This is a genomic window from Bacteroidota bacterium (assembly GCA_017303975.1).
Lineage (GTDB): Bacteria > Bacteroidota > Bacteroidia > JAFLBG01 > JAFLBG01 > JAFLBG01.
On the sequence record JAFLBG010000028.1, the window covers coordinates 1 to 46563 of the forward strand.

The 46563-nt window shown below is 35.7% G+C and carries 34 protein-coding genes; 22 read left to right on the top strand and 12 right to left on the bottom strand.

What is annotated here, in order from left to right:
* From J0M08_09860 to J0M08_09890, 7 genes are all read left to right on the top strand, one after another.
* The coding region (locus tag J0M08_09860; protein ID MBN8703359.1) for a pirin family protein at positions 1-513 on the top strand (513 nt) is incomplete at its 5' end.
* A gap of 4 nt (positions 514-517) precedes the next feature.
* Entirely contained in the window at positions 518-820 is a 303-nt protein-coding gene (locus tag J0M08_09865; GenBank protein MBN8703360.1) for a hypothetical protein, read from the top strand.
* A gap of 7 nt (positions 821-827) precedes the next feature.
* Positions 828-1376: an NAD(P)H-dependent oxidoreductase gene (locus J0M08_09870; protein MBN8703361.1), complete on the top strand. Its 549-nt coding sequence runs from the start codon at positions 828-830 to the stop codon at positions 1374-1376.
* Between the two features lie 64 nt (positions 1377-1440).
* Entirely contained in the window at positions 1441-2490 is a 1050-nt protein-coding gene (galE, locus tag J0M08_09875; GenBank protein MBN8703362.1) for a UDP-glucose 4-epimerase GalE, read from the top strand.
* Between the two features lie 120 nt (positions 2491-2610).
* Positions 2611-4311: a hypothetical protein gene (locus J0M08_09880; GenBank protein MBN8703363.1), complete on the top strand. Its 1701-nt coding sequence runs from the start codon at positions 2611-2613 to the stop codon at positions 4309-4311.
* Between the two features lie 189 nt (positions 4312-4500).
* Positions 4501-5832, top strand: coding sequence for an adenosylhomocysteinase (locus tag J0M08_09885; protein ID MBN8703364.1), 1332 nt, complete (start codon positions 4501-4503; stop codon positions 5830-5832).
* 74 nt (positions 5833-5906) lie between these two features.
* Positions 5907-6755 carry a transporter substrate-binding domain-containing protein gene (locus J0M08_09890; GenBank protein ID MBN8703365.1) on the top strand — a complete coding sequence of 283 codons (849 nt, stop codon included), beginning with the start codon at positions 5907-5909 and terminating at the stop codon, positions 6753-6755.
* 51 nt (positions 6756-6806) lie between these two features.
* Here J0M08_09890 and J0M08_09895 read toward each other — a convergent pair whose 3' ends face one another.
* Positions 6807-7286 carry a 23S rRNA (pseudouridine(1915)-N(3))-methyltransferase RlmH gene (locus J0M08_09895; protein MBN8703366.1) on the bottom strand — a complete coding sequence of 160 codons (480 nt, stop codon included), beginning with the start codon at positions 7284-7286 and terminating at the stop codon, positions 6807-6809.
* Between the two features lie 64 nt (positions 7287-7350).
* Between J0M08_09895 and J0M08_09900 the strand changes: the two genes are divergently transcribed.
* The 5 genes from J0M08_09900 to J0M08_09920 all read left to right on the top strand — a co-directional run bounded on the left by J0M08_09900 (position 7351) and on the right by J0M08_09920 (position 13496).
* On the top strand, positions 7351-7731 hold the full coding sequence (locus J0M08_09900; GenBank protein ID MBN8703367.1) for a DUF4783 domain-containing protein: 381 nt from the start codon (positions 7351-7353) through the stop codon (positions 7729-7731).
* Between the two features lie 24 nt (positions 7732-7755).
* Positions 7756-8631: a carboxylating nicotinate-nucleotide diphosphorylase gene (nadC, locus tag J0M08_09905; GenBank protein ID MBN8703368.1), complete on the top strand. Its 876-nt coding sequence runs from the start codon at positions 7756-7758 to the stop codon at positions 8629-8631.
* Positions 8621-9547, top strand: coding sequence for a YihY/virulence factor BrkB family protein (locus J0M08_09910; protein MBN8703369.1), 927 nt, complete (start codon positions 8621-8623; stop codon positions 9545-9547). Before nadC ends, J0M08_09910 begins: the two co-directional genes overlap by 11 nt.
* Positions 9548-9647: 100 nt before the next feature.
* The gene (locus J0M08_09915; GenBank protein MBN8703370.1) at positions 9648-12842 is read left to right on the top strand and encodes a M1 family peptidase; all 3195 of its coding nucleotides are present in this window, start codon (positions 9648-9650) and stop codon (positions 12840-12842) included.
* A gap of 90 nt (positions 12843-12932) precedes the next feature.
* Complete coding sequence (locus J0M08_09920) at positions 12933-13496, top strand: NUDIX hydrolase (protein MBN8703371.1); 564 nt, start codon at positions 12933-12935, stop codon at positions 13494-13496.
* Here J0M08_09920 and J0M08_09925 read toward each other — a convergent pair.
* Positions 13493-14092 carry a thiamine phosphate synthase gene (locus J0M08_09925; protein ID MBN8703372.1) on the bottom strand — a complete coding sequence of 200 codons (600 nt, stop codon included), beginning with the start codon at positions 14090-14092 and terminating at the stop codon, positions 13493-13495. The two genes, J0M08_09920 and J0M08_09925, sit on opposite strands and share 4 nt — an antisense overlap.
* A gap of 101 nt (positions 14093-14193) precedes the next feature.
* On the opposite strand from J0M08_09925, the gene J0M08_09930 reads away from it, so the two are divergent.
* The 3 genes from J0M08_09930 to J0M08_09940 all read left to right on the top strand — a co-directional run bounded on the left by J0M08_09930 (position 14194) and on the right by J0M08_09940 (position 20992).
* Positions 14194-15351, top strand: a complete 1158-nt coding sequence (locus J0M08_09930; protein MBN8703373.1) for a hypothetical protein — start codon at positions 14194-14196, stop codon at positions 15349-15351.
* A gap of 10 nt (positions 15352-15361) precedes the next feature.
* A complete protein-coding gene (locus J0M08_09935) occupies positions 15362-17191 on the top strand; it encodes a T9SS type A sorting domain-containing protein (protein ID MBN8703374.1) in 1830 nt (609 codons plus the stop codon).
* A 594-nt stretch (positions 17192-17785) separates the two neighbouring features.
* On the top strand, positions 17786-20992 hold the full coding sequence (locus J0M08_09940) for a SpoIIE family protein phosphatase (GenBank protein MBN8703375.1): 3207 nt from the start codon (positions 17786-17788) through the stop codon (positions 20990-20992).
* A 72-nt stretch (positions 20993-21064) separates the two neighbouring features.
* Here J0M08_09940 and J0M08_09945 read toward each other — a convergent pair whose 3' ends face one another.
* Together J0M08_09945 and J0M08_09950 are read right to left on the bottom strand one after the other, a co-directional pair.
* Positions 21065-22351, bottom strand: a complete 1287-nt coding sequence (locus J0M08_09945) for a nucleotide sugar dehydrogenase (GenBank protein ID MBN8703376.1) — start codon at positions 22349-22351, stop codon at positions 21065-21067.
* Positions 22352-22410: 59 nt separating this feature from the next.
* Positions 22411-23439 carry a Gfo/Idh/MocA family oxidoreductase gene (locus tag J0M08_09950; GenBank protein MBN8703377.1) on the bottom strand — a complete coding sequence of 343 codons (1029 nt, stop codon included), beginning with the start codon at positions 23437-23439 and terminating at the stop codon, positions 22411-22413.
* Between the two features lie 117 nt (positions 23440-23556).
* Here J0M08_09950 and mgtE point away from each other — a divergent pair, with 117 nt between their 5' ends.
* Genes mgtE through J0M08_09965 form a run of 3 tightly spaced genes read left to right on the top strand, consistent with a single transcriptional unit; the run spans position 23557 to position 26092 of the window.
* Positions 23557-24951, top strand: coding sequence for a magnesium transporter (gene mgtE, locus J0M08_09955; protein MBN8703378.1), 1395 nt, complete (start codon positions 23557-23559; stop codon positions 24949-24951).
* Between the two features lie 7 nt (positions 24952-24958).
* A complete protein-coding gene (locus J0M08_09960; protein ID MBN8703379.1) occupies positions 24959-25891 on the top strand; it encodes a hydroxyacid dehydrogenase in 933 nt (310 codons plus the stop codon).
* Between the two features lie 57 nt (positions 25892-25948).
* Positions 25949-26092 carry a hypothetical protein gene (locus J0M08_09965; protein ID MBN8703380.1) on the top strand — a complete coding sequence of 48 codons (144 nt, stop codon included), beginning with the start codon at positions 25949-25951 and terminating at the stop codon, positions 26090-26092.
* Here the strand turns inward: J0M08_09965 and J0M08_09970 are convergent.
* The 3 genes from J0M08_09970 to J0M08_09980 are packed head-to-tail and all read right to left on the bottom strand — an operon-like array spanning position 26075 to position 40026.
* The gene (locus tag J0M08_09970) at positions 26075-32839 is read right to left on the bottom strand and encodes a T9SS type A sorting domain-containing protein (GenBank protein ID MBN8703381.1); all 6765 of its coding nucleotides are present in this window, start codon (positions 32837-32839) and stop codon (positions 26075-26077) included. The genes J0M08_09965 and J0M08_09970 overlap by 18 nt on opposite strands.
* Positions 32840-32844: 5 nt before the next feature.
* Positions 32845-37683, bottom strand: coding sequence for a PKD domain-containing protein (locus J0M08_09975; protein MBN8703382.1), 4839 nt, complete (start codon positions 37681-37683; stop codon positions 32845-32847).
* Between the two features lie 33 nt (positions 37684-37716).
* A complete protein-coding gene (locus J0M08_09980; GenBank protein ID MBN8703383.1) occupies positions 37717-40026 on the bottom strand; it encodes an AAA family ATPase in 2310 nt (769 codons plus the stop codon).
* 305 nt (positions 40027-40331) lie between these two features.
* Here J0M08_09980 and J0M08_09985 point away from each other — a divergent pair, with 305 nt between their 5' ends.
* Genes J0M08_09985 through J0M08_10000 form a run of 4 tightly spaced genes read left to right on the top strand, consistent with a single transcriptional unit; the run spans position 40332 to position 42889 of the window.
* Entirely contained in the window at positions 40332-41057 is a 726-nt protein-coding gene (locus tag J0M08_09985) for a cytochrome c oxidase subunit 3 (protein ID MBN8703384.1), read from the top strand.
* Positions 41058-41107: 50 nt separating this feature from the next.
* A complete protein-coding gene (locus tag J0M08_09990; GenBank protein MBN8703385.1) occupies positions 41108-41611 on the top strand; it encodes a cytochrome C oxidase subunit IV family protein in 504 nt (167 codons plus the stop codon).
* Between the two features lie 35 nt (positions 41612-41646).
* Entirely contained in the window at positions 41647-42375 is a 729-nt protein-coding gene (locus J0M08_09995) for a hypothetical protein (GenBank protein ID MBN8703386.1), read from the top strand.
* Positions 42365-42889, top strand: a complete 525-nt coding sequence (locus tag J0M08_10000) for a DUF420 domain-containing protein (GenBank protein ID MBN8703387.1) — start codon at positions 42365-42367, stop codon at positions 42887-42889. Before J0M08_09995 ends, J0M08_10000 begins: the two co-directional genes overlap by 11 nt.
* A 72-nt stretch (positions 42890-42961) precedes the next feature.
* Here the strand turns inward: J0M08_10000 and J0M08_10005 are convergent, their stop codons facing one another.
* The 5 genes from J0M08_10005 to J0M08_10025 form a co-directional block, all read right to left on the bottom strand.
* Complete coding sequence (locus tag J0M08_10005) at positions 42962-43336, bottom strand: hypothetical protein (GenBank protein MBN8703388.1); 375 nt, start codon at positions 43334-43336, stop codon at positions 42962-42964.
* Between the two features lie 59 nt (positions 43337-43395).
* Positions 43396-43953: a GNAT family N-acetyltransferase gene (locus J0M08_10010; GenBank protein MBN8703389.1), complete on the bottom strand. Its 558-nt coding sequence runs from the start codon at positions 43951-43953 to the stop codon at positions 43396-43398.
* A gap of 4 nt (positions 43954-43957) precedes the next feature.
* Positions 43958-45115 carry a DUF3298 domain-containing protein gene (locus J0M08_10015; protein ID MBN8703390.1) on the bottom strand — a complete coding sequence of 386 codons (1158 nt, stop codon included), beginning with the start codon at positions 45113-45115 and terminating at the stop codon, positions 43958-43960.
* Between the two features lie 15 nt (positions 45116-45130).
* Positions 45131-45568, bottom strand: a complete 438-nt coding sequence (locus tag J0M08_10020; GenBank protein MBN8703391.1) for a VOC family protein — start codon at positions 45566-45568, stop codon at positions 45131-45133.
* A 669-nt stretch (positions 45569-46237) separates the two neighbouring features.
* Positions 46238-46563: copper oxidase (locus tag J0M08_10025; GenBank protein ID MBN8703392.1), on the bottom strand; the 326-nt coding region annotated here is incomplete at its 5' end.

Here is a 46563-nt window from a genome sequence, read left to right on the forward strand (position 1 = left end):
GGTGGCACGCTCGAATTAATTCAGCTTTGGATAAATCTTCCCGCAAAGTATAAAATGACTCCCGCAAAATACCAAGATATAAAATCTGAAAATATGCCTTATGTGCAACAAACAGATGGAATTTCAATTAAACTGGTATCGGGAACCTATAAAGGTTTAACAGGTCCTGCAAAAACGTTTACACCCATTATTTCTATGATGGGACAAATAAATGCAGCCGAAAAAACAATGCTAGAATTACCGGAAAACTACTCTACCTTACTTTATGTTTTGGGAGGGGAAGTTACTATCAACTCAAAAACAGTTTCCTCTTTTAATCTTATTAATTTTGAAAAAGGGGGTAAAGAAATAACGATTGAAGCACTAAAAGACACATCTTTCTTGGTTTTGAGCGGAGAGCCAATCAGCGAGCCAATGGTGCAACACGGACCGTTTGTAATGAATACCGCTCAAGAAATTAACGAAGCAATACAAGATTATCATTTAGGTAAAATGGGACATTTAGCCGATTAATACTATGAACAAAAATAATTTTATGGTAGAAATAATTCTACCCAGCATACTAGACGAAAAATTTGCAAACTTAATTCCAAGCCAAAGAGCTTTGGTAAATAATTTATTTGAAAATGGAACTTTACTTTCCTACTCTGTAAGTTCCGACAGAAGCAAGCTCTGGACTATCGTGGCAGCAAAAACAGAAAAAGAAGTAATGGATATATTGAGCGAATTTCCAATTATGCCTTATGTAAAAGTTGAAATACAACCTCTACTTTTTCACAATACAGTTGCCATTAACGAACCCTTCTTTTCACTTAATTAACTAGAAAATGAACATTACTATAATTTCAGGAAGCCCACGTACAGAAAGCAAAACAGCTCGCATTGCGCAACTTTTAACCACCGAACTAAGGAAGAAAAGCAGTACTATTGCTGTAACAGACATCTATCTGCATAAGGCTAATCTGCCGCATATCCAGTCTGTATGGCAAGATAAAAAAGACGCTCCACTTGAATTTCAAAATATTTTTGAAACAATGGAAAAAAGCGATGCTTTTATTTTTGTGTCCCCGGAATACAACGGAGGCTTCTCCCCTGCCCTAAAAAACTTTGTTGACCATTTTCCGAAAAATAGTTATTACAGAAAACCTATGGCAATAGCTGTTGGGTCTCCTGGAGCTTTTGGAGGTATGAGAGCTGCTATGCACCTGCAACAATATGTGGCAGCGCTATTCGGAATACTTTTACCTCAAATGCTTATTATACCACAATTGGATAAAAAAATAACAGAAACCGGAACTACAGAAGATGCAGCAACGATAGCAAGTGTAGGTAAGTGTATTGATGAATATTTATGGCTTGTAACTAAATTACGCTAGATCCTACTTTTTGTCAAACTAGTTATATTATTTATCTTTCGGGAGTTTAGATGCGTTAGAGGTAATGAATAATTCAAAACAAGCCATACTTATTACAGGAGGAGCCGGTTATATTGGTTCTCATACCATAACCGAACTGTTGGAGACAACAAACTATGAAGTTATATCTGTAGATAATTTTTCAAATTCATCCCCATCAGTTTACGATAGAATTAATAAGATTACTGGCAAAAATATTATATCATACACTGTTGATATAAATAATATTCAAGATTTAGAACAGGTTTTTTCTGCGCATAAAAACATTGTTGGAATTATCCATTTTGCAGCTTACAAAGCGGTTCACGAATCGGTAGAAGACCCCATTCGATACTACAGAAACAACCTTGTTTCGCTTATAAACATTCTTGACTGCTCTAAAAGATTTGGGGTTAAAAACATCATATTTTCATCCTCTTGTACTGTTTACGGAAATATTAAAACATTGCCGGTAACAGAAAACACTGAAGTAAATGCAGCAGAATCGCCTTATGGGGCAACAAAAATAATGGGAGAGGAAATTCTGCGTGATTTTATTAAATCAAGTGCTTCGCATAAAGGAATCTCACTCCGATACTTCAATCCTGTTGGAGCACACAAATCCGGTCTTATTGGAGAAGACCCAAGAAATAAACCCAACAACTTGGTGCCAATTATTACACAGTTTGTATCGGGATTACTGCCCGACATGTTTGTTTATGGCAACGATTACCCAACTAAAGACGGAACGTGCATAAGAGATTACATACATGTTTCCGATATTGCAACAGCACACATTAAAGCACTTAATTTTTTACTGCAAAAAGAATCTGCTATTTACGAAGTATTCAATTTAGGCAGTGGCACAGGGTGTTCCGTAATGGAAGTAATACAATCTTTTGAAAAAGTATCGAATACAAAAGTAAATTATAAAATTGGTGCCAGACGAAATGGAGATGTAGTAGCTATTTATTCTAACTCGTCAAAAGCACAGTCAATACTAGGCTGGAAAGCCGAATACAATCTAGACGACATGATGTTATCTGCTTGGAAATGGCAACAAAATAACAACAAAGAAAAAAAGGTAATTTCCTAATTGCTACCTGCTCCATTTATTCCAACAAATGCAACTTAATTTACTTTTCAACCATCTTATATTTGATTGTTTTTAAAATTATACATATATTGAACGTGTAACGTATAACCACATACTACTATGAAAATTTTTTACAAAGTTTTTTCACTATCTACACTTTTAATCTTTTTAGGAATTAGCTCATTTGCACAACAAAATGTTGGTATAAATACGGCTATCCCTAATTCAAATGCAGTATTGGATATTGTTTCTCCTAGCAACAATACAGGAGTTTTAGTGCCGCGCTTAACAGCAGCACAAAGAATTGCAATAACCGGCTTAGGAAATGCAGAAAATGGGCTTTTAGTGTATGATACCGATTCAAGTTGTTTTTTCTACTGGAATAACCCGCTCTCAGCATGGAGAAGTCTTTGTGGAGGCACTAGCATTTCAACAGGTACCGTAATTGGTGGCGGAGGGAATGCGTGTTCTGTTCAATCTGTTAGTTTAACAGTAGGTTCTGCTGGTAACACTTCCGGATTAGTAAGAATTGTAGATAGCTGTGGTAACATAAAGTCCAGTCCTAATGCGGCATGGATAACAACAGGAAATTTCAACACATCTCCGGGCACTAATTATATTGGAACAAACGATGCACAAGATTTTATATTTAAAACCGGTGGCTCTACTGCATTTAACGAACGTTTGCGTATGACGTCTGCAGGAAGACTTGTAGCTAACAATACAACAGCTGCATCAACTGATGTATTTTCATCTTATGGAACTGGTGCAGCAGGTGCTATAAACTCTCTTGGTACAAGAGCTGTTGCCGGTTATATTACAGGAACAGGAACAGGTATTTATGGTGAAGGCCTAGGTGCAGCATATGGGGTACATGGTAAAACTACTACAGGACGTGGTGTTTATGGTGAGGCTTCGAGCAATGGATATGGAGTTGTTGGCGAAAATGCGACAGGGACAGGCATTGGAGTTTGGGCAAAAAATGGAAATTTCTCAGGCACAGCATTGCAAGCAGAAAACACCTTGGGAGGATATGCAGGTTACTTTTCAAGTACAGGAGGTATTGCAGGAAATGACAAACCTTCTGTATGGATACAATCAAACAACGTTGTAAATACTATGACACTGCGTGTTGATAACGGAACAGCTACAAATACTGGTACAGGTATTGCAGGTGTTGGTAGCGGTGTTAATACGGCATACCACGCAGGCGCAAGTACTGGTGTTTCTGGTACAGGTAAAACATTTGGAGTATTTGGGATGACATACAATGGGAGCTCAGGCGGAACAACTGCCGGTGGCTTGTTTATTGATAGCATGAGCTTAGCACTTGATTTTTATGCAATGACAGCGGCCTATACAGCCAATACAAACTATAAAATAATTGGTACCGGAGCAGTTTCTACTATTGTAAACGATGTACAAAACAAACCTGTAGTTCTCTATGCACCAGAAGCACCAGAGGCTTTATTTGAAGATTACGGAAGCGGACAATTGGTAAATGGAAGTACTTATATTTCTATCGATCCCACTTTTGCTAAAAATGTTGCAGTAAACGAAAAACATCCATTGCGTGTTCTTGTACAACTAGAAGATGACTGCAACGGTGTGTATGTTACAGAAAAAACAGAGAAAGGATTTTTGGTAAAGGAATTGGCTAATGGAAAATCCAATGCTAAGTTTACCTACCACATTATTGCGAACCGTGCTGATGAATATAAAAACGGTGAGTTAGTTTCTAAATACCAAGACCTAAGATTTACACCATTTGACATTAAATCAATAAGAAGATCCGGAGTAGCACAACCAAGTAATAAATAAGATACATCTTAAGTTCATAAAAAAAGCTACCTCAAAAAGGTAGCTTTTTTTATGAACTTAATTTTACACCAACTGTTTTGTAGATAATTAGCGCGCTTGCAAAAAGAGTTGACTTATAGCAAAGAATAGCGTAAATTTGCAGCAATTATTGAAAAACAACTAATTAAAAATAACATGACAACAGCAACAATGGAAAAAACAAAAGCAACTAAAGAAGCTCCTGCTTATGTAAAATTTAAGGTTAAAGATATTTCTTTAGCTGAGTGGGGAAGAAAAGAAATAAAATTAGCAGAAGCTGAAATGCCTGGATTAATGGCATTAAGAGCTGAATATGGCAAACAAAAACCATTGAAAAATGCGCGTGTTGCAGGTTGCTTACACATGACTATTCAAACTGCTGTTTTGATTGAAACATTGGTTGAATTAGGAGCTGAAGTTACTTGGTCATCTTGCAATATATTCTCTACACAAGATCATGCTGCTGCTGCTATTGCTGCTGCTGGTATTTCTGTATATGCTTGGAAAGGTATGAATAATGAGGAGTTTGATTGGTGTATAGAACAAACACTGTTCTTTGGAGAAGATCGTAAGCCATTAAATATGATTTTGGATGATGGTGGAGATTTAACAAATATGGTGTTAGACAAATACCCTGAACTAGTTAAAGGAATTAAAGGATTGTCAGAGGAAACAACAACAGGTGTTCACCGTTTATACGAAAGAATGGCTAAAGGAACCCTTCCAATCCCAGCTATTAACATTAACGATTCAGTAACTAAATCTAAATTTGATAACAAATACGGATGCCGTGAGTCATTAGTAGATGCAATCAGAAGAGCTACCGATTTAATGTTGGCTGGTAAAGTAGCTGTTGTTGCAGGATTTGGTGATGTAGGAAAAGGTTCAGCAGAATCTTTAAAAGATTCAAAAGTGCGTGTAATTGTAACTGAAATTGACCCAATTTGTGCTTTACAAGCTGCAATGGAAGGTTATGAAGTTAAAAAAATGGATACTGCTATTAAGGAGGCGGATATAGTTGTAACAACTACAGGTAACATGAGTATTGTTACAGATCGTCATTTTAAAGCCATGAAACACAATACAATTGTATGTAACATTGGACACTTTGATACAGAAATTGATATGGCATGGTTAAACAAAAACTATGGTCACACAAAGGATACCATCAAGCCTCAAGTTGATAAATACACTATTGACGGAAAAGACATTATTGTTTTAGCTGAAGGACGCTTAGTAAACTTAGGTTGTGCTATGGGACATCCATCATTTGTAATGTCTAACTCGTTTACTAACCAAGTGTTAGCACAGTTAGAATTATGGATGAATACCGATAAATACGAAAATAAAGTTTATGTTTTACCTAAACATTTGGATGAGAAAGTAGCTCGCTTGCACCTTGCTAAAATTGGTGTTGAAATCGATACTTTATCAGATGAACAAGCGGCTTATATTGGCGTAGATAAACAAGGTCCATTTAAACCTGAATATTACAGATATTAATCGTAACTTGGGGATATAAATATAACCATGAAAGGCTGCCTTAATAGGGCAGCCTTTTTTATAAAACATAAATTATGCCTATTCGTATAATTCTTTCTAGCTTATTTTTTGCTTTAGCAACTGGTTTATTCGCACAATCAAACCTTTCATGGGAGAGTGCTTTGAAAAATAAAAAAGCATCGCTTAACGTCTATTACTACGAAAATAATTATCCGTTTACATATAAAGAAAAAGGAAATGTTATAGTAAAAGGAATTGAAGCTGATATCTTAAACGAGTTTGTGGGTTGGGCAAAGAAGAAAGGCGTTGTAATTACATTAAATTACATTGCAAGTGCAGAATTTAATAAATCATACGAATTGCTAACCAAGGGAACACCTAATAGTATTGGGCTATCCAGCTTAACAATTACAGAAGACAGAAAAAAAGAAATACAATTTTGCCCACCTTACTTAAAAAACAAAACAGTTCTTATAAGCTCCGGAAGAATCCCTACCCTATCTAAAATTCAAGACATTTCCTTACACTTTGATACATTAACTGCTATTACTGAAAAAGGCTCTACACACGAAAAATATCTACTCGATTTAAAAAGCAGCTATTTCCCCAAAATGAGAATTGAGTTCGGGGAAGAAAACCCTACCGTAAAAATAAACCAAAATGCTAAATACTTTGGTTATGTTGATATGATTCAGTTTTGGAGTTTTTTAAAGAAGAACAATTCTTCCTACATCAAAATGCATCGTGTTGCAACAATCGACAACGAACGATTTGCTTTTGGATTACCTTTAAATAGCGATTGGCAAGCTGCTTTCAATGAATTCTTCGAATCTGGATTCGGATTTATATCTACAAAAAAATACCGTTCTATTTTAGAAACTCATTTAAGCAGCGAAGTAATTGAATCCGTGGAGTTGGATTAAATTCATTCTAAACACTAAGGAACAAATATTTTTTTGCAATATGTATCACAACTACAGATGATGGTATTTTTCATTCTTCAATATCGTCATAGCTCTATAAATTTGCTCTACAAGCAACAATCGGATCATTTGATGCGTAAATGTAAGTTTGGATAATGAAATTTTTTGCGGATATTTTTTATATACATCTTCAGAAAAGCCATATCCACCGCCCACTACAAAGACAAGTTTATCGTATGATTGCGAGAAAATTTTATTCATGTATTTAGAAAAATCAACCGAACTGTATTCCTTGCCTTGCTCATCCAACAATACAACAAACGCTCTATCCATTTTACTTAAAGCCTTTATCAACTCTTCGCCTTCTTTCATTTTAATTTCAGCAGGTTTATAGGTATAAATAGATTTAGGTGGTAATACGATAAACTCTTCCACCTTCATATAGTTGGAAAGTCTATCAAAATATTTTTTGCAACCTTCTTTGATGTATTCTTCATCAGTTTTACCTACAAAAACTAAAACAATGCGCATATTTTTGTTAATTTAGAGCAAAACTACACAGATTGGCTCAATAATTGTAGTAGATAACAACATTATGCTTATACAATTTTTATTACTGTTTATAAATCTACATGTTGGGTTTGCAGGCGATATTGCCGATCAATTAAGTAAAAATTTTGCCGAAGGCAACAGTAGAGCCATTTCCCAGTCGTTTGCAGAGAATGTGGAACTTACCATCGTATCATTAGAGGATGTGTATAGTAAAAATCAAGCGGAAATTTTACTAAAAGATTTTTTCACGAAAAACCCTGTACAGTCTTTTAACATTACTCACAAAAGCATTCCGAAAAACAATAACTATTTTTTGGTTGGTAATCTGTTGGCAGGGAAAGAGAAATACAAAGTTTACATTTTACTAAAACAAGCTACAGATAAAACTACTATTCAACAGCTTCGAATTGAACTCGACAAATAAATTGTGCATTAAGCAAATTACTACATGAAACTGCCAAATTATATTACCCCCAAAGCACTAAACAGCTTTATTGTATCTTCTTTACTAGAAGATATAGGAGATGGCGACCACACCTCGCTTGCATGCATTCCGAAAACGCTTACCAAAACAGCCAAATTACTTGTTAAAGAAAACGGAGTTATTGCAGGTGTTGAATTAGCCAAGCTAATTTTTAAAATAGTAGATAAAAACCTTACCTATTCTATTTTAAAAAATGACGGAAGTACAGTAAAAAAAGGAGATGTTGTTCTTACCGTAAATGGTTCTGCACAATCTATTTTAAAAGCGGAACGTTTGGTTTTAAATTGCATGCAGCGCATGAGCGGCATTGCAACTACCACTGCTACACTAACGGCTTTTTGCAAAAAAAACAACGTAAAATTACTAGATACAAGAAAAACCACCCCCGGCTTTAGAATGATGGAAAAATGGGCGGTTGCAATTGGTGGTGGCGTAAACCATCGATTTGGATTATTTGATATGATTTTAATTAAAGACAATCACATTGATTATTGCGGAAGTATAACAAAAGCCATTAAATCAAGTGTAGATTATCTTAAAAAGAAAAATAAAAAAATAAAAATTGAAGTTGAAGTTCGGAGCTTAAACGATGTTCAAGAAGTTTTAAGTTGTGGTTATAAAGTAGATAGAATTTTACTTGACAATTTTTCTCCGAAAGAAATTACTCAAGCTGTAAAGCTTATCAATAAGCGTATTCCGACTGAAGCCTCCGGAAATATCAATGCAAAAAACCTAGCAAGCTACGCAAAAACAGGAGTCAACTACATTTCAATGGGTGCATTAACGCACAGTATAAAAAGCTTAGATTTAAGTCTAAAAGCAACTGCAAATGCCAAGTAAATTTGCACAAAAAATACTCGACCTACCACCTATTGCAAAACTTACACGCATTGCCAAACGCATTGTGTTACCTGGATTTGAAGGAATTGCGCTTTATGAGGTGCTTGTATTTTTTTTGAGAGGAGTGAGTAAAGGCGCTGTAAATATGAGAGCGTCTTCGGTGGCGTTTTCTTTTTTTCTGGCCATATTCCCATCTATAATTTTTTTATTTACACTTATACCCTACATTCCAATAGATAATTTCCAGAACGAACTGTTTGATGTAATTAAAAGTGTAATGCCGAAAGCTGCATTTGAAGCAACGGAGAGCACACTGGAAGATATTATTAAACGCCAAAATAGCGGTTTGCTTTCGTTTGGATTTATAACCGCATTGTACTTTGCTACCAATGGATTTGTAGCTGTAATTAACGCATTCAACCAAACATACCACAGCGTAGAAACTCGTAAGCCATTTATGACAAGGCTTGTATCAATTGCATTAGTGTTGATTCAAACTACACTGCTTATAACAGCCATTGCAATTATTATTTTCTCCGAAATATTATTGAATAAAATATCGCTACTAAGCAACTTCGAATCTTACCTAATTTTAATTGGAAGGGCAATTACTGTTTTTGCATTATTCTTTTGCACACTTTCTTTTATATACTACTTAGCACCTTCGAGCAAAGCTAGATGGCGCTTTATAAGTGCAGGCTCTACATTTGCTGCTATCCTAACAGTCATTACCTGCTGGGGCTTTGCATTTTATATTAATAATTTTGGACAATACAATAAATTGTACGGATCTATCGGTACACTGATTGTCATTCTTCTTTGGATTTATTTCAATTCGTATATTTTACTATTAGGCTTCGAACTCAACGCCAGTATTGACATGGCAAAGAAAAAAGGAGAAAAAGCAATTATCTAAAAAAGGAAGATAGGTTAATTTAGCATTCTTCTCCTCCACTTTTGCAAAACAGTAAAGTATTCTTTTTATCTTACTAGTACTATAAAACAGCTATTATCAAATGAAGAAAAATTTATTGTTTGTTGCAATTTTGCTTATTAGCAATTTACTATTCTCTCAATCTATATTTCCCGAAAACACATATCGCACAGAACAAAATCAATACTACTGGAAAAATAGAAAACCGCATTCCGATTACTGGCAGCAAGATGTACATTATAAAATAAATGCTGCACTAGATGAAAAAACTTCAATAATTAGTGCCAACGAAGAACTTACTTACTGGAATAACTCTCCCGATACAATTCGTTTTGTATATTTTCATTTGTATCAAAATGCTTTTCAGCCTGGCTCTTACACAGACGACTTACACAAGAAAAATAAATTCCCAATAAAATATGGCCCTTACGAAAAACAAGGCTTAGGAACAGTTATCGAAAAAATTACAATAAACGGACAACAACCAAAAACAGAACTAGATAATACTATTTTAAAAGTTTTTTTAACAGAGGCTTTAGCCCCCAATTCCTCTATAGCTTTCTCAATCGAATTTAAAACTTACTTTGATGATAAAGGAAACATTCGAAGACGCATGAAAAGCTTCAACTCCTATGGAAATAAACATTTTGATGGAGTACACTGGTATCCGCGCATTGCAGTGTACGATCAAAAAAAAGGTTGGGATACCGACCAACATTTAACTAGAGAGTTTTATGGAGATTTTGGAACATTTGATGTTTCGCTTACGCTACCATCTCATTACATTACAGAAGCAACAGGCATTTTGCTAAACGAAAAAGAAGTTTTGCCAGATACGCTTCGTCAAAAATTAGATTTAAAAAACTTTACCAACAAACCATTATACACATCACCATCTACCATAATTCCCGCTGATGGAAAAACTAAAACATGGCATTACCATGCAGATAATGTACACGACTTTGCATTTACTACCGACCCAACCTATCGCATTGGAGAAGAAGTTTGGAATGGGATACGATGTATAGCAGTAGTACAAGAATCGCATGCAGCTCGTTGGCAAAATGCAGCAAGTTATACTGCCAAAGTAATTGAAATAAACTCTACCGATTTTGGAATGTACGCCTATCCAAAAATGGTGGTAGCCGATGCCCGAGATGGCATGGAGTATCCCATGTTGACACTAGATAATGGACTTGACCCTGATTACAGAGATTTACTGGCACACGAAATAAGTCATAATTGGTTTTTTGGAATGGTGGGTAGTAATGAAACCTACCGTGCTGCAATGGACGAAGGCTTTACACAATTTTTAACGGCATGGACCTACATAAAAATTGATGGGAAAGAACGTATCCGAAATAAATCGAAATCAAATTATGTAGAAAAATATATACACCCGGATTATATCATGAATAGTGAAGTTTACAACAACTATATTATTGCCGCTGCTAATGGGGATGAAAGTGTACTAAACACCCACTCTGATGGATTTAACAGCGCACTGCGCCACGGAGGCGGCTACGGACAAGTATATATGAAAACAGCAACCATGTTGTATAATTTGCAATACGTACTGGGCGATGACCTTTTTTTAAAAGCGATGCAACACTATTTCAATCAATGGAAAATGTGCCATCCGTATATGGAAGATTTTAGAAGCTCCGTAATTAATTACACCAAAGTAGATTTAAATTGGTTTTTCGACCAATGGCTGGAAACCTCTAAAACTATTGACTATTCCATTAAACGAGTAAAGAAAATAAAAAACACAAACAATTATGCTATTACCTTTAAACGCATTGGAAGAATGCAAATGCCATTGGATTTTAGGGTAATTGGAAAAGATTCATCCGTAAAAGACTATTACATTCCCAATACCTGGTTTGAAAAAAAAACAACCGCAACTACCCTACCACGTTGGATTGGTTGGGATAAGCTCAAATCAACATACACAGCTACCATTACTGCTCCCGACAAAATTAAAAATGTAATTATCGACCCAAGCAACCGATTAGCGGATGTAAATATGCTCAACAATCGTTGCAAACTACCCATCAGTTACGAGCTTGATGCAAAAGTAAATACTGAATCGAACTGGCAGAAGTACGAAATATATGCCAGGCCGGATGTGTGGTACAATGGCTACGATGGAATAAAAACAGGTGTTCATGTAAACGGCTCGCACATGAAAACACGACATGTATTTAATGCAAACATTTGGCTTAATACGGGCTTAGCACAAAATTTTCTTGACACAGCTGCATTTATTAATAAATATGATGATATAGGTTTTACATTTAACTACAATACCTCTACCGATAAGTTTTTAAAACATTCAAGAATTTATGCAGATGTTAAAATTGTAGATGGCTTGAATAGTTACGCACTCCAGTTTAATAAAGCTAGTGAGAATAAAAAAAACATCCTGTTCATCATTGCAAAATCGATGTACAGAAACTCTATACACGATTTAAACTACCTGTTGTTGCCGCGAGAATGGCAATTGAACAAATTAAATAATACACTTGCGCTTGGAAACATACACAAATACAATTACAAAAACGGAATTGGAGAAATAGTGCTAATGCTTAAGACCTCTGCTTTTACTAATGACTACAGCTATTCTCACGCATCGCTAGAATCGGTAAACAAAAACGATTGGGGAAAACTTAATTTCAATTCTCGCTTTTTTGTACTTGCCGGATGGGGCACTAGTTGGGCAAACGAATCGTTTCTATATGCTTCCGGGGCAAATCCCGAACAATTAATGGAAAATAAATATACGCGAGCAATGGGTGCGTTCGACCCAAAAATGGCAGCATATGGAGCATCTACCAATAATTTTCATGCAGGTGGCGGTTTAAACTTACGAGGATTTTCAGGATACCTGTTACCGGAGGTTGCTTCGGATGGATTTGTTTACTTGGCCTACAAAGGCACAAATGGAGCAGCTGTAAATATAGAATTAGAATTTCAAGAATTATTCAAACCCAAGCGACCTATTTTTAAAAACACATTTAAATTAGAAACCTACTTATTTGCCGATGCAGGTTTTATAAATTACAACTACAACAGCAAAAACCTTTACATTGGAAACATAAGAGCCGATGCCGGTATTGGAGCGGCTTTCACCATACAACGTTGGGGTGTATTACAAAACATAAAACCACTTACCATTCGTGCGGACTTCCCCTTATTTTTAAATAGCATTCCTGCTGTCGAAAACGAATATTTTGATTTCCGTTGGATTGTAGGCATAAACAGAGCATTCTAAAATAAAAACCAACATGTTATCAAGTAACACAAAGAGCAATAAAAAAACTGGTGGTTTACACTTGGAAATTAAAAATTAAAAAACATTCAAGTGAAAAATAAAAAAGAAGAAAACCCTTGGAAAACCCTAAAAAGCGAATTAGTATACGAATCGCCCTGGATAGGAATAACCAAGCACGATGTACTTAATCCTGCAGGCAATCCCGGAATTTATTCGGTTGTCCACTTTAAAAATCTTGCCATCGGAATTATTCCGCTGGACAACGAATACAATACCTGGATTGTTGGTCAATACAGGTACCCCATAAATAAATATTCGTGGGAAATACCCGAAGGTGGTGGAAAACTTGACTCCCCGCCTATTGAATCTGCAAAGCGAGAATTGCTGGAAGAAACAGGTATTGTAGCCAATAAGTGGACAAAAATTCAAGAAATGCATCTGAGTAATTCTGCTACAGACGAGTTTTGTATTTTATTTCTTGCACAAGATTTATCCTTCGAAAGCCCACAACCGGAGGAAACTGAAGTTTTGGAAATAAAAAAACTACCATTTGAAGAATTGTATCAACTTGTATTAAATGGCACTGTTACTGACAGTTTAACGGTAACAGCTGTACTAAAAATTAAACTTTTACTTGTAGAAGGAAAAATCTAGTGAATAGTGTCTGCTATTTTTTTTAATTCAATAAATGATTTAACAGGATTACTGCTATTCCATATCGCCCCTAAAACGGCTGCTCCAATAAAGTTAATGCCCTGCAATTTTTCAATTGTATTGGTATCTATCCCTCCGAGAGCAATTAGTTGTTTAGATGTTTTTCCCAATGATTTTTTTATTTCCTCAACAGAAAAACGCGGTAAATAATTATCCTTGGTTATACTTTTAAAAACCGGACTAAAAAAATAATAATCAAACCCGTGCACATCCTCAATTTCAGCTAGTGTGTGTAATGAAGTAGAAATGGAAATGTTTCCTTTAGCAAATAAATTGGCGCTATTCAAATTAGCTCTATCCTTCTCGGTATAATGAATACCTCCTAAACCAAACTCATTAGCCAAATGGTGATGTGAATGGATTGAAATTCTAGAATAAAAATCCGAGTCAATCGCACTCACTAGTATTTTTAAATCATCTTCGCTTGCAAGCGGTTTCCTAATATGTAGCTTTTCAAGACCATTTCTAAATAATTCATTCACAACCTCACTTTCCCTAATTTGCTGATGCTCAGAAGTTACTAAAAAAAGTTGCATGAATTGTAAATTAAGTAGTTGATAAAAGTAGTAGTTAAAGTTGAAAAAATATTTCCCAAACGCCTAAAAATTTGGTATATTAAGACTTCTAAATTTTTACTGTGAAGAGAAAAAATTACATTCTATTAGTTATAACCTCCTTTTTATCATTTGTACTTGTATCTCAACCCAAAGTTAATTGCGATGGGGATACCGTAAATTATGTCTCTTTGGGCACTTCCGAATATGGCATTGGTTTTGGCAATCCGTCCAATTACAATGGATTAAGGGTTACCGGAATCGATAAAAATTGCAATACCAATGGTATGGCAATGAATCTATTTACCGAAACCACTACTCGCAAAACCAATGGTATAGATATCGGACTCTCACAATTTGCCGAAAACGTAAACGGTTTCTCGTTTGGACTTTTAAGTAACTCCGTAAGCAATCGTTTACAAGGTGTTAGTATTGGCTTATTTTTGAGCGAAGTTTATAGACTCTATGGCGTTGGATTTACACTTGGCTTTCAGGAATCAGACAAAATACATGGCGTAAGTCTCTCGGGTGCAAGCACTGTTACCTTTGAAGGGAAAGGAGTATTAATAAGCGCATTTAGAGTAGTTGCGGATAGTTTTATTCACGGAATCGCACTAGCACCTGCTTATACCAAAACATCACAAAATATAGGATTGCAATTATCTGCTATAAACATTAGCGGGGAAACAAGAGGTGCTCAAGTTGGATTAATTAACAAGACAGAATACTTAAGCGGAGTTCAATTTGGATTAATAAACATTGTAAAAGAACGCAAACATTTTAGATACATGCCATTTGTAAATTTTGGCGGTAAAAAAAGACCCAAAGAAATGAATAAATCTATAACAGTAGATATGGCTTCTAGAGCAGATTGCGGCTCCGGGTTTATAGATTTTAATGCAACTACAACGCGTGTAAATGAAAAGGGAGAGGCTATATCGCTCTCTACAGAACTGATAGACACCCTGACAATAGTGATAGACCATGATATAAACTACAAAGATTTTGAAATATATGTTGGCAATCAATTAGTAGATTTTACCACCTCAAGCCGCTCCACAATGACAGGAAAATTGGCACAACTAAAAAAACCTGAGTATGCCTCTGTAAGAATAAAATCTAAAAAAACAAACAGATGCCTTACCACCACATGGAAACCAAACTACAACACGCTTCGAATTCTTACCGATGACGACCCAACTAATTATTTGCAATTAAACTATAGTAATACAAATTATTAAAACAGAAAAAATGAAACATATATTTACGTCTATCTACATACTTTTTATTACTACCCTTTTTGCTCAAGCACCTCAACTAGAAGGAACCTACCTACCTGTAAGAGGTACAGCAATTAAGCAGGTGTACAAAATTTGGCCTATGACAATGGCTGAGCCTGCAACTGGAGCGAATCAAACTTGGAATTATTCAGGTGTTTTTACACCAACAACTAGCACGTATCTATTGGAAACATTCGACACCAATGATGTGCGCTGCAAACCCTATTCAAAATATTTTCCAACAGCAACACACGTGTCTTTCTTAGGCGCACCATTTAAAGATGCCGATTCTAGTTTTTTCTTCTTTAGAATTGATACATCTGGAGTTTGGGGAGTTGGGTCTTTCAATATTCAAGCAAGTGTAGACACGTTTGCAATTGCTACCGACCCGGAATTTATGACTCCTGCTAATTTTACCTATTTAAGTACAGCTCGTGATACGCTTAAGGCTTATTCTCCAATTTCAAATACCATTACCATGGTTCCAACCCACGTACATGGAGAGAAAACAAAAATAAAAGTTGATACCGCCATTGGTTACGGAACACTAACAACACCTGTTGGCACATTTAATGATGTACTTTTAATAAAAGAATGGAACTTTAATTATGACAGCATTTTCCTTGATCAAACGAAATCATTACTTGTTTATAGTCAGCTAGACACATTTATCCGTTATTATTATTTAAGAAATAATACGTTTGGTTCAAATGTATTACTACTTCAGCATTTTGCGGTTATCAATAAAAATAAATATCCCTCCTTCTCTTGGTACACACTACCTGTTGACAATGGCTACATTAAAGGAACCGTGCTAGACAGCAACAATACTGCAATTACAAATAGTATGTGCCCTACTTGTGAAGTTTATTTATACCGCGAACATTCTAATTTTTCTAAAGATGATATATTAGCCAGAACAACATTAGATGCTAACGGAAACTACCAGTTCGACTCTATCCCGTATGGCGAGTACCGTATTTCTTTTAGACCAGATAATAGCGTGAGTCCATATTACAATGCGCTTACCACCTACTATGGCGACTCTACTGATTGGACAAAAGTTACTCCCATTAATACCCTTATAAACAAAAGCGACACTACACTTACAAAACCAATTGTATTGCAATACCACAATGGGAATGACTCTACTCAACTATTAAGAGGCCAATTAAACATAAATTTAGGCGTATCTAAAAATGGGCCCTCTGTTGGAGATGCGCCATATTTATTAAGTGGTACGGTACCTGGTGTTGACATCATTATAAAAAAATGCCCATGTGGTGGTTCTGGGGCCATTGGAAAACCTTCCAACGAAGTCAGAACAGATGCAAATGGTATGTTTCAATTTAACAAATTAGATACCGGCACGTATGAATTGTTTATAGATATTCCAGGTTTACCGATGGCCTCTACCTATCCACTAACAATTAACGCTTCAAGTACATCCATCACTAATCTTGATTTTACCATTGGTAGAGACTCTATACATGCCAACAATATTCTTGGACTTACTGTTAAAACCTATTCACAAAATAGCTTTGCGGTAAATGCATATCCAAATCCTATTTCAAACGAACTAAATTTAAGTTATTTGTTAAATGACAACGAATTAGTTTCTATTCAATTGGTAGATATGCTTGGTCGTCCGGTAACTATTGTAAACAAACAATACCAAACCAAAGGTTTACAGGAACTATCTATTGATGTAAGTTCTTACCAACTTAACGCAGGATTGTATTTTGTAAAAATTACTACTTCTAAAAATCAGGTTACATTACCAATTTCTAAATTAAATTAACACTATTTAAAAAACACTTGCAGTAGTATGTCTTTCCATCGAAAGAGGGAATCTGCTTATTTAGCAACTAACAAGCTTAGATACCCGCTTTCAAGGGTATTATAAAATCTAGTTTCAACCCTAAATAGGCAATTGGAAAATACAACTACCTAAAACTAAATATTAGTAAGGCTTTTAGTGTTTTGAATAAGTAATGAAACCTTTGTTATACTAAGTGGGGTCACTCGTACTAAGACAGATAGTGCGCTTTTTTCAAAAGCTTCTACTGTCAAATTACGGGTTAAAATCAATAGAAAATTACCTTCTTGTCATACCCTCGAAAGAGGGAATAGACTTCCGTCATAATTCAATACAACATTTTTTAATCAACTTATAAGGTATTGGTCACACTGAGCATGTCGAAGTGTGCGGGTAAGCTTTCCCAAATCCTTCAACAGGCTCAGGATGACAGCGCTAAAGTTCAATATTTTAAATACTTTCAGCGCTTTATTCATCTTAAATTATGAAAGAGATCTAATCTCCACTTTGATTAAAGAGTTCGTATTACTAGAATATGTGAGCAGAGTTTTTTAATTTAGTGTTCAAATAAAACCGGTGAAACATCTTCTGAGATTATACGTACTTATTACCATTCAATTCGTTATTAGCTTAGCTTGTTTCTCTCAAACTTTTAATTTCAGAAACTACAATGTAGAAAGTGGATTGTCCAACGACCAAATATTGTGTTTTTTCCAAGACAAAGATGGTGTAGTTTGGATGGGGACCAATGGAGGCGGGATAAACAAATTTGATGGCAAATCGTTCGAGCACCTTACTACCAAAGACAGCTTGGCAGACAATGTGGTATATAGTATTACCGGGGATAAACAGGGTACTATTTACGTAGGTACCAACAACGGAATGTCTGTAATAAAAAATCGAAAAATAACCAATTACCGCGAACGCAAACAAGACGAAAATTTTGGACTTTCGCATTACAGGGTGTATAAAGTATTTATCGACTCCAATAACAAAATATGGATAGGTACCGGCAGGGGAATAAATCAATTGGAGGGAACAAAAATTACCACAAAAACCTTGCACAAGGAATTGGACAAAAGCTTTGTATTTGATATCATGCAAGATAGCAACAAGGCTATTTGGTTTAGCACACTGGGGGCTGGAGCATTTAAGTATGACGGCAGTGAATTAAAACAATATACGGTTGATAATGGACTGGACGAAAATTTCATTTTCAATGTATTCGACTATTCAAAACAAGAAAAATGGATATCCACCTCCACCAGTTTGTACGTATTAAAAAATGAAAAGCTAGAAAAACATCCAATTTCTAAACAATACTTCCAAGAAGGTAATTATCTATATGGTTGTTGGAGAGATGGATTTAATTCCATTTGGATTGGAACAAACGAAGGTGTATATCATTTAGAAAATGACTCGTTAGATTTAATACTAAAAAAGGAAAATGGATTAGTAAATAAGGATATTTGGAAAATATTTATAGATAATGAGCAAAACATTTGGCTAGGATCAAAGGCTGAAAAAGAATCGGGCCTATCGGTTTTAAACAACCTTTCTTTTTCAAAAAAAACTATTGTTACTGATTCCATAGGAAAATCGATAAACGATTTGCTGCTCGATAGAAATGGGAATTTATGGTTGGCTACTTCCAAGCATCTACTTAGAATTGCACCTAATAACAATACAAAAGTATTTAAAGGAGGTAACGAGAATGGATTGACGCACGAAAAAATTAGATGCTTATACGAAGACAATGAAAAAATATATATCGGAACAGAAAATGGAATTTCTATTTTACTTAACAACAAGTGGCATATCATTACACCTAAAAATACAGAAGAAAAAGAATACAGAATAAATGATATAATAAGCTTCAATGGGGAAATACTAGTTGCAACCAACAAAGGAATTTGGAGAATTGAGGGTAAAACGATGTTGGAGTACCATCCTTCACATTTTTCTCATCTAGTTGTCAATAAATTATTCACGAATGAAGATAAAACATTGTGGATTGGAAGTGAAACAGGCATTTTAAACATCTCAAAAAATATTGTACGAAGTTTTTCCATTAGCGATGGTATTTCGAATAGAAAAATCTATGATATAGCAGAAGAAAACGGCTTTGTCTGGGCATTATCAGAGGATGGCATATATAAATATGCAAATAGTACTGGACGATTTATGTACCAAAAAATCAAAGACGACATCAAAGAGTCAACATCTATAAGTTTTGGCATTGAAAAGGTAATTCTTATCGGTACTGAAAGTGGCCTATATAAATATAAACTCATCGATAACAAACTTGTTCTAATAAAAAAATACGACCAAGCTAATGGCTTTACAAATACAGCTGTAAGCCATAGAGCACAAAAATGGTACAACAATAAACTATACATAGGAACCGAAGATGGTTTATTCATATACAATCCGAGATACGACAGAGAAAACAAATTAGCACCACAAACACGAATAAAAGAAATTCGATTGTACGCGCAACCTACCAATTGGAAAGAGTATGCCGACTCCATAGGCACAGATGGACTTCCGTACAATTTAATTCTTACCTCCGGACAAAATTATTTATCCTTTAGCTATGTTGGTGTAAGCCATACATTACCTACAAAAGTTAAATACAAGTATACTTTAAAAGGCCATGATAAGGATTGGCATTCTACAACAGAAACAACAGTTCTATTTTCCAATCTAAATCCTGGAGATTACGAATTTTTGGTATTGGCAGAAAATGGAGATGGTGTTTGGAACAAAGAGCCTGTTTCGTTCAAATTTACGATAAATCCTCCACTACACCTTTCTAATTTAGCCTACACGATATATCTATTAGTAGCTATAGGCTTTATTTATGCGTTCTTGCGCATCGTGCGTTCAAACGGAAAAATAAAAGAACAAAACAGCACCATTGAAAAAAACAATGCACAGCTCGCCTTTGCATTTAAAGAAATTGAGCAAACTAATAAAAACATTACAGATAGTATTTTATACGCCAAACGAATTCAAGATGCAATTCTACCACGCAAGAAAAAAATATACAATGTATTACCACAGTCGTTTGTTTTTTACAAACCCAAAGACATTGTGAGCGGTGATTTTTATTGGCTTCACGAACAAGGAGACCATTTGCTCATAGCAGCCGTAGATTGCACTGGACACGGTGTTCCGGGTGCGTTTGTAAGTATTGTAGGAAACGATGGCTTATTGCGTGCTGTAAATGAATTTGGCTTAACCGTACCCGGGAAAATAATGGACAAACTAAATAGTTTAGTAGAAGAAACGCTTAGGCATGATGACACCACGTTTGTAAGAGATGGTATGGATATGGCTTTGTGTGCAATTAATTTCAAAAACAAAACCGTAAGCTATTCCGGAGCACAAAACCCATTGTATATTATCAGAAAAAAAGAATACGGAACACCTTTACCCGAAGCAAAAGCATTAATAAGCACAGAGACACATCAGCTATTTGAGCTTAAAGCAGATAAGCAGCCTATTGGTTTTTTTGAAGGAAGAAAAAATTTTACCACGCATACCATATCTGCCATGCCGGACGATACATTCTATATTTTCTCTGACGGCTATGCCGACCAATTTGGCGGACCGAAAGGGAAAAAATTTATGTACAAAAAATTTAAAGAACTATTACTAAACATTCAAAACTTAACTATTATCGAACAAAGACAAGTATTAGAAAGCTCCTTCGATGCTTGGCGGGGTAATTTAGAACAGGTAGATGATGTATGTGTAATTGGATTTAAAATTGGTTAATCTTATTTAAACACAAAACCCTTCCACGGTTTTAAGCGTTGGAAGGGTTTTGTAAATAACCTCTAGAAAAATTTACAAACTCCAATAAGTCAATCCTTTTATTTTACCTCTTAAAATTCCTTTAACATCAACCAATACTCCTCCTTTCCCTAAAATAGATTTAAAGTATTTTTCGTCCAGCTTTAAATATTCATTATGGTTTACCGCTAAAATAACTCCATCATACCCTTTACCCATTTTATTTAAACCAAAACCATACTCATGTTTTAACTCATCAGAATCAGCATGCGGGTCAACCACATCAACCTTTACACTGTATGATTTTAATTCTTTAATAATGTCCGCTACTTTCGAGTTTCTAATGTCGCTAACATTCTCTTTAAATGTAGCACCCATTACCAACACTTTTGATTTTGAAATATTTTTTCCTGCTGCAATAATCTTCTTTACTAAATTTTTTGCCACATATCCCCCCATTGAATCGTTTACGTAACGACCGGAATTTATAATACGTGCATGATAACCCAAAGCTTCTGCTTTGTAGGTTAAATAATAGGGATCAACACCAATACAATGCCCCCCAACTAAGCCCGGGAAAAATTTAAGGAAATTCCATTTTGTTCCCGCAGCTTCCAACACATCAAATGTATTAATACCAATTCGGCTAAAAATAATAGACAACTCATTCATCAATGCAATATTCACATCACGTTGTGTGTTTTCTATAATCTTAGCAGCCTCAGCAACTTTTATACTTGATGCACGATGTGTGCCAGGCTCTACAATAATCTCATACGTTTTTGCTATTACATCCAAACTCTCAGCATCACATCCCGAAACAACTTTTAAAATTTTAGTAATGGTATGTTCCTTATCGCCCGGATTTATTCGCTCTGGAGAATACCCTACTTTAAAATCTTTTTTAAATTTTAATCCCGATTCTTTTTCTAATACTGGAATACAATCTTCTTCTGTACAACCCGGATAAACAGTTGATTCGTACACCACATAATCTCCTTTTTTTAAGGCTTTACCAACACTAGTACTTGCTCCTACCAATGGTTTTAAATCAGGTAAGTTATGTTCGTCAATTGGAGTTGGAACTGCCACAATAAAAAAGCGAGCCTTTCTTAATACATCAATCGAAGTTGTAAATGTAATATCACAACCCTCAAAATCTTTTTTACTAAGCTCGTTACTTGGATCTATGCCTTTTTTCATCATATCAACACGTTTTTGGTTGATATCGAATCCTATTACTTTTACTTTTTTTGCAAAAGCCAACGCAATTGGCAACCCTACATAACCTAACCCAATAACAGCAATTGGAGCTTTTTTATTTAAAATTTCTTGATACATGTTTTGATGTTTTTTATTCTATTCTTGGATTTTTATTTAAAGCGGCACAAATATAAAAATTATGATTTACGATTGGGGCTTCTTAGCGCATAAATACGTTCAATTATATCAACAACTTTCAGTCCTTCTAAAGCATTCGTAGTAATGGTTGTTCTGCCTTTTAAGGTATCAACCACATTTTCTACAATATAATGGTGGTTATTAGCAGATCCTTTATATGCTCCATAATCATTTGCAGGATTTGTTGGAGCTAATTCAGGCATTGTATAATTTTTTATATGACAATATTCTACTTTATCCATATACTGTCCACCCACTTTCACGCTACCGTTGCTACCAACAATAGTCAAACTACTTTCTAAATTGGTGTCCCAAACAGCTGTAGAGTAATTAATACAGCCCATTCCGCCATTTATAAATTTGAAATTTACAAAGCCGGAATCTTCAAACTCTGTAAGTGTTTGGTGGTTAAAATCATTAAACTTTGCTTGAATCTCAGTTATATCTCCAAATAGCCAATACAAAATATCAATAAAATGAGAAAACTGAGTAAATAAAGTTCCTCCATCCAATGTTTGCAAGCCTTTCCAGCCTCCTTTTTTGTAATAACGATCGTCACGATTCCAATAGCAATTTAACTGAACCATATACACATCGCCAATAGCTTTGCTCTCCACTACCTCTTTAAGCCAAGCAGATGGAGGAGAATACCTGTTTTGCATTACACAGAAAACCTGCTTGTGCATTTGCAATGATTTATATATAACAGCTTCACAATCTGATTTTGAGAGTGCCATTGGTTTCTCGCAAACAACATGTTTTCCTGCCTCTAGTGCTTTAAGTGCATGCTGCGCATGTAACCCATTTGGACTACAAATATTTACAACTTCTACCTCCGGATGGTTATGCAACATTTCATCTACAGAAGTATAATACTTCTCTGTTAGATTCGTTAATCCAAGCTGTTCCTTCGGTAAAACATCACAAACAGCCACCAACTCTGTGTTTGGATTTCGTCTTACCATTTCGGCATGTCTTTTCCCGATATGTCCTTGTCCAATAATTGAAAATTTAATTTTAGTACTCATCGTGTTTGTATTAACCATTTTAGACATGCAAATGTATAATTTATGATGTATAAATCTAAAATATATTAGGTATAATATAGTACCTTTGCATTTGTACCCCAACTAAGGTATATTTCAATGCAATTCGAATTATCTACAGAGTATTTAGAAAAGCTAAAGGAGGCCATCCATGCCAACGATATTGCATTTGTCGAAAGTCAAATAAAGGTACTTCATCCTGCAGATATTGCTGAAGTTTTTAATGAACTATCAATCGATGAAGCTAAATTTTTATACAAACACCTAGAAGAGGAAGAAGCCGGGAAAGTTCTTATTGAAATGGATGAAGATGTTCGGGAGAAATTTCTTGCCGAACTTACCTCTAAAGAGATTGCAGAACAATTTCTCGACAACATGTCATCGGACGATGCTGCCGATGTTATTGGAGAATTGCCGGATGCAAAGCAAGACGAGGTTCTCGCTCTCATGGAAGATGCAGAGCAAGCCAGCGATATTGTAGATTTATTAAACTACGATGAAAATACTGCCGGAGGCTTAATGGCCACGGAGCTTATTCGTGTAAATGTCAATAAAAACATATTGGAGTGCGTACGCGAAATAAGAAAACAAGCAGATGGTATTGAAAACATGTATGCTGTTTATGTGGTAGATGATGAAGATAAATTGTTAGGATTATTATCCTTAAAAAAACTATTAATTACACCGCTTCGAACCAAAGTAAAAGACATTTTAAATCCTGAAATAATTTCGGTAAAAACCAATACCGATGCAGAGGAAGCAGCCAAAATAATGGAGAAATACAACCTGGTTGTATTACCCGTTGTAGATGGGCTAGGAAGATTGGTGGGACGAATTACAATTGACGATGTTGTAGATATTATTCGCGAAGAAGAAACAGAAGATGTGCAGAAAATGGCTGGTATGGAAGCATTGGATGAGCCATACAATAGCATTTCTGTTTGGGGTATGTTAAAAAAACGCGGAGGCTGGTTGGTAATTCTTTTTCTCGGAGAAAGCTTAACAGCGACAGCCATGAGCTTTTTTGAAGACGCGATAGCAAAAGTTGTTGTACTTGCTCTATTTGTACCTCTTATTATTTCAAGCGGAGGAAATACAGGATCTCAAGCCTCTACACTAGTTATAAGGGCACTTGCACTAGGTCAGGTTTCCATTAGAGATTGGTGGACAATTATTAGAAAAGAATTAAAAGTAGGTGCATTACTAGGAATAAGCTTAGGATTAATAGGCTTTTTAAGAGTAGCCGTATGGAGTGCATTCGTAGATGATTTTGGTCCGCATTGGATGTATATTGGATTAACCGTAGGTATTTCGTTGGTAGGTGTTGTGTTATGGGGAAATATTGTTGGTTCTGTTTTTCCATTGTTATTAAAACGAATGGGATTAGATCCCGCTGTTTCGTCTGCACCTTTTGTAGCAACACTTGTTGACATTACCGGACTAATTATATATTTCTCCGTTGCATCTTCTATATTAGCTGGCACATTATTATAAATTAAAAATGAAAATTTTATTTATTGACAGCACGGATAATTTACTTGTACAACTTCTATCTGAGCAAGGCCATACACTCGAGCATGACTACGTATCCACAAAAAAAGAAATAGAACAAAAACTCCATTTGTTTGATGGCATTGTAATTCGCAGTCGTTTTAAAATTGACAAGCAGATTATTGATAGTGCTACGAATTTAAAATTTATAGCACGTGTAGGCTCCGGCATGGAAAACATTGATGTTGCTTATGCAGAAGAGAAAAACATAAAATGTTTGCACGCCCCCGAAGGAAACTGCGATGCAGTAGCTGAGCACGCTATTGGAATGCTATTGTGTCTCTTCAACAATTTAATTGCGGCCAATAACGAATCAAAACAAGGTATTTGGAAGCGCGAAGAAAATAGAGGATTAGAAATTGGAGGAAAAACAATTGGATTAATTGGTTATGGGAATGTTGGAAAAGCAATAGCAAAAAAACTAAGTGGCTTTGATGTGAGAATCATGGTGTACGACAAATACCTAAAAAATTTTAGTACTGAATTTGTTACAGAAAGTAACATGCAAGAACTTTATAAAGAATGTGATATTGTATCGTTACATATTCCACTTAGCCAAGAAACGCAATATCTAGCGAACGATTCATTTTTTAAGGCATTTACTAAAAACATCTATTTTATTAATACCTCCCGCGGAAAGATAGTAAACACAGCTGATTTAGTACATAATTTAAAGTCAGGAAAAATTAAAGGTGCTTGTTTGGATGTACTAGAATATGAAACATCGTCCTTTGAACAAGTTGAATTAACTGACCTACCCTCTCCTTTTCAATATTTAATGAAATCGTACAATGTGGTCATGAGCCCACATATTGCAGGATGGACACACGAAAGCAACACAAAGATGTCAAAAATTTTGGCAGAGAAAATTTCGAAAATCTAAATTTGTTTTTCTTTTTTTTGTGAATAAGCAAAGTACAGCGTTCCCAAAACAGCTAAAATGTATAGGTGGTCGCTCAGCGGAACAGCACATGGTGGCGTTGGACAAGGCGGTGGTGGTGGTGGTCCTTGTGCGAACAAAGAACTACTTGCTACAACAAACAAAGACAATACCGTTATTTTAAATTTATCGAATATCATATAGCATTATTTTTTTGTGTATAGTATTTTCCGATGTTTCTATTTGAATAATATAAACCCCATCATCTAATCCACTTACCCTTAGCTGTGCGTTTTTCAACGGCTTTAGGTAGTTAATCATTTTTACCTCTTGACCTAATTCATTTATCAACCTAATCCTTGTTACAATTTCATCTGTTGTTTCTACCATCAAAGTATTTGAAGCATTCACGTATATTTTAAATTCGGCCTCATCAATTAATTTTAAAGAGGTATTACTTAAATTAAAAACAACAACAGTTGCACTGGCTGTATCTGCGCATCCATAGGTGTTTTGAGCAATCATATCTAAAATAAAGGTCCCTGCTGTAGAATAAGAATAAACAGGAAGGCTATCTAAGCTAACATTTCCATCGCCAAAACTCCATGAATAAGTAGAGGCATTTAACGATGTATTTGCAATATGCAATTGAGCTTGTCCGTTTTGCAAATAAAGAGTATCATTTTGCAACTGAAAATTTGCACGTACCATATTTGTGTCTGCATCAATTTTATAGGTTGCTGTATCTACGCACCCTGCAGCATCCGTAATCCAAACAGAGTAATTTCCACTAGACAAATTATTTATTTTATTAGTTGTTTCTTGATTACTCCACAAATAGGTGTAAGGCGAAGTTCCGCCCACAACACTAAGTTCTATCTTACCATTGGAAACCCCGGCACAAGAGGCATTTACCAACATGGCAGATTTTGACAAAAGTGTAGGAGCTGTTATTTGCGTAGAATCTATAAAACTTCCGCATACACTATCTGTATTTTGAGTATAAATAAAATAAGTACCCGCATACAAACCGCTAGCTGTATCTGCTGCAGTAAAATTTGAGTTAGCATACACAATATTGTTCGCACTATCTTTTATAGTAACATTCCAACTACCAGAGTATTGTGGCAGAAGAGCTATTGCTCCATTTGCTGAATTCGAGCAAGAAAGATTCGTAGTTTCCTGTCTTGCAGGCGGAGGTAAGAAATGAATTAAAAATCTTTTTACCGGATTGGGGGTTGTTGACAATGAAAAACTATATGTAGAATCCTGTACTAAATTCTTACGTACACCAGTAACTAAATCTTCTAGCATAACGCATGTATTGTCGTCCGGAAGATTAAGCGCTTTTCTTTTCAAGGTATAAATTCCATTTACGCCTGCTTTTACATACATAGCTATGGTTCTTTGCTTTGTAGAATCAGAAAATGTATTTATGCAGGTTTGAACAAGATCTGCTGTTTCTGAGCTTAGATAAGGCGTTGTGGGATTTCCACTTGCTATTTTTAGTGCATCAAACAAACTATCGTTATTATCGGTTGCTCCTTGCTTAAAGCGAATGAGCGTTTCGTCATAGTAGGAATTTTGATTGTTTGTCAATTTGAATTGAAGCACATACGGGATTACAGTATTTTGCTTCCAAAACTGTGTAGCCGGATTGCTACCGGTTTTCACGCTTTCCGTCATGCTCAATACAGGACTTGCACCTGAAGTTTTCACCATAAATGCTTGGCTTGACGGAATAATATTTGTAGCCCCATTTACGCCCGGTCCTCCAACAGGATATGTTGCGTAATTTTGAGATGCATCGTTCCAGTAATATACAGTGTTACCTTGTATATTAGTTCTTGTCCATCCACTTCCAGCATCCCAATCTATCGCACTTGGATATGGATTACTTACTAAATTCCATCCATCATCCGCATGGCTACTCGAGTTATATGTTACAGGAAGACTAATATTTCCTTTATTTGGAGTACCAGTCAAATCAAGAGTTACAGGAATATTGGTAGAATAAAAATAAACCGCATACCCTTTACCTACTACCATGGCATCTGTAACATTGCTAGGAATAGTCCATCCATTTGCAAAAGCGCCTGCAACCGACTCACTGTAAGAATAAACATTGCACCAATAAGAAGGCTGCGTTGTACCGGGAAATCCATCCATTCGCAATTCCGGAGTTAAGCCTCCAAGTGTTGCATTACTAATTGCAGAACCTACATATCTATATCCTTGTGCACCTGACACGTATCGTTGCATGGTAATATTTCCAGAAAAATTAGCAGGAGTACCAAGGGTTCCAATTGATGCCGTTCTGCTGGAGGAAGACAATAATGTAAATTGATTATTGGTGTTAAATGTTCCGGTACCGGACAGTGTAAACACATTAAGTAATCGTTGCGCTGTAGATAAACTTACCGCTGCCCCGGAAGAAACTGTCATATTATAAAAATCTGCAGTAGCACTTCCTGAAATTGTTTGAGCACTACTTCCATTAAAAACAACGGTACTTGTACCTGATGTAAATGTTCCTGAGTTAGACCAGTTACCAGCAAGGTTAATAGTATTAGAGCCTGCGGAAAGCGTGCTATTAGAGTTAATTGTTAAATCTGTATTTACTGTAATATTGCTGCCTAATGTCTTTGTTCCTGCTCCACTAAAAGTAATATTATTAAACGTCTCTCCTCCTGTTTTAGTAATACTTTGAGAAAGTGTTCCTGTAAAAACAACCGTTCCAAATCGAGGTGTAAACGCACCACTATTGTCCCAGTTTCCTGCAACATTCAAAGCATAATTAGAAGAGCTTACATCTAAGGTTCCACTAGTAATGGCAAGACTACCATTTAACGTGGCAGTTCCACCTAGTGTTTTTACAGCAGCCCCTGAAACGCCTAAATGATGGTAAGTTATGCCCCTGATAGTTTGTGCGGAAGATGCTGTATAATTTACTGTATTGCCCGATGCAGATGCATCAATGCCTGTAAGCGTAAAGCTTGTTGCGCCAATATTTAAAACCGAATTTGTACTGTTAGTTAAAGTGCTCGAACCAGCTAAAGTTCCAGTAACACTAAGAGTCCCAGTGTTGGTCGCAGTTGCGTTTACAGTTAGTTTTGCTAATGATCCATTTCCACTGATTGTTTGCCCTGCAGTTGTTTGTAGTAAAATGCCAACTGACGAACTTGAGAGTGTGGAGTTGAGTGTTAAGCCACCTGTACTTGTAAGAACACCTGCAACAGAACCAATGATATTTCCAGTTGAACTTATTACAATTCCTCCTGTACCCACATTGGTTGTATTTGGTGCAGTCCAATTTGCAATTCCATTAATGGTTAATTTTGTACAAGCACCAGGATTAGCGTTCATCGTTACGGTATGAGTTGCAGCAATCTCTACGTAATCTCCAGCAACAGGCGCTACACCACCAACCCAAGTTCCACCAGCAGTCCAGTTACCTGATGTGGTACTCACAATCGTAGCACGCACAACCACAGGTAATGTAACTATTTCATTTGCGCCACACAATCTAGTAACGTTAACGCTTACGCTGGCTGTAGGAGTTGCGGTTCCCCAATTAACGGTAATAGCATTGGAAGTTCCTCCGCTTGCTTGTGTCCCACCTGTTATTGTCCAATTGTATGTATAACCCGGAACATTAGTAACCGAATAAGATACGCCAGATTGTAAACTTGCTACAGAAGCCAATCCGGTAATAGTAGATGTTGGAATTGGATTTATATTTACAGTAGAAGTAACTGCTGTGTTATTATCTCCACAATCGTTTTGCTCTACCACTTGCACGTATCCTATCATTCCAGTTCCACCCCAATTAACGGTTATAGAATTAGTAGTGCCACCACTTGCTTGTGTACCACCGGTAATCGACCATGTATAAATATTCCCTGGAGTATTTGTAACGGAATAAGCTACTCCTAATGTACTTGTACACACTGATGTTAAGCCTGTAATAGAGGAAACATTAAATGCAGAACAAGCAGCACTACCCAGAGCAAATTGAGCCGAGAGTCCACTAAGTGCGCTTCGCTTAGCTATTGGGCTAGTTGCCGCTACATGCGTCCCGTTCATAGACCACGGATTTCCAGAAGTCGTTCTATATAAAATTCGAGTGGATGGTTTAATGGTATAACTTGTAAATCCTGTACCGGTAAGCTCTAAGGCATAATTTGTACTTGCTAATCCATCTGCTGCCGTTAAATCCCAGTATCCTTCTGTAAATTGATTTGCGATACTAAAACCTCCATCTGAAATTGGTAAGCCACTTGCACCTGGATTTGTAGAAACAAACTCAGTGGTAAGAGAACCATTTGTTAAATTTGTAAAAGTAAGTTGTGCTTTTCGATTGTATGATGCTGTTCCAACAGGAAATACAATAGCTACACCGGTTGCGTTTATCCAGCGTTTAAACTTTCCTACAATGGTTCCTGCGGTATAATTAAATGTACCCACAGAAGCCGTACTAGTTCCAACTGTTAGCGTATTCGACCCACAAGAAACAATTCCGGCTGTTTGCGTAAGAATATTTGTTACACCAACATTATTATTTAGCACTAAACTACCTGCCGATTTATTTAATGTAAGATTATAAAACGTTTCCCCACCTGATTTTGTAAGATTCTGTGTGCCTGTACCATTGAATGTGACTGTACCAGTGCCTGGGGTAAAAGTGCCACTATTAGACCAATGCCTGCCAAGTGTGAATGCAAAATTATTTGCATTAAAAGCTCCGGAGCTAATTGTAAAATCATTAAAAACCGTTAATGCAGAAGCTAGTTGTGCTGTTGCATTTGAACTATTCACAACTAAATTAGCTAATGAAACGGCCGAATTTATTTGAATTGTTTGTGATACGGGAGTTGACGCATTGCCAATTTGAAGTGTACCATCTGTAACATTTAGTATTCCGTCAGAAGCTAAAAACCCTAAATTTGTTGCACCGGATTGCTGAATAACAATAGTTCCTCCCGACATAGTAAATATAGAACCAACTACATCCATCTGAAATGGCGCAAGTGCAGCCGTTGTCGAACCTATTGTTGGCACAGTAAGAGTACCTCCGGACATTAGAAAGGTGGTAATAGTAACATTGTTAACCCTATCTAATCGACCTGCAATATTCAATGCACCTCCTGTTATCTCTAGGGACCCTCCATAGGAAGTAATGTTTTCATTTATTGCATCACCCACGTTAACAGTGCCGGAACTTACTTTTATTCCTCCATAAAGAGATATTGTACCTAAACAATTTACAGTTGCAGTAGAACTATTAATCCAAAAACCTCCCGTTGTAGGCACGGCAGCAGCTCCAGAAAAAGGCGTTACCGTTAATGAACTAACAGTAGATAATTTAAATGTGCCATTTGTTATCGTAAGAAAATTTGAGGCCGCGGAAAAATTAGTACTTGTAATATCTAAAATATTATTGGCAGAAGTTCCCATATTCGTTGTGATACGGTTGAAGTTACTTGTTCCTCCACTACCACTGATACTCTGACTTCCATTTTTACTGAAAGTAATATTTGCCAAACTGTTTCCATCGGTAGCCATATTTACAGTACCACTATTTACAATATCCCCAGATAAATTTATTACATGAGTTGTGTTAGAAGCTGTATTCACATCAAAAGTTGCACCAGAGCTTACTGTTATATCACCTGTAACCGTAATAGTTCGTATTGTGGTATTATTTCCAATTCTCAAAACTCCACTAGTACCTTGACCAACAGTAAGATTAAAACACGAGGCATTTGAATTTATAGTTACCGTATGCCCATCAGCAATTGTAACATTATCAACAGAAGTAGGTACTGTACCTGAACTCCAAGTAGCTCCTGAATTCCAGTTTCCGGATACAGTAGAGGTAATAGTACCTGCATTAAGTGTTGCTTGATTGCCTGATAATTCGGCACTAACAGCACCTTCTGTTACTGCATATACTTTCCAATAGTAAGTGGTGCTTGGCAACAATCCTGTTTGAGCAGATGTTGTGGCATTGGCTGCGGTTCGAGTAATATATGTATATGTAACATCGTCCTCTGAACGGTAAATAGCATAGCCAACTTCATTGGTAGCCCAATTAGTCCAATTTAAAGTCATTCCTGCATTTGTAACTCCGGTGAATGTAAGTGAACCAGACGGAGCTGCGGGTGTAGAAGGAGTAAAAGTAAGTTTAGAGTCTGAAGCAGGAATGGTTGCAAGCGTATGTGTTTCACCGTTATTAAAGGTAGCGGTATTGGCCGTTTGTTGCGCATTTAGCTGAGCCAACGTGGCAGTACCACTTACTGTGGCTGCATTTATACCACAACTATATGACCATCCTGCAGTACCCGGAGTCATCGTTCCATATACAAATTCAATTACACCTGATGTTTCGTATAACTTTACCTGAAAATTAAGATCGGGTGTTGTATTGCCATATACTGCCATATTAATCCACTCTACCGTTAAAACTCTATTAGGGGTAGAACCGCTTACTTCATATTTTATACTACTACCTAACGGATCGCCACCACCTTGTGTGGTCATATCATCATACATGGGTGCAAGTGCCAACAGTGTACCTCCAGAACCGGGGGTAGTACCCGCACCTGAAAATTGTGTATTATCATATCCATAGGCACCGGTTGTAGGACCACCATCTGCTGTTGATGAAGAAAAATCTATGTAGCCATTTGTAGATACATTAAACTGAGTATATCTAGTCCCGTTATACCAAAAATCAAAGCCAATATTTGTCAGGTTACTTCTATTATCATCTTGACTAAAACCACCAACATATCGCCAACTACTTACCGGGGTACCAGTTGAGGCAATAGAGGTATAACTTATTCCTGTACTTCTAGTTACGGTATATGTTGCAAGGCTTTGAGTGTAACCAGATATAGAGATTACAGAAAAAAGTACGACTACTATTTTATAAATAACCTTTGTCATTTTACCTATTCAATATATGTTTTTTTTGTAAATATTCTATTAGGTGTTTCTATTACCACCATATAAAACCCTGTTGGAACGCGTGGAATATTGTACATGTACTCTCCTGATGTTTCTTTCGCAAATTCTTTTTCTATTACTTTTTGTCCAAGTAAATTTGTCAATTTAAAAGTACCACCATTTGCAAAAAGATTGCTAACATCAAAAAGAACAATTGATGAGTTGGTGGCACTAATTCTTAACTCATCTAGTGTATGGGCTGCATCTGTCTGCAAAATTTGTTGATTTAGTATTGTAATGATTTTTTCCAATGTGTCAGGACAACCACTATTGTCATAGGCTACGAGCCTTATGACATAATTCCCTTGCTGATTATAAATGTGCAAAGGAATTGAATCTGTAGATTGAAATCCATCTCCAAAATCCCACATATAGTTTGAAGCATTTGCTGAATTATTAGTCAACTGCAGGTTAGCTTGCCCATTAACAAGTACTAATGTATCTTGCAATAAACTAAAATTTGCAAGAGTTAGGGTAGTATCTGCATTAATATAATAATTGAAGGTATCACGGCACATGTTGCTGTCAAAAACAATAACACTATAATTGCCTGCACTCAAATAGCTGATAGTACTTGTTGTTTCTTGATTGCTCCAAACATAGGAATAGGGTATTGTTCCACCACCAACTGTTATAGAAACTGCACCGTTAGCTATTTCTGTGCACGATGCCTTTGTAAGTGTTTCTGAAACCTCCAGAGGCAACGCATCTACAAGTAATACGGTATCAATGCTCGCACCACAAACACTATTTGAATTGACAGAACTGATATAGTAACTGCCGGACGACAAATTCTTAATGGTATCGAGAGGCTGAGAGATTGAATTGTTTTGATAAACTATAGCATTTGTAGAGTCTCGGAGAGTTGTATTCCAAATACCTTGTTGCGAGGACGAAACAACAATTGCCCCATTTGATTGGCCAAAACAAAGAGGTGCTATTGTAGCGTATGTTACCGGAGGCGGAATAATATGCAACATAAATCTTTTTACTGCGCTTACAGAAGTATTTAATGAAAACATGTAAACACTATCATTATTCAAATTAATTTTTGAGCCTAGAATAAGGTCTTCTAGCACTACACAGTTTTTATTATCAGGTAAATTCATCAGCGTTTTTCTTAGTGTGTACGTTCCATTAACGCCCGCCTTTACATATATAGGAATTGAAAAGTATTGCAACGAGTCTGAATAGGTGTTAATACAAACCTGCACAGAATCGTCTGTCTCTGTACTTAAATAAGGAGTGCTAGGATTGCCGCTTGCTATTTTTAAAGCATCAAACAAGCTATCGTTATTATCAGTAGCTCCTTGTTTAAAACGAATCAATGTTTCATCAAAATAATTATTCTGATTATTGGTTAATTTCAACTGAATTGCAAATGGCTGATTCATGTTTTGTTTCCAAAACTGGGTAGAAGGATTTGTATTTGTTTTAACACTCTCTGTCATATCCAAAACAGGGCTTGCAGCTGAAGCCTTTACCATAAATCCTTGTCCAGAGGGAATAACATTAGAACCTCCATTTATTCCTGGACCACCTAACGGATACGTTGCATAATTCTGTGCAGCATCATTCCAATAATAAATTGTGTTGCCTTGAATATTTGTTCTTGTCCATCCACTGCCGGCATCCCAATCAATAGCGCTAGGATATGGATTACTAACTAAGTTCCATCCATCGTCTGCGTGAGGAGTTGAATTGTATGTTACAGGCAAACTAATTGGGCCTTTGTTCGGAGTACCTGTTAAATCTAGCGTTACAGGTATATTCGTAGAGTAAAAGTAAATTGCGTATCCTTTGCCAGGTATCATGGCATCGCTTATATCACTAGGAATAGTCCATCCATTTGAAAAACTACCTGATGCCGCTTCGTTATATGTATACACATTGCACCACCATCCGGGAGCTGTTGCACCAGGAAATCCATCCATTCGTATTTCAGGTGTTAAGCCGGCCAGAGTGGCATTGCTTATAGGAGCTGAAACATATCTGTATCCTTGTGCTCCTGATACATAACGCTGCATCGTTATATCCCCGGAAAAATTAGCTGGTGTTCCCAAAGCAGCAATACCGGCTGTTCTGGAAGCACTTGAAAGCAATGTTAAAAAATTATTTGTCGTAAATAGTCCGGTTCCACTCAAGGTAAGTTCGTTTACTAATCGCTGTGCGCTAGACAGACTAACACTTGCGCCATTAGCAACAGTTATATTATAAAAATCTGTTTGTGTTCCACTGATTGCTTGCGCTACACTTCCATTAAAATTTAAGGTGGATGAATTTGTTGTAGCATCAATAGTTGCGCTACCTGCCACTGAAAAATTGCCTGCAATGTTTGTTGTTCCTGTTAACAGTGTTTTTACACCGGCATTAGAAACCGACAAATTGTGGTAACTTATTTGTGCGATACTTTGAGCTCCACTTCCGTTGTAAACAATAGATGTTGAATTTGCAGTAGCATTAGCTGCGGCAGTACCGGTAACTGTGAACGTGCTAGCTATATTAGTGGTTCCGGCTGCAATTGTCTTAGTTCCTGCATTCGAAAAAATTAAATCATTATAAGAAGTATTCCTTACTATTTGCGCGCCACTACCATTATAATCAAATGTGCCTGTGCCACAAGTAAATGTACCTGTTTGTGTGTTGTTTCCGCCTAAATTAATTCTGCCTGTACTTGTTGATAATCTTCCTGCACCACTTAGTGTTCCGGTTACACTAAGAGTATTGGTAGTAATACCAAATGTGGTATTAGTTGCTCCTAATACCAAATTACCTAAAACAGAAGTAAGAGTTCCTGTAGGAGCTTTAGTTACCGTAGAAGTGCCACCGCTTACTGTCAGGTTTCCATAATTGGGAGTAGATGATATTGACTGCGAAGCTGTATTAGATTGATATGTAACTGTACTGGTTGCATTCAAACTAATATTAGCAGTTGTAAAATTGGTTGGAAAACTAACTGCAGTTGCAGATGCTGTTGTTCCTAGAGTAAGTATAGTACTCGCAGCCATTGACATTATACCCGTTGCATTACCCGTTATTTGAAACGTACTACTACCAAGTGTTCCTCCAGAAATGGTTAAGTTCCCATTTACAGCTGTAGCAGCACCAATTGTAGAGGTGCCGGCATTGCTAATAATTAAATGATGATAGGTTGTACCTCGTACCGTTTGTGTTCCGCTACTCGTATATTCAAACGTTCCTGTACCGCAAGTAAAAGTACCCGTTTGGGTATTATTCCCTCCCAAATTAATTCTTCCGGTAGTTGTTGATAATCTACCAGCCCCACTTAGTGTACCTGTTATACTAAGTGTATTTGTACCAACAGCAAAAGTAGTATTAGCAGTACCCAATACCAAATTTCTTGTCACGGTGGTTAAGGCTCCACTAGGAGATTTACTTATAACGGTTACTCCACCACTAACCGTTAAGTTTCCATAGGTAGGAGTAGATGAAATAACTTGTGCAGCAGTATTTGCTTGATAGGTAACAGTACTGGTACTACTTAAACTGATATTTGCTGTAGTAAAATTAGTTGGAAAACTAACCGCAGTTGCCGAAGCCGTTGTGCCCAAAGTAAGAGCGGTACTAGCTGCCATAGACATTATTCCAGTTGCGTTGCCTGTTATTTGAAACGTACTGCTGGCAAGTGTTCCTCCGGAAATAGTTAAATTGCCATTGACAATCGTTGCGGCTCCAATGGTAGAGGTACCCGAATTACTTATAATTAAATTATGATATGTTGTACCTCTTACCGTTTGATTGCCTGCCCTATTGTAATTAACAGTTCCTGTACCGCAAGTAAATGTGCCAGTATGTGTATTGTTATTTCCAATATTCAATTGCCCTGTTGTAAAAGACAACCCACCTGCTCCACTTAGTCTTCCTGTTACACTAAGCGTATTTGTTGCTACTGCAAATGTTGTATTGGCTGTCCCCAAGCTTAAATTACCTAGAACGGTTGTTGTTGTGCCTGTTGGCGATTTACTAATAACAGAAGCACCTCCGCTTACAATTAAATTTCCATAACTAATTGTTGATAGTATAGCTTGTGTTGCCGTATTGGCCTGATAAGTAACAGTACTGGTAGCACTTAATGAAATATTGCCAACAGCAAAATTAGTTGGGAATGGCACATTCGTTGCAGAAGCCGTTGAGCCCAATCTTAATGTAGTACCCGCAGCCAAGGATAATAAGCCTGTGGCATTACCAATAAGCAGAAACGCATTTGTTTGCAAAATGCCAGTTGTAAGTGTAAGATTATTATTGATTGTAGTATTTACACCGAGACTAACGCTTCTAGATGTTGAATTAATTATAAGATTGTAATATGCGGCAATTGCAGAAGGAAGAGTTGTGTTTGCAGCTGTGTTGTTCCAATGAATCGTACCAGTACCCGGAGTAAATGTTTGATTGGTTGTGGTCCAAGAAGTTCTAATTTGTAAAGTTCCTCCATTTGTCATGTTAATGGAACTACCAGCTGTAGAAGATGAAACAGCAGTAACATTTAAAGTATTTGTTCCTGCTGCAGGCCAAACTAAAGAGCCTACGCCACCAAACCCAACATTAAGTGTTCCGTACGCTAAATTTGCTGCTCCTGCATCAAGAGTACACGTACCAACAATTCTAATGTTGTCAGCCGCAATCGGCAATGTAGTTAAATCCCATTTGCTGGGGTCGCTAAAATTTCCAGGACCGGTAAATGTTTTATTGGCAGAATACCCCACCCCTCCACTCAAGAGGCAGAGAATAAAGATAAGACAGCCGATAAAATATTTTTTGCTCATTTCTCACAAATCAAAATATAGAATTAATATGCACTACGAAGCGTATGCGTATTTGTAATTTTTGTAATACTTAGAATAATATTGTGTCTTCTTAACATTGGTTTTATTGAGAAGTAAATAAATATTAAACTTATTTTCCTCTACAATTAGGTTTGCTTGCTTTATTGCCTCTTTATTAGAAACCACAGAGCTAAGTACAAAAACATTAATATCAGAATGTTTCATTACAGATAACACCTCCGAAATTAGCCCGATAGGAGCGGTATCTAAAATTACATAATCGTAATTTTTTCTTGCGTACTCAATAATTTTTTCTGTTCTATCGCCAATCAAAAGTTCTGAGGCATTCTTAATTGGGGTAGTATTTAGCAACATATCAAATTTTCTATCGCCCTTAAGTATTGCCTTTGAAATATCAACATAATCATTGTAAACATTGGCAACTCCCTTCTCAATAGGAGTAGTAATAGAAAGCGATTTTACAATACTCGGATTGAACAAATCTAAATCTATCAATAAAACTTTCTTGTTGCTTTTAGAAATAACCTCCGCTAAATTAATTGCAGAGAATGTTTTCCCCTCTCCAATCATGTGAGAGGTAACTAAAATTACTTTTGCCTTTTTCTTCGCTGGCATAAACTCTAACGATGTTCTAATGGAGCGTAAAAAGACCGAGGCAATTGGATTCTCCTCTGCATTAACAATGGTAGTAATTTTGTTTTTATCATATTTAATCATCGGAATTTCCCCTAAAATAGGAAGTTCTGTCTTTTCCTTTAATTCATCTATTGTTTTAATACCGGAAGTAAACAACATTTTCAAATAAACAAACAGCAAACTAATTCCCAACGCAACAAGAGCAAACTTGTAAATAATAGACCATCTTGAAGGTCCAGAAGATTCAACAATATGAGCTGATTCAAACAACTTATACTCCGGAGCCATAGCTGCTTGAGAAACCAGTAATGTATTTTTTTTGTTTAGCAAATCCATATACATATTCTCGTTCATCTTCATTTGTCGCTCCAAATCCATAATACGCAACTGCGTGCTTGTATATTTTTTTTCCAAAGGAGTTATTTCTGCAATTTGGTTTTCAACAAAAGCAATCTTTGCATCGGTAGCAACCTTACTATCCTTTATGTATTTCAACAAATCACTTTTTCTATCTTCGTATCCTTTGTCAATGTGCGATATATTCTTGCTTTTATCAGTTACATCAAATAAATAATCGCGTTTGTCTTTTTGCAGTTTTTGTAATTCTGCAAAAGCGTTTGCCAAAAATGCATCTTGTTGTTCATTAAAATAAGGAGGAGGCACAGTAACATCGGCCGATGATTTTAATGTCAAATAATTTTCAATTTCATTCAAGCCTAATCTTTTTTGTTGAAGGCGACTTTTTTCCAGTGTCAAACTAGTATAAACCGAAATATATTTTTGATCTTCAATAGATTCACTTATAACTAAATTACCTTGATTGTACTTGCGCAAACTATCTGCAATCTGCTGCAACGTAATATCTGTACTCACCAAAAGTTTATCTATACCATAAACCATTTTGGTATTTCTTTCCAACTGCGTTTTAATGGTATTATTCAAATAATTTTTGGTAAGTGTATCCAAAAACGAAACAGCCCTATTCGAAAGAAAATCGTTGTAAAACACCTGTAAAACACCTAAATCTTTGGTGAGGTTCGATTTTAAAGCACTTTGGTATCTAGAAACTAATGTGTTTTTATTATGAAGTTTTACAATATACTTCTCCCCTTTTTTTAATAACGACTCTTTCCCTTTTGTTTTGTTGATATAAAGCTTAAAATCATTGGTAGAAAGTAAACTATCAAAAACACCCGCAGCTTCAATTTTGTTGGACGTACCTTGATATGATATAGAATATGAATTAGAATCTAAAATAGATAATGCTATAGGCGTTTCATAAAACGATTCGGATACAACACCGGTAGTTACTTTAAAAGGTGAATTATTAAATACTTCTTCTGATGTATTGTCTTTTAAGGTAAAATAAGAAACATCTAAGTTTAAACTATTGATGGTTTTTATAATTAAATCGGGAGAATTAATCCCTGTCATTTCCTCAGAATAATCAGCATATTCTTTTTTGTTCTCAGGGTTGTATTTTAATGATATTTGAGCAAGGGCAGTGTAGCCTTTAAAAACAAATTTCTCGAAATAATAATAACCTACACCGGCACCAAGAATCACAAATACAATTGGCACATACCAATACTCTCTAACAATAGATAGAAGTTTGCCTAAATCCTTTGAGCTTATTATCCCATCCGAATTATGCACCCGAGACCCGTTATTTTTTTTAGACACCATTAATTTTTTTCACGTAACCTTTTCAATATAAGTATTTTTGGTACTAGTTATACGTGTTTATTCTTAAAAAAAGTTACAAAATAACCCATAATTAGATTAACAACACCTCATAACCGATAAAAGTTCATTAAAAACCGACAAGATAAGGTAATTAAATTAAACAACTAACAATCAATTAGTTAACACCAAAGAATGATTATAAATAGTAAAATGAACAAATAATCTTTAGTTCAAAATTTTTTTTGAATAATAAATTTTTAATTTTACGTAGTTCAAGAACAAACATCTATAACTGAATTATTTATATGTCATCACATTCATCTACAGTTAGCCCAAAAGAAGCTTGGGGAGGCGCACAATCGCCATTTGGAGTAAGTTACGGAAAAATGTTTATGTGGTTTTTCCTTGTTTCCGATGCGTTAACATTCGGAGGACTTTTATGTGCGTATGGTTTTATGCGCCACAAATATCCCGATATTTGGCCTAATCCGGGCGATGTATTTCACCACTTTCCGTTCCTTGAAGGAGTTCATTTGCCTTTAGCTTATGTTGGTTTAATGACATTTATACTTATCATGAGTTCTGTAACTATGGTATTAGCAGTAGAAGCGGGTCATAGAAACGATAAAAAAGCTGTTACCAAATGGATGTTCCTAACTATTATTGGAGGTTTGATGTTTGTTGGCTCTCAAGCTTGGGAGTGGTATAATTTTATTGTAGGAACAGAGCATGGTGCTGTTAGAAATATTCTAGTAGATGGGGTTTGGAAAGATGTTGTTGTACATGGTGCTAACCTTACTTACAATGAGTATGGTCTTCCTGTATTTGGCGACTTCTTTTTCTTTATTACCGGATTCCACGGATTTCACGTATTCAGTGGTGTTGTAATAAATTTTATAATTTTTCTAAACGTTATTAACGGCACTTACGAGCGCAGAGGCCATTACGAAATGGTAGAAAAAGTTGGTTTGTATTGGCACTTTGTCGATTTAGTATGGGTGTTTGTATTTACATTCTTTTATTTATTGTAATCCCTTTTAGAATTTAGAGTTTATAATTTATCATTTAATACTAAAATTATATGTCGGAATTTCACGATGATTATCCAAATTATGAAGCAATGGCTCACCACAGCGAGGAAGAGGGAGCCGTAAAACGTAAAAAATTATGGAAAGTATTTTGGATTATGCTTGGCATTACAATCATAGAACTTATTATTGGTTTTATGGCAAAAGACTGGCATCTATTGGATGACAGAAATAAATCTACACTGCTATTAAAAGTATTGTTTATAGGCTTTACAATAGCAAAAGCCGCATATATTGTTCTGTCATTTATGCACTTAGGCGATGAGCGAAAAGTGTTTAAATACACTATTTTAGCACCATACTGCCTTTTTATAACCTATCTAATTTGGATAGTTACAACAGAAGGTACATACTCCAGTTCAACAGAACGCAAATCAGCTATGGATCAAAATGTGATTGATCAGCAAGAAATGTTGCTGAAGGGTGGTCATGGCGAAGAACACGGAGCCACAGAGAAACATACTGACGAAAAAGAAAAAAGTCACGAAGGACATTAATCATAAAAAAACCACGCCAACAGCGTGGTTTTTTTATGATTGCTAAACATTTTTACTTATCTGTTGTTACGGTTATCTATATGTCTAAATACAAAAAAGTATTTTTATTATTTTTCATACTACTTTTCCCTTCGGTGTTTTATATTATTTTATCTACCGGGAAACACCATTTTATTTATTTGAATTACTTAGGTCCAAAAACTGCTATTTCAAAAAAGGATACCGCATTCTTTAAAATACCCTTTCAACCGCTTACGAATCATAAAAATGTTTCGCTCGATTCTAGTTATCTAGGCATGTATATAAAAGTTGTAAATGCCTTTGATAGTCAAAACAAAGTGGCATATGCCCCTACCATGGCTCAGTTTGTGCGATTACAAGAAAAACTAAAAGATTATCAATTAGTAAAATTAATTTCTATTTCTGCGCAAACGACCAACAATTCTATTGATGAACTAAATGCATATGCAGATGAAGTACATTGTAATTATACAAATGTAAAATGGCATATAACAAAATTTACAACGCCAGATTTTGCAACTACATTTTTTACCGAATTACAAAAAGCAATTGCTATAGATACACAACCAATAGCGCTAGAAAAGGCTGTTTATTTGATTGATAAGGAATCGCACATTCGAGGAGTGTATGACGGAAGTGTTTTAAAAGAAATAAATAGATTGGTGGACGATATTAAAATTTTGTTGGCAGAATATTCGATTCTAGAAAAGAAAAAAGAAAAAAGAAAAAACAATGAACGATAAAAAAGCTCTTCGTTTAATTTATATAGTTTCTGTTGCTGTATTTGCATTGGTAGTTATACTATTTAATATGCCCAAAGCTGAAGCAATGCCTGAATTTGTAAAGATTCTACCAATGCTAAACGCCTTTATTAATGGCACATGCGCTATTTTACTACTTACGTCATTGTATTTTATAAAAAAGAAAAATATAGAAATGCACAAGCGGCTAAATATTGCCACCTTTATTTTATCTACGCTTTTTTTATTGTCGTATGTAACATTTCATGCCTTTGGAGTAGAAACAAAATTCCCGACAGATAATCCACTTCGGCCTGTGTATTTATTTATTTTACTTACACATATTTTATTAGCCGCAATTGTACTACCCTTAGTATTAATTTCGTTTTACAGAGGCTTAAAAGGCGATGTAGTAGCACATCGAAAAATTGTGCGGTTTAGCTTTCCAATATGGCTGTATGTAACAGTTACCGGGGTAATTGTGTATATAATGATATCGCCCTATTACCAGTTCTAGTAATTCGGCAACAGGTTAAATCCTTGCGGCTTAGTACAAAAGCACCTGCCAATAAAATAAATTGTGTGAAAGTTATTCTGAACTACTATTTTCTTGATTTGTTTCGTTTAACGAATGCTCAGTGGTAGTTTCAGAAATAAAGTTGGCTTGTGGCTTACATTCAGGAATTAGTTCATTAATATGAACACCATCTAAAAGCACATCGCACATCAACTCTTTCTTTTTCGAAAAAGAAAATGGAGGTTTTAGTTCAACCGTTTTATATTGAAGTAGATTAGCCAATTTTTCTTTTACTAAATTGTATTCTGCTCTATTGGCGTGCTTGTCGGGTACATTAAAATTATTGATTACCACAGAGCTACCGCCCGCTCTCAATTTCCAAATTCTCCATTCCGGAGATACATTAAACGAATTTGCAGATACTATTTGACTAACCTTAAATGCCATAAAATTGAAATATAGTGTTTAATGAATATACTAAATTTTAAGAAAAAAACATACTATTTTTAGTGAGATATGAATTGATTGTTCTTCTTCACCCAATCGCGTTTGGTTAGTTTATACCAATTATGGAGCGAATTATCATACATAAATGTTCCGGAAAGATGAAAACCCACTTTACTTAATATCCTATTTGATGCATTATTCTCTTGATGCGCTATTGCATACAAGTCGCTTAGGTTGAGGTTTTCGAACCCATAATTCAATGAAGCAATTGCGCTCTCTGTAGCAAAACCTTTAGCCCAATACTTTTTAATTAATCTGTATCCCAAATCATAATAGTTTATGTGATTATTTGTTGCTTCTCTTACATATTTCAATCCTGCCCAGCCAATAAAACTATTTGAACATTTTTCAACAACCGCCCAGCGTCCAATTCCATTGTCAATGTACTGCTGTCTTACCAACTGTATCACCTCCTTTACTTGAGAAATACTAGTTACCGGTTTATTGCCTAAATACTTATGCACATCTGGATCGGAGTCAAGCTCAAAAAATCCATCTGCATCCGATGGCAATATCTCTCTTAATATTAATCTATCCGTTTCTACAAAAATTTTCATTGTATTAATTTAAAAATTTTCGATTCTTCATCAATTCCTGAATCAATCCATTGGGCTTAATCATATTTTGAAAATCTTCGTATGGAATATGTATTTGGGGTGTTCCTAAAATGTAAGAGCCTATTTCATCGGGGTAATATGTAAATAAAAGTCCGGTATTTGTTATTGCAAAGTCACTTCTTAGTTTAAACTTTCCATTCGGAAAACTCCATTCTTCATATCCATTTTCTTCTCCAAATTTTTTCTCCGCAAGTTTGTTAAATTGAATCATATATTTTTTTTGTATCAAGTCATCAAGCGTTAGTTGCTTTCCAGTTTTTATGTCGAAGTTGCAATAGAATCCATTACTACTTGGATGCGCTGCATCTAACATAAATAGTGATTGTTGAACTTTAACACATAAAATATCGCTTTCATTGGTCACTAAAGAGCAACCAATGTAAAGTTGATATGCAGCATCTTCCTGCTTAATAGAATCTACAGCGTTCATTAATTCATCAATTGCATTACACTTGTCTCTACTATTGCTAAAAGCACATACCATTGATGTAATTACCTTATTCATATTTTGGGTTGCCTCCTGTGTAGAAGCTGCTACTTTAATGAAATCAAGGTCTATTCTAGAGCAAATGGAATCGCTCGCATTAGAATTGCCGGAAGACTCCATTTTATCCCTAACCCTACAATTCGTGCGATGCAATTCTTCAAATGAAACAGCAATTACATTATCTGTTTTTTCCGACATACTAAACTTCAACGTATCTCTTGTACTAGCATCAGTCCAAATTCCGGAAATGGATGTCTCATTACTAAAAGAGCCCGAAAAATTTATTTCTTTATGATAAATTGCAAATAAATCAAATGTTCCATCCGAGCCAACACGTCCATATAAAATGCTATTCTCTCCTATTCTACTATCAAAATACGTAACAGTTAAAACAGTATCTTTTTTTGTTAAATCAACCAGAACGGTATCACTTCCAATTACCCCTTCAAACTTTTTATAAAAAGATATAGGAAGATGAATTTTGGCATTGGGTTGTTGAGAGAGATTAGCAGAATCTAATACTATGACATCTTTGTCGCTTAAGGGAGTATTTTGATTCGTACAACCCATTAACACACATGCGCAAATCAACACGATGAAAATAGTACGTATCATAAATTATTGCTTAGGCTAAATTTGCCCCTTATAATTCGAGTCAAAATCTACCATCCATTCAATTCCATATTTATCTCTAAACATTCCAAAATATGAACCCCAGGGGCTATCAGAAATAGGCATCTCAATTTGTCCGCCTACCGAAAGTCCATTGAATAATTTGTCGGCCTCTTCTTTACTTTCTGCACTAATTACAATTTTGCTTCTATTTTCATTTTCGTTTGTTCGTCCCAATATTTCAGGTACATCATTAGCCATTAAAATACTTTTGCCAATTGGTAAGGCAATGTGCATTATTTTATTTGCTTCGTGCTCAGCTACCGGGAATTCATCACTTGCTAAATCTTTGAATCGCATGAATTTTGTAAACTCTCCGCCAAATACTGATTTGTAAAAGTTGAATGCTTCTTCTGCATTTCCGTTGAAGTTAATGTGAGGATTGATACTTGCCATTTTATTATTTATTAGTTTTTAAAATTCATAATTTCTTTTCAGCTTTTAAAGATAATGATTATCGCTATAACTGCTCTGAACTTTGCTAGATTGGCAATTCTCTACACTAAACTTCAATACTAAGTACTGAAATTTAAATTTAGCAAAAACAGTCATACAAAGAACTTAACTACCAATTTTGCAAAACACTTTTAGCGGATGCCCTTCTCTCTAAGGACAACGAAGATTTGTGTCCGTGATTTTTGTTTTATTGATGGGAAGAAAAAGCTGAAGCTTTATTTAGGTTGGAGAAAAGCACACTCTTTTGCATGTCTTGGTATGTGCGTTGGCTAGTGCGGTTTGTAAATGTGTGTGCTTTTGTGTGTTGGCTTTATAGTCTAAACAACATTGCTAAAATAAGTCTGCTTTCCGATTTTACTAAATCTGGTCGCCAGTTCGGATCTAGTGCAGCAGTTGAGTAACCTGTCTGCGAAGTAAACCATTGTCAGTATTTATTTTTTGTGTCATTGTCGTGTCGGCTGTATGTTGCGTTTTTTATTTTATTTGAAGCGTTGGAAATATTTTAATAACAATTTTGTACTGCGTTGGCTTTGCAAGCTCTTTGACAAAGCTTTGGTTGTAGCGTTGGCTTATGCGGCTTTGGCAATGTGCTTGCAAATTGGGTAGCAATTAATAGTTTAATGTCAGTCCAACTCCAAAGCCCATATCACTATCGTAGTGCGTTCTAATTCCCATATTTTTATTTAGAATGTAGCGTAAATCAACCATGAATTCTTTGTCTGTATTAACCATAAATCCGGCTCTAATTCTTTTTGAAATCGGTATATCTTCTCGCATTAAAGAAAGTCGAACTATTCCATCGTGATATACTTCTGCCTGAAAATTCACCAACATTGGAAGCGTGTACATAAACCCTAAACTTACAGCAGTTCTGTTGTCTTTTTTATTTACTTGTCCGAATAAATTTTCTTCTTGTTCATCAATTCCCATTTTTC

Excerpts from the sequence above, each read along its gene's own strand:
- J0M08_09915 (MBN8703370.1), top strand. The coding sequence starts at position 9,648 with ATGAAGAAAAATTTATTGTTTGTTGCAATTTTGCTTATTAGCAATTTA.
- J0M08_09880 (MBN8703363.1), top strand. The coding sequence starts at position 2,611 with ATGAAAATTTTTTACAAAGTTTTTTCACTATCTACACTTTTAATCTTT.
- J0M08_10000 (MBN8703387.1), top strand. The coding sequence starts at position 42,365 with ATGAACGATAAAAAAGCTCTTCGTTTAATTTATATAGTTTCTGTTGCT.
- J0M08_09980 (MBN8703383.1), bottom strand. The coding sequence starts at position 40,026 with ATGGTGTCTAAAAAAAATAACGGGTCTCGGGTGCATAATTCGGATGGG.
- J0M08_09995 (MBN8703386.1), top strand. The coding sequence starts at position 41,647 with ATGATTGCTAAACATTTTTACTTATCTGTTGTTACGGTTATCTATATG.
- J0M08_10005 (MBN8703388.1), bottom strand. The coding sequence starts at position 43,336 with ATGGCATTTAAGGTTAGTCAAATAGTATCTGCAAATTCGTTTAATGTA.
- J0M08_09970 (MBN8703381.1), bottom strand. The coding sequence starts at position 32,839 with ATGACAAAGGTTATTTATAAAATAGTAGTCGTACTTTTTTCTGTAATC.
- J0M08_09890 (MBN8703365.1), top strand. The coding sequence starts at position 5,907 with ATGCCTATTCGTATAATTCTTTCTAGCTTATTTTTTGCTTTAGCAACT.
- J0M08_09990 (MBN8703385.1), top strand. The coding sequence starts at position 41,108 with ATGTCGGAATTTCACGATGATTATCCAAATTATGAAGCAATGGCTCAC.
- J0M08_09945 (MBN8703376.1), bottom strand. The coding sequence starts at position 22,351 with ATGTATCAAGAAATTTTAAATAAAAAAGCTCCAATTGCTGTTATTGGG.
- mgtE (MBN8703378.1), top strand. The coding sequence starts at position 23,557 with ATGCAATTCGAATTATCTACAGAGTATTTAGAAAAGCTAAAGGAGGCC.
- J0M08_09865 (MBN8703360.1), top strand. The coding sequence starts at position 518 with ATGAACAAAAATAATTTTATGGTAGAAATAATTCTACCCAGCATACTA.
- J0M08_09965 (MBN8703380.1), top strand. The coding sequence starts at position 25,949 with ATGTATAGGTGGTCGCTCAGCGGAACAGCACATGGTGGCGTTGGACAA.
- J0M08_09935 (MBN8703374.1), top strand. The coding sequence starts at position 15,362 with ATGAAACATATATTTACGTCTATCTACATACTTTTTATTACTACCCTT.
- J0M08_09895 (MBN8703366.1), bottom strand. The coding sequence starts at position 7,286 with ATGCGCATTGTTTTAGTTTTTGTAGGTAAAACTGATGAAGAATACATC.
- J0M08_09975 (MBN8703382.1), bottom strand. The coding sequence starts at position 37,683 with ATGAGCAAAAAATATTTTATCGGCTGTCTTATCTTTATTCTCTGCCTC.
- J0M08_09885 (MBN8703364.1), top strand. The coding sequence starts at position 4,501 with ATGGAAAAAACAAAAGCAACTAAAGAAGCTCCTGCTTATGTAAAATTT.
- J0M08_09950 (MBN8703377.1), bottom strand. The coding sequence starts at position 23,439 with ATGAGTACTAAAATTAAATTTTCAATTATTGGACAAGGACATATCGGG.
- nadC (MBN8703368.1), top strand. The coding sequence starts at position 7,756 with ATGAAACTGCCAAATTATATTACCCCCAAAGCACTAAACAGCTTTATT.
- J0M08_10020 (MBN8703391.1), bottom strand. The coding sequence starts at position 45,568 with ATGGCAAGTATCAATCCTCACATTAACTTCAACGGAAATGCAGAAGAA.
- J0M08_10015 (MBN8703390.1), bottom strand. The coding sequence starts at position 45,115 with ATGATACGTACTATTTTCATCGTGTTGATTTGCGCATGTGTGTTAATG.
- J0M08_09925 (MBN8703372.1), bottom strand. The coding sequence starts at position 14,092 with ATGCAACTTTTTTTAGTAACTTCTGAGCATCAGCAAATTAGGGAAAGT.
- galE (MBN8703362.1), top strand. The coding sequence starts at position 1,441 with ATGAATAATTCAAAACAAGCCATACTTATTACAGGAGGAGCCGGTTAT.
- J0M08_09985 (MBN8703384.1), top strand. The coding sequence starts at position 40,332 with ATGTCATCACATTCATCTACAGTTAGCCCAAAAGAAGCTTGGGGAGGC.
- J0M08_09960 (MBN8703379.1), top strand. The coding sequence starts at position 24,959 with ATGAAAATTTTATTTATTGACAGCACGGATAATTTACTTGTACAACTT.
- J0M08_09870 (MBN8703361.1), top strand. The coding sequence starts at position 828 with ATGAACATTACTATAATTTCAGGAAGCCCACGTACAGAAAGCAAAACA.
- J0M08_09900 (MBN8703367.1), top strand. The coding sequence starts at position 7,351 with ATGCTTATACAATTTTTATTACTGTTTATAAATCTACATGTTGGGTTT.
- J0M08_10010 (MBN8703389.1), bottom strand. The coding sequence starts at position 43,953 with ATGAAAATTTTTGTAGAAACGGATAGATTAATATTAAGAGAGATATTG.
- J0M08_09910 (MBN8703369.1), top strand. The coding sequence starts at position 8,621 with ATGCCAAGTAAATTTGCACAAAAAATACTCGACCTACCACCTATTGCA.